Source organism: Methylophaga sp. UBA2513 (assembly GCF_002341285.1).
In the GTDB taxonomy this organism is placed as follows: domain Bacteria; phylum Pseudomonadota; class Gammaproteobacteria; order Nitrosococcales; family Methylophagaceae; genus Methylophaga; species Methylophaga marina.
Genome location: NZ_DDNT01000020.1, coordinates 115343 through 162780, shown reverse-complemented (window position 1 = coordinate 162780; position 47438 = coordinate 115343). Strand labels below are relative to the sequence as shown.

Below are 47438 nucleotides of genomic sequence, written 5' to 3'. Positions count from 1 at the left end.
GTGCCCACGTTGACGTGGGGTTTAGAACGTTCAAATTTTGCTTTAGACATGAGTAGTATCCCCGGCACTAAATTTATTGAGCCAAAAAATCAAAACAGGCAGGAACACCCTGCCTAAGACAAATTGTGGAGCCCGCAATCAGAATCGAACTGATGACCTCATCCTTACCATGGATGCGCTCTACCGACTGAGCTATGCGGGCCTAAATTCTTCCAAAAAATGGAGCGGGTGATGGGAATCGAACCCACGTGATCAGCTTGGAAGGCTGGAGTTCTACCATTGAACTACACCCGCAATTCAGTCATCTTGTATATTAAATGGTGGAGGGGGAAGGATTCGAACCTTCGAAGGTAGAACCGTCAGATTTACAGTCTGATCCCTTTGGCCACTCGGGAACCCCTCCACTAAAGACGTGGCATTTTCCGTAAAACCGAGACTAATGTCAACACTTAAATCAGTAATTCTTATTTAGCTGCTGTCTTTGTACTCGAGATGGCTAAATCTATTCATGATTAACTGAAGTAGAAAAGCATGAATAGTATACTATTGCGTTCTATAAATTTGTCACACTTTAAAAAATCAAACAGGAGTCTCTATGGAGCAGTACCGCGGTACGACTATCCTTTCCTATCGCCGTGACGGCCAAGTGGTCATTGGTGGTGATGGGCAGGTGAGTCTTGGCAATACCATCATGAAAGGCAATGCACGCAAAGTCAGACGTCTTTATCACGGTAAAGTGATTGCTGGTTTTGCCGGTGGCACCGCAGATGCATTTACGTTGTTCGAACGCTTTGAAGCAAAGCTTGAAAAGCATCAAGGTAACTTAACTAGAAGTGCACTTGAGTTAGCTAAAGACTGGCGCACTGACCGGATGATGCGGCGCTTAGAAGCTTTACTCGCTGTCGCCGATGCAGAAGCATCACTGATTATTTCTGGTAATGGCGATGTGATCGAACCAGAACACGGTCTTATTGCTATTGGTTCTGGCGGTCCGTTTGCTCAAGCTGCTGCGACCGCTTTATTGCAAAACACGTCACTCAGTGCGAGAGAAATTGTTGAGAAAGGGTTGAATATTGCCGCTGATATCTGCATCTATACTAATCACAATCTTACAATCGAAACTCTGGAATCAAACTGACATCTACCATGCAATCATTAACGCCAAAACAAATAGTTAACGAACTTGATAAACGCATCATCGGACAACAAGCGGCAAAAAAAGCGGTGGCTATCGCTTTGCGTAACCGCTGGCGCCGCCAACAACTAGATGCCTCACTTCAACATGAAGTCACGCCAAAAAACATTCTTATGATTGGCCCAACGGGTGTAGGCAAAACAGAAATTGCTCGTCGACTTGCCGCTCTCGCTAATGCCCCTTTCATTAAAGTCGAAGCCACAAAATTTACTGAGGTGGGTTATGTTGGCCGTGATGTTGAATCAATCATTCGCGACCTCGCTGAAACTGCGATGAAGATGTTACGTGAATCGGCAATATCCTCAGTTAAAACAAAAGCCGAAGATGCTGCAGAAGAACGCATTTTAGATGCCTTACTGCGACCAGCACGCGATGTTGATAGTGAAGATGAATCAGCCACTCGCCAACGTTTTCGCAAAATGCTGCGCGAAGGTAAGCTCGATGATCGCGAAATTGAACTTGAACTGAATGCGCCAAATGTTGGTGTAGAAATCATGTCTCCACCGGGCATGGAAGAGATGACCAGTCAGCTTCAGGAAATGTTTCAGAACATGGGAACAAACCGTAAGAGCACACGCAAGATTACTGTTGGTAATGCCATGCGCATACTGGCTGAAGAAGAAGCTCTAAAACTCATTAATGAAGAAGAGTTGAAAGCGGATGTGCTGGAGCGTGTCGAACAAAACGGCATCGTCTTCCTTGATGAAATTGATAAAATCACCGGTCGTGGTGAGAGTGGTAATAACGCTGATGTCTCCCGTGCAGGCGTTCAGCGGGATTTATTGCCTCTGGTTGAGGGCAGTACAGTTTCGACTAAATACGGCATGATAAAAACCGATCATATTTTGTTCATTGCCTCTGGCGCCTTTCATTTGAGCAAACCTTCTGATCTTATTCCTGAACTTCAGGGTCGTTTACCCATACGCGTCGAACTTGATGCACTTTCTTCTGCGGATTTTGTCCGCATTCTGACCGAACCTGATGCCTCATTAACCGAGCAATATATTGCATTGCTGGCTACTGAGGGAGTGGAACTTCGTTTTACCGACGACGGTATCGAACGAATTGCCGAACTTGCCTGGGAAGTGAATGAGAAAACCGAAAATATTGGCGCACGACGCTTACACACCATGCTTGAGAAATTGTTAGAAGACATTTCTTATGAAGCAGGGAGTGAACAGAATCTCTCCGTCGTCATTGATAGAGACTATGTCAATGAACAACTGTCCGTTGTAGCTGAAGACGAAGACTTATCACGCTATATTCTGTAAGGAATGCTTTAATGGCAGAAACTCAATTACCAACAGACATCACCTTGCACAAACAATCAAAGTGCCTATCTCTCAGTTATGGCGATAGGCAATATCGTCTTTCCGCTGAATATTTACGCGTTTACTCACCTTCTGCAGAGGTACGTGGGCACGGTCCCGGACAAGAAGTTCTGCAAACAGGTAAAGAAAATGTTGGTCTCGATAAAATCGAACCCGTAGGTCACTATGCGCTAAAGTTGTTTTTTGATGATGGTCATGACAGTGGTTTGTATACATGGGATTATTTATACGAACTTGCCATGCATCAAGAATCCCTCTGGCAAGACTATCTTAACCGGCTCGAAAAAGCCGGTTACCAGCGCCAATAACAATAGGTCACGTTATGGAAGTTAAAGAGACAACGCATTTCGGTTACAAAGAAGTGCCCACTGCCGAAAAAGCCAAGCATGTAGCTGAGGTTTTTCACTCCGTTGCCGGTAAATATGATCTTATGAACGACTTGATGTCGCTTGGCATTCATCGTTTCTGGAAACGATTTACCATTCTCAACAGTGGTGTACGGCGCGGAGCTACAGTTCTGGATATCGCAGGCGGAACAGGTGACTTGACGCGGAAATTTTCCAAGCTTGTTGGTGACACAGGTAAAGTGGTGTTAGCCGATATCAATGCCTCAATGCTCAATGTTGGTCGTGACCGTCTAACAGATGACGGTATTGTCGGTAATATCGAGTATGTTCAAGCCAATGCAGAAGCTCTGCCCTTTCCTGACAATAGTTTTAACTGTATTACCATCGCTTTTGGCTTGCGTAATGTCACGGATAAAGACAAAGCCTTAGCTTCAATGTATCGGGTTCTCAAACCCGGCGGTCAACTGATGGTCTTGGAGTTTTCTAAACCTGCTGAATGGATGGCCCCCGTTTACGACGCCTATTCCTTCAAGATATTGCCACAACTAGGAAAAGTATTTACTGGTGATGAAGACAGCTACCGCTATTTGGCTGAATCTATTCGTATGCACCCAGACCAAGAGACCTTGAAACAGATGATGGAAAATGTAGGATTTGAACGTTGCGAATATCACAATATGACTGCTGGCATCGTTTCACTTCATCGTGGTTACAAGTTCTAACCCCATGACTACACTATTGCGTCCTATCGAGTTTGCCATCAATCAGGGGTTAAAACAGGATCCTGAAACGTGTGAGCGCCTTGAGGCTTTCGAAAATCGCGTCATCGTTATCCATGTTGAAGACTGGCAGCAATATCTGCATGTCTCCTTCCATCAATCTACTGTCAAATTGTCACATAACGATGAAGAGAACGCTGACTTATTAATCACTGCGAAAGCCTTGAGTTTATTAAAACTCGCCAAGCAGCCTGAGCATTTATTTTCTAATGAAATCCATATTCACGGTAATGTTCAGTTCGCTAAACAATTACAAGACGTACTGGATGGTTTCGATTTTGATTGGGAACAACAAATAGCCAACGTAACTGGTGACGTTATCGCCCAACCGCTTAGTTATGCGATTAAACACAGTTTCTCATGGCTGAATGCAACTCAACGTTCATTATCTATGTCACTTTCCGAGTACCTTCGTGAAGAAGCGCACATATTACCGGACAAGATTCAAATTGATGACTTTATGAATGATGTGGACAGGTTAACTGCGGATATCGATCGACTTGAAGCACGAATAAACAGGTTGAAAACAGAGTATTGACATTGTCTCTTGACCGCAGTCATAACCATGTAAGGAGCCATTAATGAAGGCTAATCAGTTATCCAGGCTGATTCAAATTAATCACGTCCTGGCAAAACATCGCCTGGACGAAGTGATCAAAGCAATCCATTTATTGCGTCCGCTTCGGTATTTCAGTTTTTTATCGCCACATCGCTGGCGCAATAAACAATCGACACTGCCTCGAGGCGAAAGATTAAGACTGGCATTACAGGACTTAGGACCTATCTTTGTAAAGTTTGGACAGGTGTTATCAACGCGTCGCGATCTCTTGCCGCCTGACATAGCCAATTCATTAGCTAAACTTCAAGACCAAGTAGCACCTTTTCCCGCTGAGCAAGCAAAACAACTGATTGATAAAGCCTATGAAGCAGAATCCATTGAGACATTATTTGCTCATATTGAACCTGAACCGCTTGCTTCAGCTTCCATCGCACAAGTACACGCAGCTACATTAAAAAGTGGTGAGCAAGTCGTTATAAAACTGGTTCGTCCTGGCATAGAGCCCATTATCAAGCGTGATATTGCTTTGTTGTATACCTTGGCATCTTTTGCTGAACGATACTGGTCTGAGGGAAAACGATTACGGCCCAGAGAGATCGTAGCTGAGCTTGAGAAGAACCTTTTTGATGAACTCGATATGTTGCGCGAGGCCTCTTCAGCCTCTCAACTGCAACGCAATTTTGAAGGCACCACCTTACTATATGTCCCCAAGATATACTGGAAGCTGACCAAGCCTAATATCCTGGTTCAAGAACGTATTTATGGCACGCCTATTAGCGATACTGAAGGTTTAATCGCGAAAGGTGTGGATATGGCAAAACTGGCAGAAATGGGGGTCGAAATCTTTTTCACCCAAGTATTCAAGCATAGTTTTTTCCATGCGGACATGCATCCCGGTAATATCATGGTGGATAGTCATGATCCGGCAAATCCACGTTATGTTGCTGTTGATTTTGGCATCATGGGGACATTATCTCCAGATGATCAGCGTTATTTAGCTGAAAATTTCCTTGCCTTTTTCAATCATGACTATCGCCGGGTTGCCGAGTTACATGTGCAATCAGGCTGGGTGCCGGCTGAGACTCGACTTGATGAGTTTGAAGCAGCCATAAGAAGTGTTTGTGAACCCATATTCGCTCGTCCTTTAAAAGAAATTTCTTTCGGACAACTGCTGCTGAGACTTTTCCAAACAGCGCGTCGTTTTAATATGGAAGTACAACCACAGTTGGTGCTGCTACAAAAAACCTTACTGAATATTGAAGGCTTGGGCCGTGACCTCTATCCAGATCTGGATCTATGGAAAACAGCCAAACCCATTTTAGAATCATGGATGAAGGAAAAAATGGGCTGGCAAGCAGCGTTAAGAACACTAAAGCAAGAAGCTCCTCATTGGGCTGAAACCTTACCCGAGATGCCGCGTCTATTATATGACCTGACTAAGAGAGCCCAAGATGGTCAGCTGAACGTTAATTTAGCATCACATGATATTCAACAGCTGCGTAAAGAAATCAAAAAAGCCAGTTATCGTAGTGCTGCTGCTACCTCTGGCGCTGCATTTTTGGTAGGCGCTGCCGTTATCACCGGTCTCGATGGTTACTCGACAACTATGTTTGCAGGGTTACCAGTACTGAGCTGGGTATTTGGGCTATGGGGGCTCGGTCTTATTTATTTTAGTATTTCAAACAAAAGTTAATTGTTATGTTTAAGTGGATTGGCCTTATTCTAGGCTTTATATTACTCAGTACGATGAGTGTAGGATTACTCATTTTAGGAATTTTTGGCGCACTGATTGGCTTACTGTTTGGTGGTTTTGCTGACCGTATACGAGCGTATGGTCTGGGCGGTGCTAATCCATTTACAAGTCAAACCCGTCAAACAGTTTTTCTTGAAACTGTGTTTGTTTTGATGGGGAAACTAGCGAAGGCAGATGGTCGAATCAGCCAGATTGAAATCGATCACGTGGAAGCCTTTATCAAAAAAATGGGGATGTCGGGTGAGCATCGACAAGAAGCCATCCGCCAATTTAAGCGAGGCGCAGAACCCGACTTTGATATTACAGACACAATGAATCATTTCAAACAACATTGTGGTAATACGTTTAATCTAAAACAAGTCTTACTGGTTTACCTGATAGTCATGGCCTTAGCCGATGGTAAGCTTGATCCACAAGAAAAAGATATTCTGGAACAAGTCTCTGCTCAGTTAGGATATAACCGGGCCGAGTTTAACCGTATTCTGGATATGGTGATGAGCCAGGCAAGTTTCGCAAGAGGTCATCAGCAGCAATACTCTTCCGGTCCGCAGCGCTCTTATTCTGATGAATTGGCCGATGCTTATAAAGCGCTTGGGGTGACTGAAAAGAGTTCTAATCAAGAAATTAAACGTGCTTATCGAAAACTGATGAGCCAATATCATCCGGATAAACTCATGGGACAAGGCGTTCCAGAAGATATGATTGCCGTTGCCACAGAGCAAGCGAAAGAAATTCAGTTAGCATACGATTTAATAAAAAAACATCGAGAACAAAATTAACAATTTCGTTTTATTTATTATTATCTGTTTGGTACTATTTTTTCTGGAAACACTTTAACCAAAGCCAAACTCGGTGTGAACCAAGGACGGAAAGTTACAGACCTTATGATACTAAGGTGGCTGTACTGCAATAATATCTAAGGAAAGAACACATGAAAAAAATAGTTTTTATCGCACTGGCTTTATTTACTGGTTTAACTAACGCTGCTATAGCTGCAACAAGCTTATCAACTAATGGTTCATGGCAAACAGCTAATGGCGACCTAAGTTCATTGCTCGGCCAGTCTGCACCAGCTACATGGTCTTACGATACAGACCTAGCATCAGCGACCCTTTACTCATCATATGCTCTTCCAAGCACAGGCACAGTGAGTACATACGTATCATCAAATTACGTTCTCTCAGGTACAGCTGCCCCCACTTTGTTTGATGGCAGCCAGTTTGCTCTCAGTATATTAGATAATACTATTGCAAACCTTGATGCATTCAATACAGATATCGTTACATCGATGGTGAATAAAGGTCTTAATCCTGATATCACAGGTGATGCGATTCTATTTACAACTAGCACTCTTTTTCCGGTGTCTGAATTCACAGAAAGTTTTTCTCTGTCTGGCCTGATGATGTTTGATAAAGACTTTTTCACTGGCCCTATATCAACATTACCTTCTGCTGATATTCTGCTTGATAATGCATTATTCATTTATGCATCACTTTCACATGAAATTAACTTTGAAGAAACTGGCTTTGCTAGTTATATCCAAACGCCATCAGCAGTGCCTGTACCTGCTGCCTTATGGATGTTTGCTCCAGCGTTGTTAGGTTTTCTTGGTTTGCGCCGCAAGGTGAATACTCAGGCTTAAAAAATTTAAGCACATAAAAGAAAAAAGCCGTAGTGATAAACTTCTACGGCTTTTTTGCTTAACACCCTTAATATTTGAGCTTTTTTATATCAAAACAGCCCGACTATTGAGCCATTATCATCAATATCAATACGTTCAGCAGCTGGGTGCTTAGGTAATCCAGGCATAGTCATCACATCCCCACAAAGTACAACCAGAAAACCAGCACCGTTTGACAGACGAACATCACGAATTGTCAGCGTATGATTCTCAGCCGTGCCACGTAAGCTCGGGTCACTGCTAAAAGAATACGGTGTTTTTGCCATACAAACTGGAATATCCCCGTGCTGCTCGTTCAACATAGCGATCTTATCCATCACTTTTTTATCAGCAACGACTTCACCACTGCCATATAGACGTTTAGCAACCTGATTAATTTTGTCCCATAGCGGTAAACTATCAGGATATAACAGACGACAAGGCTCAGCAGGGCTATCCAGTATTTCGACAACACGTTCCGCCAGTGTTTCGGCACCGGCCCCACCTTGTGCCCAATGACGAGCAAGAATGGCTTCAGCTCCCATTTCTTTTACAGCCGTTGTAATTAGTTCTATTTCTGCATCGCTATCATTAACAAAGTGATTGATGGCAACAACACAGCGTAGACCAAACTCATTTTGTAAGTTGCTTAAATGCCGTTTTAAATTAGCCAGTCCCACCTTTAACGCATCGAGGTTTTCTTCGCCAAGCTCTTTCAGTTCCAGACCACCGTGATATTTCAAGGCTTTTACTGTGGCGACAACAACAGCCATATCTGGCTTAATCCCAGCTTTGCGACACTTAATATCAATAAATTTCTCAGCACCTAAATCCGCTCCAAAGCCCGCCTCAGTGACCACATAATCACTCAGCTTAAGTGCCATTTTGGTTGAGATAACTGAATTACAGCCATGCGCTATGTTCGCAAATGGACCACCATGAACAAAGGCTGGATTATTTTCTAAGGTCTGCACAAGATTGGGTTTTATCGCTTCTTTTAGTAATGCAGCCATAGCACCGTGGGCCATGATTTCTCGAGCATATCTTGGTGTCCCATCAACGGAATAGCCGATCAGGATATCTCCCAAGCGTTGCTTCAGCTCAGGCAAAGAATTAGCTAGGCAAAAGATAGCCATAACTTCCGAAGCAACAACAATATCAAAGCGCTCTTCACGCAAATAACCATTGGCAGGACCACCCATACCCACCACGATATCCCGCAATGCACGGTCATTCATATCCATAACTCGCTGCCAGACAATACGTCTTGCATCCAACTGTAATGCATTTCCATGATGGATATGATTATCAATCATCGCTGATAATAAATTGTGGGCAGAAGCTATTGCATGCAGATCGCCAGTGAAGTGAAGATTGATATCCTCCATGGGTACAACCTGAGCATAACCGCCACCCGCAGCCCCGCCTTTCAAACCAAAGCATGGCCCCATAGAAGGTTCGCGTACACAGACAATGGATTTCTTACCAATTCGGTTTAGCGCATCACTCAGGCCGATCGTGGTTGTCGTTTTTCCCTCACCAGCAGGAGTCGGACTAATAGCAGTTACTAGGATTAACTTACCATCCGGCCGTTTTGCCAACTCATCCATGACATCTAATGATACTTTCGCTTTGAAATGTCCGTATGGGTCAATATGTTGAGAGGCAAGACCCAGCTTTTCCTCGGCGAGCTGGATGACTTCCTGCATGGCAGCCTGTTGGGCAATTTCAATATCAGACATGGTTTTCCTGAACGGCATTAAATTTAAGCCACATTATACGTGAGTTAACGACGAATCCCGAATAGCCCATTACTCCCCCCATCGCGGCATCAAGTCATGCTCTATCTTGGCTTGGTCAAGTATTCTCGCGACAACAAAATCGACCACTTCAGCTAAGGATGTTGGATTAAAATAAAATCCAGGATTGGGTGGCAAAATACAGACTCCCAGTTTAGCTAACTTCAACATATTTTCGAGATGAATCACAGAAAATGGCGCTTCTCTTGGAACCACGATCAATTTCCGATCTTCTTTAAGCATGACGTCGGCAGCGCGGTTGATTAAATTATCACTCTGACCACAAGCAATTGCTGATAACGTTCCCATGGTACATGGGCACACAATCATGGCGGGCACGCGATGTGAACCACTTGCCAGTGGTGATGACCATTGTTGTTCACCATAAACCTGCAATTGTTCAGGAACACAGTCGAATTCCTGACTCAGCTTTTCCTGCACATCCGATGCTCTTGCAGGCAACTTCCAATTGAGTTCATCAGCGAGCACAATTCTACCAGCGGTAGAAATCATTAAATGTACCGTGAGCCCTTGCTTGAGTAATACCTGCAATAAACGCTTCGCGTAAGGCGCGCCAGAAGCACCGGTAATGGCTAATGCAATTTGTTGCTGATCCAACATTCTTAAGCTATCGCCTCTAAAATTCGCTGATGAATACCGCCAAAACCACCATTACTCATTACTAAAATCTCATCACCCGCTTGTGCTTCCTGGCTGATCGTCTTCACAATAGCATCGATCGAGTCAAAGACACTAACATGTTCGCCCAGTGTTTCAGTCACGTTTTTTAATGACCATTTCAAGTCGCTATCTTGTAACAACAATACTCTATCTGCCTGAATAAGTGACTGAGCCAGAGTATCTTGGTGAATTCCCATCTTCATCGTATTTGAACGAGGTTCCAATACAGCTACCAGACGACGGTTACCTATTTTGGCTCTCAGCCCAGCAATTGTTGTTGCTATCGCTGTCGGATGATGGGCAAAATCATCATAAACACGAATGTTATTGATTTCACCTTTTAACTCTAAACGACGCTTCACACCAGCAAACACGGATAAAGCCTCACAGGCATGCTCAACCGTGACACCAACATGATGGGCAGCAGCAATAGCGGCAAGCGCATTATTCACATTGTGTTGGCCGAGCATATCCCAACTGACTCGGGCTGTAGACTCACCATATCTGACTTCAAACTCACTGCCATCATTTTTCAATAATGTCGCACACCAATCAGCATCAACACCCAATGTCTGTCTTGGCGTCCAACACCCCATATTAAAGACATGGTCAATCGTCTTATCCTGAGGTGAAATAATCAAACCCTGTTCAGGTACCGTTCGTACCAGATGGTGGAATTGCTTTTGAATTGCAGCCAGATCATCAAAGATATCAGCATGATCAAACTCAAGATTATTAATAATCAGTGTTCTGGGCATGTAATGCACAAATTTTGAACGTTTATCAAAAAAGGCCGTGTCGTACTCATCTGCCTCAATCACAAAAAATGGCGTATTACCTAAACGTGCTGTTTCGCCAAAATTATCAGGGACACCGCCTATCAAGAAACCTGGCTGCATACCTGCATGCTCCAGAATCCATGCTAATAGACTACTCGTCGTCGTTTTTCCATGTGTACCCGAGACCGCTAATACCCATTTGCCTTGCAGGACATGTTCATTTAACCATTGAGGGCCAGACACATAAGGCAGACCTTTGTTTAAAACATACTCCACAGCCGGGTTGCCACGCGACATGGCATTGCCCATCACCACTAAATCAGGTGCAGGGTCTAAATGCTCAGGTTTATAGCCTTCTTTTACATCAATACCTGCAGCGGCAAGTTGGTCACTCATAGGCGGATAGACATTGGCATCAGAACCACTGACTGTCATGCCTAACTCCCTCGCAAGAATCGCCACCCCCCCCATGAAGGTGCCGCAAATCCCCAGTATATGAATGTGCATTAAGTCACTCCTGAAATAGTAAGTCCAACAACTATCAACGATACGATGACATATGCCACCGTGATAACGGCTGCCAGCCCCGGTCGGATATCTAGTGCATACCTGAAGATATGTGCAACAACAAATAAACTCCAGAAAATGATAATAAGCACCATCAATAGAATGATGCTGATCAGTTGACTATGTGGTTCGACCAACCTGAATACAGAAAAAATAGGCCAACTCACCAGACCTACGATAGCGCCAGTACTGGCCATCGCTGTAACAGTTTGTTCAAAGCGATGAGATAAACCTCTACTGACTAATAATAGTTTTGTCACGATGATCAACATAATTGTGTCGGCTAGACTCGCCACGAGACTGATAATCCAGTTGTGATCGATATGACTGACCAGCACGCCGACCATAAAGTAACAGACGATACTGATATTAACTAATACTGATGATGCTGGAATATCTGCAGGGCTGGCCTGGAACAAACAAATCTGCAAAAAACGCTTAATCACTTTATTCATCGAGGCATAATAACGTGTCAGTAATTGCTAACAAAGTATTTAATGATCTTTTTCATCACAAACAAAAAAGCCCGGCTTTATAACCGGGCTTTTTCTAAGAAGGTTTAACTATAAATCAATCGTCAACTACTACGCCCCATGGGAATTTTCCAACGTTGATAGTTTTGATATTTTTGTTTGTCGCTGTATCAACAACAGAAACCGTGCCACTCACGCCATCTGCTGTGTATAAACGCGAACCATCACGAGTCATTCCTAAGCCCCATACACGTTTGCCTACAGGGATATTAGCCTGCATCTCAAGCGTTTTGGCATCAAGTACTGCGACAGAATTACCACGACCAGTTGTCACGTAGATTGTTTTATCATCAGGACTAACCGCTATGTCCATCGGTTTTGAATTAGGTAAGTCGATTTCTGCTTGTTTGATAATGGACAGCGTTTTGGTGTCGATAATAGTGACTTCATTACCCACTTCACTGCTTGAATATGCCAATGAACCGTCACTGTTAAATGCTAGACCACGAGGACGCGCAGCAACCAAAATATTTTTCACCACTTTATGTTTTGCAGTATCGATAACATGCACCATGTTGGTGGACTCGCTGGTGACCAATACCAGACTTCCGTCAGGTGAAACAGCGACACCTTCTGGTTCCAGACCAACGGGAATCACTTCAATGGTTTCGCCTGTTTTTGGATCAATCACACTGGCTTGTGCGTCATCTTCATTAGAGATGTAGATATTGCCATTAGGTGCCACATCAAATGTTTCCGGATCATCACCTGCATCCAGTTTTTTTACCACTTCTAATGTATCAAGATTTACAACGGCAATAGCGCCTTCCTCACTGATGGCAACATAAAGCTGTTTTTGGTCTGGCGATAAACCGATACCTCTAGGACGTTCTCCGATATTGATGGTATTGATTACCTCATTGGTTTTTGTATCAATAACACTGACTGTATTGTCTTTTTCATTGGTCACAAATGCACGGTGTGAAGGTTCAGCCCAGGCCGCTGTGCTGGCTAAAACCAATGTCGTTAACAAAATACTTTTTAATTTCATTATGCTTCCTTCTTCTCTCAAATTATTTACAGCTGATTAGTCCAAGACTATCCAGCCCACCCTTAACACCTCTTAAAGGTGCTTCGGCAACGATGTTGTCATCTTTATCTATCAGCAGAACAATCTGACGTAATTGTCCAGTATCTCTGAATGTGGCGGTGTCACCTTTTTGTCCATCAAAAGACAAGTCCTTCTTGAGGTAGTTCAGCATAGCTGCAGAATCCGTTTTTTGAGTTCTCGCTACAGTATCAGACAACATTTTGATAGCAGCCCATCCGGCCCATGCATCATCCGTCATTTGTGTTTTATGGTTTCTGGTAAAACGATTATTGAGTTGTGACGCTGCAAATTTTACAAAGTCATGATGCCAGGCATGCGCTGTTACTAATTTATCTGGGTTTTTATTTTGCCATTGAGCTAATGCATCCTGCTTCATTTGCTTACTCAGGGGAATATTTAATAAGTTTGGCAAACAAACCTGTCGCAGACTGTCAGCATCTGAACTCAAATTAAAGACCGGTACAGTAGTCAACTTATTCAGTTTAGCTATTTCCAGCATATGCTTTGCATCAGTGCCAACCAGAACCGCCGTTATCTCAGACGCTGGTAATGCCTCAACCTCTTCTTCCGTGATGTTTTTAACATCATATGTTTGGCCTAGAAACTGACCTTGCAAATTAGCCTCTGTTAGACCTTGCTGTATACCAGCCCACACTTGGCCATCTGTAGGTCCTATGTAGTGAAGCGTCACATTAATAGTATTGGCAAAAATGATTTGGGGCCATAACAGCAGCATGGCAACCCCGAGATTCTTCAGCATATTTAAACTCTCCGTTATTATTCTTTGTTTGTTGCCTGTGACAATACACAATCACATGGCTAAATAAATCAGCAAATTCCCTAATTTTATAGAGCAATCATCACTCCATAAGGTTTGCTTCTAAACCATTGTGTCAGTAAAACACCCTTTTTACCTCTAGGAGTTTTTCCTGTTTTTTTTGACTAAGATCACAATTCACTAATCACGGCCATCTTTTCGATCGGTTTTCATCTCAAGAAATCAGGACCTGTGTCGATATCTTGATTATCACAACAGGTAGTTTTTATGAATAAACAATTCCGCTCTTTACAGATGCAGCAAACACAGGAAAGCCTCGAAGAATTTATGAATTTTATGAGCTTTCGTTGTGATTGTAGTGGTGTAAGAATATTGTCTATTGAAACAACAGAACAGGCTGCCATTAGAGATGAAGCAGAACGTTCAGGTAAGGTGGTCTCAATCGGATCTCGTCGCAGAACCAAACCTGTGACAGTAACTATCAGTAAAGAGCTGCGGTTTAACGATCAAAATATACACTCATAAAAAAAGCCCGATTGCTCGGGCTTTTTTATTAAACTTGGCTACCATCTTCACCAATTTCCTGGTCACTCTCCTTCACTGGTGGTAGCAAATCTTCTTTACTTACCCCCATAAAGAGCACAGCAGAGCTTGCTACGTAGATCGATGAATAAGTACCAATCATGATGCCTAACAGTAACGCCTCTGCAAATGAATGAATGACTTCACCTCCAAGCACAAATAAGGCAAAAACAACCAGCAGCGTCGTAAATGAAGTCATCAGCGTACGACTCAAGGTTTCATTTAAAGATGAATCAATCACTTCTTGTGGTGAGGCCTTACGCGCTTTTAAAAATCCTTCCCTGACTCTGTCAAAAACCACAATGGTGTCGTTGAGAGAATAACCAATGATTGCCAATACAGCGGCAAGTACCGTTAGATCAAACTCAACATGGGTTATGGAAAAGAAACCTAGAGTGATAATAACGTCATGCACCAAGGCGGCAACAGAGGCGATAGCAAAACGATATTCAAAACGGAAAGCCACATAAATCAAAATACCAATTAAGGCATATAAAACCGCTAAACCGCCTTGTTCAGTTAAATCATCGCCTACCTGAGGGCCAACAAACTCGACACGACGCACATCGATGGCATTACTGGAATCGACTTGTAGCAGCGAGACAACATTGTTACTGATTTCAGCCATATTCTCAGTTTCGATTATCGGCAAACGAACTAAAACATCATGGATAGAACCAAAATTCTGAACAACAGCCTGAGGATAGCCACCATTTTGAAGGGTTGATCGGATGTTATCCAGATTAGCAGGTTCTTGATAACCGAGCTCGATCATGGTTCCACCTGTAAAGTCGATACCAAAGGTTAAGCCTTGTGTTATCAACGAACCGATAGAAACAATCAGTAATATGCTCGAGAACACCAGCGCAGGCCAGCGTTTCGACATAAATTTGATATGCGTTTGTTTATTAAAAAACTGCATGAAAATGATTCCTAAATTGATAGCTTAGGTTTATGTTTACGACCGTAAAACAGATTCACTAAGGCACGTGTGCCCATAATTGCCGTAAACATAGAGGTTAAAATACCGAGTGATAAGGTGACCGCAAAACCTTTAATTGCACCTGTACCAAAACCAAACAAGACAATTGCAGCAATGAGTGTCGTGATATTCGCATCGGCAATGGTCGAAAAGGCTTTGTCATAACCTGAGCTGATACTGGCTTGGGGGCTATTGCCATTGCGTAGCTCTTCTCTAATACGCTCATAAATCAACACATTGGCATCCACAGCCATACCAACGGTGAGAACGATACCGGCGATACCTGGCAAGGTAAGTGTCGCTTGGAGTAATGAGAGTAATGCCACGATAAATATCAGGTTCGCAGCCAGTGCCATATTGGCAAACACACCAAATACTCGATACCAGATAATCATGAAAACAAGCACTAAAATAAAGCCGATAATGACAGATTCAAAACCCTGCTCGATATTTTGCTGTCCCATGCTTGGGCCAACCGTGCGCTCCTCAACGATTTCTATCGGTGCGGCCAATGCACCAGCGCGTAATAGTAGTGATAAGTCTCGTGCTTCCGTAGTGCTGTCCAGTCCAGTAATCTGAAACTTCTTGCTCAACTGATCTCGTATAGTGGCTACATTGATAATTTCAGGTACCTGGCGACGTACAGATACCAGCTCACCATCAATTTCTTTTGTTTCCATTTTAGACTCAATGAAAACCACCGCCATTGGGTTACCAATATTATCGCGAGTGACATTACTGAAAGCGCGCGCGCCTTTCCCATCTAAAGTCACGGAGACGGCAGGCGAACCAGACTGACCATCTAGTGTTGATGCCGCATTGATAACATGCTCACCCGTTAACATCACACGCTTATCAAGAAGGTATGGGCGACCATCACGACTGTAATAAAGCTCCGTGTTTGGTGGGATACGGCCATTGAGTGCATCTTTTACATCATGCTCGATATCAACCAGTCTAAACTCAAGTGTTGCCGTCGCTCCCAGGATTTTCTTTGCTTGAGCAGTATCTTGCACACCTGGTAGCTGGACGACGATTCGGTCTTCGCCTTGCTGTTGCACAGTCGGCTCTGCCACACCCAGTTCGTTTATGCGATTTCTCAAGGTGGTGATATTTTGTTGTAAGGCTAATTGTTTTGTTTCACGAATGCTCTGTTCAGACACATTCATAATAAGCTCAGGGTTAGCCTCATCTTCTGAAACGGTCACTTGAAGATCATTAAAATCATTGTTGATCAACGCTTCCGCTTTATCTCTGTCCTCAGTATTTCTCAGAACCAGAACAATAGTCTGCCCTTCTACTTTGATTTGTTTATAACGAATTTTTTCATCACGAAGTGATAAACGGATATCGCTACCATAGCTATCTAAGCTTTGCTTAACCGCAGCATCCATATCGACTTGCATAAGGAAATGAACGCCTCCTCTCAAGTCCAAGCCCAGATTCATCGGCTCTGCGCCCATAGAAGCTAACCAGTGCGGTGTTGTGGAGGCAAGATTCAAGGCGATGATGTAATCACCGACTAAGGTTTTACTTAAGACATCTTTTGCCTTTAATTGATTATCAGCAGAGGTCAGCCGGATGAGTAACTTATCATCTTCAAGCTGAACACCTTTATAATCAATCCCAGCCTCTTTTAAAGCCTTTTCTGCTTTGTCTGCTAGATCCAAGTCCACTGTGGCCGTTCTGCCAGCAGAAATCTGGACTGCCGGGTCATCCCCATAAAGATTGGGTAGCGCGTAGAGCCCTGCGACCAGTAACACAACAAGAACGAGTAGATTTTTCCACAGTGGATATCGGTTCATATTTAATTCCTGACATTTTCAAGCCATCTGAAGCGATGGCCAGACTTTATAGCTTTTTCAATGTACCTTTTGGCAAAACAGCATTCACTGATTCACGACGCACTTTCACTTCAACATTTTCAGCAATCTGAACAGCGATAGCGTTATCAGTGATTTCAATAATTTTCCCCATCAGGCCACCATCGGTAACGACTTCATCACCTTTTGCCAATGCAGACTGCATAGCCTTGTGTTCTTTAGCGCGTTTTTGCTGCGGTCTGATTAACATGAAATAGAACAACACCAGCAAAATAATAGGAAATGCGAAATCCATCATGCCTGGAGAAGCAGCCGTTGTTGTCGCTGCATCAGCAGCAGCGGCCGGAGAGATAAAAAAGTCCATCGTTAATCCTCAAAATCAACAAGAAAAAAGAAACCGATTATGCCACAGCAGACCCAGTGTTCGATAGCATTGAAGCGTTTTAAACAATTTCGGTTTGCCTTAGCGCATAAAACTCTTGGCGGAATTGTTCCAGCGTATTGTTTTCTATGGCCTGCCTTAAGCCTTTCATTAATGTCTGGTAATAATGAAGGTTATGGATGGTATTTAACCGAGGGCCAAGCATCTCACCTGTTTTATCTAAGTGGTGTAAATATGCCCGGCTATAATTTTGACAGGTATAACAATCACAATAGGGATCCAGAGGTTTCGTATCCGTCTTGAACCGACTATTACGAATTTTGATGACGCCTTGATGAACGAATAGGTGTCCATTTCGAGCATTACGGGTTGGCATGACACAATCAAACATATCCACGCCACGCATCACACCTTCGACAAGATCTTCAGGTCGGCCAACCCCCATAAGATAGTGCGGTTTATCTTCAGGCATTCTTGGCGCCAGAAAATCAAGAATGCGTATCATGTCCTCTTTGGGCTCACCAACAGACAGTCCACCGATGGCATAACCATCAAAGCCAATCTCTGTTAAACCATCCAGTGAAATTTGACGCAGCTGCTCATGCATCCCACCTTGCACGATACCAAATAACGCAGAAGGATTATCGCCGTGGGCTTCCTTACTGCGTTTTGCCCAGCGTAGGGATAACTCCATAGAGTTTGCTGCTGTTTCAAGATCAGCAGGATAGGGGGTGCATTCGTCAAAAATCATCACGATGTCACTACCCAATGCACGCTGCACAGCCATCGATTCTTCAGGACCCAGAAATACTTTATTACCATTGACTGGAGAACTAAAATGCACACCTTGCTCTGTAATTTTACGCAACTCGCCTAAGCTGAAAACCTGAAAACCGCCAGAGTCAGTTAGAATTGGCCCTTGCCACTGCATAAAGTCATGCAAATCACCGTGAGCTGAGATAATGTCGGTGCCGGGCCTCAACATTAAATGAAATGTATTACCTAATAAGATTTCAGCCCCTGTTGCACCGACTTCTTCTGGCGTCATAGACTTAACTGACCCATACGTTCCAACAGGCATAAAAGCTGGGGTTTCTACGGTTCCCCGAGAAAAAGTTAAGCGTCCTCGACGAGCAAAGCCATCTCGCGCAAGTAAATCAAATTTCATTCATTCATTCTCAGCAAAAAACGCCCGACAGCATATCATTTTCTTGATCTAAACGGCGAAACAGACGCAATTCTGATCTTCTTAAGGTAGGATCACGGTCATTATAAGTAATGGAGATATCAATGTCCGACTCTAGAATCATTGTTGCCCTTGACTATGCTAACGCGAGTGATGCCATGCAAATGGCCGATCAAATTGATCCAGAACGTGCGCGAGTGAAAGTGGGAAAAGAACTTTTCACCCGTTCAGGTCCTCAAGTTGTCACTGACTTAGTATCGCGTGGGTTTGATGTCTTCCTCGATCTGAAATATCACGACATTCCGCATACAGTGGCAAAAGCCTGTGCTGCGGCGGCTGACTTAGGCGTTTGGATGTTAAATGTGCATACGCTCGGCGGGCCAGCCATGATGCGTGCTGCCAGAGAAGCAGTTGAACAATCATCCAATAAACCTTTATTGATAGGTGTAACGTTATTGACTAGCATGGATCAAACGACTTTTGATCAGATTGGCCTTACCGGCAATATGTCTGAGACTGTCACCCGACTTGCTCAATTGGCAAAACAAAGTGGTCTTGATGGCGTCGTCTGCTCGGCTCAGGAATCCAGTGCCCTCCGAGATACGCTGGGTAATACCTTTCAACTTATTACTCCTGGCATAAGACCGGAAGGCAGTGAAAAAGGCGATCAACATCGTATCATGACACCCAAACAAGCATTAGACGCGGGAAGCCATTACCTTGTGATTGGCCGTCCAATTACCAAAGCACCCGACCCGATGCAGGCACTTGACGAGATAGAACAAAGTCTACGTTAAATAAAAAAGCCCGGTTACCCGGGCTTTTTTTATGAACTGTGTGAAACGTTATACCTTAAACTTACTCGCCGCTTCCTGAAGTTGGGTAGCAAGATTACTCAAGGTTTCGACAGCGACTGAAGACTCTCTCGCGCCCTCCGCTGTATGCTCAGCCACCTGACTGATATTAACAATACCGCGGTTAATATCTTCAGCTACGGAAGATTGCTCATTCGCAGCGCTGGAGATTTGTGCGCTCATTTCATCCATGGTTGAAATCATAGCGGTGATAGAGTCCAAGGCAGCACCAGCACTTGATGCCTTTTCCACACTATGTTTTGCTCTTTCACGACCTTCGTTCATGACCTTAACAGCGACTTGAGCGCCTTGCTGTAATCGCTCAACCATCTCTTCAATTTCATGCGTAGAAGATTGTGTTCTCGCCGCCAGTGTACGAACTTCATCAGCAACAACAGCAAAGCCACGACCATGCTCACCTGCGCGTGCCGCTTCGATCGCAGCGTTCAGTGCAAGTAGGTTGGTTTGTTCTGTAATACCACGAATGACATCCACTATCGCGCCGATGTTACCAATGTCTGACTCCAGACTACTTAACTGCTCTGCGGCTTTTTCCACCTCAGTGGCCAATGAGTCAATAGCCTGCATGGTTTCCATGACAACTTGTTTACCAGCCTTGGCCTCGATATCGGCATTACGAGCTGCTTCAGCAGCGCTCGATGCTGTTCTTGCTACTTCTTGCACTGAGGCTGTCATTTCATTCATTGCCGTCGCAACCTGAGTCGTTTCAGACTGTTGACGGAGTACACCATCCACCGTTTCTTTACTGATGGCTTGCATATTATCACTCGCTGAAGTGAGCTGCGTTACCCCACCAACAAGTGTGTGAACTAAGTTAGCAACATTTTTTCTAGCACTGTCTAATTCAAATGCCATCCAACTAAAGTCACTTTTACCTGATATGGCCACTTTCTTAGTGAGGTCACCTTTTTTGATGTTTTGAATCGCACCGACCAAGGTGGTAGCACGTTTATCACCAAAACGGCCTATGTAGTGTGCGATGCCAATCACCGAAATGCTGGCGACGACGACATATATCGCAGCGATATAAATTGCTTCAATTTTCTTGATATCAGAGTGATACATATAGCCTTCAAGAACAAGTAGTCCCAGTAAGGCGAATACACCCAGCCCACCAATGATATACATGCGTTTTCTCAAAGAGAAATTTTCAAGTTTAAACACGCCCGTCTCTCCCGGATTGAACTTAATATTATTATTTTATGCCTTAGACGTATAAGCTCAGGCCACTATCCTGCGTAACTGAACCTGCTGTTTCGTCGGCTTCACTCATTATATCGTCACTTTGACGATTGGCTTGAGTAAAATTCTGAGAATTTTGCATTTGCTGTGGCTGCTCATCTCTTTGCTGTTGTTGCTGTTGCTGACCTACTTCAGCATGAGTCAATTGCATACCGTTTTCGGCAAAACTCTCTCGTAATTTTGGTAAAGCTTGTTCCAGCGCATCGCGCGTTGTCGAGTGCTGAGCTAAGAAAGTTACACTGGCTTGTTCATTTTGTACATGGAGTTTTACTTCAACAGGGCCTAAATTTGCCGGGTTCATTTTCATTTCTGCCTGTTGAATACCCTCTTTGGCCATCCAGACCACACGGCTATTCATCACCTGTGACCATGCTGAGCTTTGTATATTGGGCTGAACCGGTAAACTCACTACTGCACTGGCTGATGCCGAAGGTGATGAACCTGATGTTGATGCTACGCTGCTAGCTGTCGACGTATTCGTTGTCGGGGTCGCTCCAAATAAACGCTCCTGAAGCGTTTTATCTGCTCGAATACCAGACAAATCTATCTCCGTTCTATCTTTATTTTCTGTTTGAGCGGCAATCATATTACGAACAGTCATATTCTGTTCACCATCGACTTTTTGGCGCTGTCTGTTAATGGCATCCATAATATCAGCACGAATTTCGCTAGTTTTACCGTCGGCCTCATTCATGGATTGTAGTGCCTTGGCGAAATTCGGTACCTTGTCACCCTCGGCAGCATGTTGAGTTTGTTTGATAACCGCTTTTTCTGTATTGGTTACTGTCACCAGGCTGGCATCAGGCTGTTTTTTGTTAATCACAGAAGACTCAGAAGCTTCATTAGTCGATTTTGTTTGAGTCGAAGCAGCCGCATTCGGTGTTGTTGACTCAGCAACGGCTTGTTTGCCTACAGATTTCTCAGCCACCTCAGCAGTGCTCACTTTGTTATCGCTGTTTACTACTTTCGTTTCAGAGGCGGATACCGACACAGCGTTTTTTTGCTCAGGCTCAACACTCACATCAGCATGAGAGTCAGATGACACTACATTGCTTTCGGCATTATCACTTTCACTATCTTGGTCATCAGACGGCAATTTGTTGCCGTCATCAGCGTCAGTTTTTTCCGTTTGCCCCTCTGCCTCGGCAGTGACTTTATCATCACTATCAGATTGTTCGTTGAGTTTATTCTCGGAAGCTTCAGAGGACTTCGACGGGGCCTTAGTGGATTCAGCAGGCTTATGCTCAGCTGTATTGATATGCTTGTCTAACGTCTCAGAGAAGGTATTATCTTTTGATACTTCTCTGGCCTTTGCAGGCTTTGTATTGACGACATTATCAGTCTGTATAGAAACACTTTGTGGCATACCGCCTCTCCTACTCAATCGTCGTTATCGACTTGTTCATGTAGATAAGAGCAAGCAATGTGCCAGATATGCTTTAGAAGAGTTCGATATCCCCTGCATCGACATTTTTTTGAGTAACTGATCTGTGTTGAGTTTCGTCAATTTTTTTGTGCAGCTCAGCTACAGTTTTTTTGACCTCGAGAAATTGCTGTTGGCATGCCGCCAGATCAGCATCACTCTCTGATGACGAAGGCAAATCATTGATAACCTGAATAAGGTCCGAAACAGTATTTAAACGCTTGTCCATGTGTTCACTTAATTGATGACACATGTCTTCAAACTGCAAAGACGTGACCGCCTGATTTACTAAACCCGAGATTTGCTGACTAATTTCGCTTGTGCCAGAGATAACAGATAAGGTTTTATTGTTGAGAGATGACATAGTCGTCATCATTTCAGCGACTTTCGCTTCACTATTTGTGACCAGATCCGTATCCGCAGTCACTAACTCTGCAATAACTGAGCTTGCCTCATCAATAGTTGATTTTACATTCATTGTGATCTTATTTATCTGATCACTAAACTCATCAGATTTTTGTGATAGTTTTCTGACTTCATCAGCAACTACAGCAAAACCACGACCTGTATCTCCAGCTCTGGCAGCTTCAATGGCTGCATTTAAGGCGAGTAAATTTGTCTGAGAAGCAATATCTTTGACGTCATCAAGCAGAGAAATAACACCATCTACTCTTCGATTAATTTCATCTAACTTTGCCATCACCAAACGACTATCGTCTGTGTTTTTTAGCAATGTCTGCACAAGAAAGCTCATCACAGACTCAGTCTCTTTGATAAACTCAGACAAGCCCTGCTCACCATCTTTTTGGTCAATCAAGCTATGGAGCATATCGTCCTCGTTTGAAGCCTGTTCATTCAATCCTTGGAAACTGTCTCCCAGTGACCGCACAGCATCATTTAAAAGCGTAGCTATTTGCTCATTCTCTGCACGTATATTTTCGATCTGCAAGCTGATATCAGTAACGACGTCTTTTTTTAACTTGTCTATATCTGCTGATTCAAATCGTGATGTATTGATTACTACCTGACTCTGAACAGGCATATTTTGAAACTGTAATAAAAACACCGAAACTGTGGCGAGTAGAACAAGCAATGCCGCCAGCCAATTCACCAAGAATAGGGCGACTAGAACAAATCCCAAGGACGATAGTGAAGCAATAACAAATTTTTTATTCAGTAATTTTTTCATCATATCGTCCTTAATTAACTATCGAACCTGTAACAAAGCTTATCGACCCTGCTTCATGATCTCTTGAGCGATTTTATCCAGTGGCAGCATGAGTTCAGCGGCACCAAGCTTATAAGCTGCACCTGGCATACCCCAGACTACGCTGCTTTTTTCATCCTGAACCATGTTACTCGCTCCATTCTCCCTCATCTCCAACATCCCTCTAGCACCATCATCACCCATGCCGGTCAACATAACCCCAATGGCATTGGCCCCGACATTTTGAGCAATCGAACGAAAGAGAACATCCACGGAAGGTTTATGGCGTGAGACTGCAGGCCCATCATTCAAACGGCAATAGTAACGAGCACCGCTACGCTCGACTAATAGATGCTTATCACCAGGCGCAATGTATGCATGTCCAGGCAGAATCTGTTCTCCATCAATGGCCTGACTAACATTAAGGGCTGACATTTTATTTACCCTTTCAGCAAAAGGGGCACTGAAGCTAGCTGGAATATGCTGAGTAATAACAATGCCCGGCGCATTCGCTGGTAAAGCACATAAGACTGTTTTTATTGCTTCTGTTCCGCCCGTAGAAGCGCCAATGGCAACGATTTTTTCTGTGGTTTTTAAGGGGATGTTTTTGGTGCTCTTAGCGATGACGGCATCTGCTGTTAAGCGCTCCTCAACTTCCAGCATGGCTTTTGTGGTTAATTGCTGAGGCTGAACGCCTGCCGCCGCTTTAATCTTACTGATAATTTCTTCTGAGTAGGAGGACAATGTTTGAGATAAATCTAATTTGGGTTTTTCTACGAAATCAAATGCACCTAAAGCCATCGCTTCAAGGGTAATTTGTGCGCCTTTTTCAGTTAGGGTTGACACCATAACAACTGGCATTGGTCTGAGCCGCATCAGATTACGTAAAAATGTCACCCCGTCCATCTTTGGCATTTCAACATCCAGCGTTAACACATCTGGATTAAACTGTTTAATCTTGTCTCTCGCCTGATAAGGGTCCCCAGCAGTGGCAACAACTTCTAGCTCAGGATCAGAATTGAGAATTTCTGTTAGCAACTTACGAACTAGAGCTGAATCATCAATAACAATGACGGAAATCTTTTTCATGGCTGACCTTTACTCAAACAATTCCACGCCACCGCTAAGCGATGTTTCTTTTAAGCGTTCATGATACTGAGACTCGCGAACCAGGATTGTATCGTTGTATAAATGTTGAATACGTTTGATAAACATTTTTCCTGTTTGAGGGTAATACATTAATTTTCGCGGGTAGATATCACCTAAATCATAGGCAATAACAGGAATGCCTTCGAGTTTTGCAAAATTAAGTACAAACTCACTATTCTGGTGACCAATATCATTGGAAATCCCATCAATAATTTTGCCACCACCACAGACTTTCATTTCCAGGTTTTTACGCGTACCGCCCGCCTTTAGAATTTCGTTAATCAATGCTTCCATAGCATAGCTACCATATCGCGTCCCTAATTTTTTCCAACACTCACTCGTACCATCGCCTTCACAGGGCAACATAAAGTGATTCATGCCAGCGATACCAGCCACAGGATCACGAATACAGGCTGCAACGCACGATCCCAGTGTGGTCGCAATCAGTTCTTTCGCACCACGATTAACATAAATTTCACCAGGCAAAATTTTCGCCACCCAGGCTTGGCGAGAGTTATCCCAATAACGGTTTATATTTTCAAATCCAGCTAATGCCTGAGGCATATCCGTTTTTAATGCCATCATGTAATACGCCGATATATCGTATTGCCATCAGAAACAAACTGGTTACTGATATTGAATAAGGTTTCTGAGTGACCGATAAAGAGATATCCACCAGGTAACATTTTTTCAGCGAAACGATGAAAAAGACCAACCTGCGTTGTTTTATCAAAATAGATAATGACGTTTCGGCAGAAAATCACATCAAACGTTCCTTTCATTGGGAAAGGGTGTAAAAGGTTAAGGCGCCTGAAGGAGATAAACTCTTTTAAAAAAGACTTCACTTTAACCAGCCCATTATTTTCAGCTTTTCCACGTGAGAACCAAGCATGTTTCTCGTCCTCTGAAAATTGACTTACCCGCTCAATGGTGTAAATCCCGGAAGCAGCTTGTTCTAGTACGTTCGCATCTAAATCTGTCGCCAGTACTTTGACATCCCAACCAGGGTGTCCTTTAAAAAACTGATGTAAGCAGATAGCCAAGCTATATGGTTCCTCACCAGTGGAACAACCCGCTGACCATATTCGTATTTTTTTAGTCGCCTGATTTTTAATCAACAGTTCAGGAAGTACATGTTGTTTCAAATAATCAAAATGATGTTTTTCACGAAAAAAGGCGGTTAAATTCGTTGTGATGGCATTGATTAATAACTCAATGGTGTCAGGGTCACCGTTATCAACTGCCAGACAAAATGCGTCAAAACTCCCACCATAGTTTCTACGAACATGTTTAGATAAGCGGCTATAAACCATATCTTTTTTTGCCGCAGGCAGCAGGATGCCTGTCTGCGCTGTGACGAAGCTACTTATTCGAGCAAAATGTTTATCTGAGAACTCAAATTCTCGTGCCGCTTTATCCATAAAACAGTCTTTCTCATTGGAAGGATTAATTGATGAATGGGCTAGAACTCTTCCCATTCATCACTTTCCTGCTCTTTAGTCATTACCTGCCTTTTTGTTGGTAATGATGGCTGAGGAGGAGTCTTAGCATGAGTCGCTATTTGGCGTTTTACATGAGAAGTAGAGGCTTTAGGCGTCGTAACCTGGCGCGGTGTATGCTGTTCAGTAGCATTTGTTGTGAAAAATTGCATCATTTCTTCCAGATGCTTGCCTTGTTCATCTAGAGATTCGCTCGCCGCTGCTGCTTGCTCCACTAGTGCAGCATTTTGCTGTGTCATTTCATCCATTTGTGTCACAGCCTGGTTGACTTGCTCAATACCCGATGTCTGTTCAGTACCTGCTGCCGCGATTTCAGAGATAATATCGCCGACTTTTTTTGCACCTTCAACAATTTCTTCCAATGTCTTCCCTGATTCATTTACAAGAGTAGAGCCCTCTCTTACTTTCTCACCACTATCATTAATGAGCTCTTTTATCTCTTTGGCAGCAGCAGCAGATCGTTGTGCTAAATTACGGACTTCAGAAGCCACTACGGCAAAACCTCGGCCTTGCTCTCCAGCGCGAGCGGCTTCCACAGCCGCATTGAGTGCCAACAAGTTAGTCTGAAACGCAATCTCATCAATCACGCCAATGATGTCTGCTACACGCTTACTGGAAGTACTGATGGCAGCCATGGCCTGAATCGCTTCCTGGATGACATTGCCACCTTTTTCAGCTTTACTTCTGGCGTCTACAGCAAGTTGATTAGCCTGACGAGCATTGTCGGAATTTTGTCTGACTGTGCTGGTGAGCTCTTCCATACTCGCCGCTGTTTCTTGTAATGACGACGCTTGCTCTTCTGTTCGCTGACTTAGATCCGTATTGCCTTGGGAAATTTCACTCGCCGCGGAAGAAATACTGATCGATGCTTCGATAATGTCTTGCACAATCGTTGAAATTTTGCTGATTGAACCATTGACCGCTTGTTGAAGCAGTGCGAACTCTCCTTCAAACTCACCATCCATTAGCTTAGTGAGGTCACCTTGCGCCAATGCATTCATAACCATGGATGTCGCTGATAAGGCCTTCTGAACGTCAAACTGTAAATGTTTCTCTTCAGTGATATCTGAAGCGTATTTCACCACTTTATAGGGCTTACCGTTCAGGTCAAAAATCGGATTGTAACTGGCCTGTAACCAAATATCTTTGCCATCTTTACCAACGCGCTGATACTCACCAGAATCAAACTCACCCCGGTTTAGTTTTGCCCAAAACTCTGTGTATTCAACACTCTGTGCCAGTGCAGGTGTAGCAAACATACGGTGATGCTTGCCTATAACTTCCTCTCGTTGATACCCCACAACATTAAGGAAATTATCATTCACACTGCGAATGGTGCCATCCATATTGAAACTGATCACACCCATCGCCTTGTTAATAGCAGAAATTTGACCTTCGAAATTGGCACGTTGTAATTTTGTTTCAGTAATATCTGTGGCAAATTTCACCACTTTGAATGGTTTACCATTCATATCAAGAATAGGATTGTAGCTGGCTTGTAACCAGATTTCCTTGCCACCATTGGCAATTCGTTTGTATTCACCACTATCAAACTCACCACGATTGAGTTTTGCCCAGAATTCAGCATACTCAGCACTTTGAGCTAGCTCAGATGTGGCAAACATTCGATGATGCTTACCGATGACATCTTCACGACTATAGCCCACCACTTTGAGAAAGTTTTCATTTACATCAATGATGGTGCCATCCATTTCAAAACTAATCACTCCCATCACTTTGTTGATGGCATCAAATTGACCATGAATATCAGCATTACGAAGTTTTTCTTCAGTGACATTGTGCCATTCAAGCATATTGCCGATATAGCTATCCTCTTCATCCAACATGGCTGTTACATTTAGACGAAAGGCAAGTGGACCGACTTTGATGTCTGCTTGATGAGGTAAATTATCGGGATTACTGAGCATTTGCCTTTGATGAGCAGGATTTTTATGGAACATATCAATATTACTTCCGACCAATCCTTTTATGGAAAATCCAGGGTAGATTCTTCTTAACGTCTCTTCATGCTCTCCCAACATATTTAATGTTGATTGATTGGCATATGTAATAGTGAAGTCTCTATCAATCATCATTACCGCCGTGACCGCATTATCAAGTGCGTTGGCTCTATTTAAGATGTCTTTATCTGCCTTTTCATTAACAGCCATGTCTCTCTCCTCCATGGGATATGCTCCCGTCGTCATTTTTTTAATAACGTTATCTAATGTTTCGTTCCATGCTGATGCAACAGGTTCTGACCATGATGACTCAGCATATTTTTCCAGCACCTTTAACAAGCAACTTTTGACAGCCTGATAATCTGGCTCTTTCACGCCATATGAAATGTGACGTTCACCTAATTCAGTCAAATAACTATCTAGTAAGGCTGGGTGACGCAGGTTTTGTACCAATAACACTAAAGCAGCTAATAATTTTTTCTGTTGCCCTTGCTGCGAGACACTTTTAAACAAGCCTTTTAGCTCCGGGTGCTGTTGAAAAAGCAACGTGTAAAAGTCGGCAACGACATATTCACCACGAGCGGCAATAGGAATGAAGCTCTCTTCTACCAGCTCGATATTCGTTTTAGGCGGTAATGACACTTCAGCCATAGCGTCTTCTGGTAATGATGATGTATCAGCAGATCTGTTCGTTGATTGTGTCGGGGGTTGATTATCTGCAGTCAACCAGGCAAGAGGATCGTTGCCCATTACATTTTTACTCTTGGCCATCAGCCACTCTCCTCTCTAAGACATCGCTAGCCAAAGAAAAATAGTCTTCTGCACCGGAGCTCTTTTTCCGATAGTCGAAAATAGTTTTACCAAAGCTAGGGCATTCTGCTAACGCCACGTTTTCACGAATAGGTGTGAATAGCACTCTACTAGGAAAATATTTCAGTACGCGTTTACGCACTTCTGCTGTGAGTTTTCTACGTAACTGCATCCGCGTTGATACCAGCCATAATCGAATACGGTGCCCAGAGATTTCTTCTGAACGTTTAAGGATCTGCATCATGCGTGATAGGCCTTGTAATGACAGATAGTCTCCAGATACGGGCACAATCAATTCACTAGAAGCAAACATCGCATTAACACCCAGTAAACCTGATGAGGGCGGACAATCTATCAACACAAAATCATAAGCTGATAATGACGACGCTTCGATTGCTTTTCTTAAGCGATGACCGCGCTCTACCCCACCTTCATTCAGGTGTTCAAACTCATTCAAGCGTGGCCCTGCTGGCACGACATCAAGGTTGTCCCGGGCATGCAGCTTGACGGTATCAATGGTCTCCCCCTCCAACAGCACAACATCAATGCCGAGCTGCTGATTGTCCAATCCTAAACTGGTGGCCACTTGCCCTTGAGGATCCATATCAATCATGGCTACTTGTTTGCCTTGGATAGCGAGTGCATGCCCAAGATTGACGGTTGTTGTCGTTTTCCCAACGCCCCCTTTTTGGTTCATAATCGCAATGATGCGAACGTGTTCAGAAGTCATCATTAGCCTATTTGCTCTACGCTGAGAAGCTTATCGATATCCAGTAACATCAACATACATTCATCGATGTCAGCAATCCCTTTAATAAAGCTGGTATCAACGATACTGCCTAAGTCTGGTGCATTTGAAATCATATCTGGATGAACATTGTATGCATCAGACACAGCATCAACGACTATACCTACAATTCGGTCAGTTATACCTTCCACTTTGACAACAACGACAACAGTAGTCTTGGTGTAGGTATTGAAAGGCATACCGAATAGCAATCGAAGATCGATAATCGGCACAATCACGCCACGCAAATTTAATACACCACAGACATGTTCTGGTGTATTTGGAATCGATGTCACCGACCCCCAGCCTTTTATCTCCTGCACACGGAGAATCTCCACACCATAATGTTCGCTATCCAACTCAAATGTCAGGTACTGCTGGGAACCATCGTCGATGCTGTCAGCAATATCAAGAATATCCAGAATCTCATTTTCTGTGTTCATCTCAACCATGACTCAAACCACACTCTTCAGAGAAGTTTGTTTTATTATTGATGGCTCTTTGTGCATTGCCATCACCCCTGCAATATCCAGGATTAAAGCAACTGTTCCATCACCTAGGATGGTTGCGCCAGCGAGACCTTTCACTTTACGGAAGTTCGTCTCTAGACTCTTGATGACAACTTGTTGTTGTGCCAGAAGCTCATCAACAAACAAACCAATTTTGTAATCCTCACAGTCCACAATCACCAGCAAACCATGTTCTAGCTCTTCAATACCGCCATCCAGGTTAAACACATGCCGCAATCTGATAAGCGGTACGTATTCGTCCCTGATTTTGTATAACTCTCCTTTACCAGTCACTTTTTTTACTTTGCTGATATCGACTTCAACAGACTCAATAATGGAAATCAGGGGAATGATGTAACGTTGGTCTGCAACCTGAATAATCTGACCATCCATGATTGCCAATGTCAGAGGTAACCTAATAGTGAATGTTGACCCGATTCCTGACTCAGATTTCACCTCAACAGCCCCTCCCAGGCTGTTAATATTTTTCCTCACCACATCCATGCCGACACCACGGCCAGAGAGATCACTTACTTGATCGGCAGTAGAAAAGCCCGGTAAGAATATAAGTTCATGTATTTTCTCAGGTGAAAGTGATTCATTCGGCTCGACCAAACCTTTTTCGATTGCCTTCTGTAAAATCTTCTCTTCGTTTAACCCTGCACCGTCATCACTAATCTCAATCACAATATTGCCACCCTGATGATAGGCGTTGAGTTTTAGAACACCGGTTTCAGATTTGTTAGCCGCCAGGCGTTTTTCGGGTGTTTCCAGGCCATGATCCAGGGAGTTGCGAACAAGATGAACAAGTGGATCACCAATTTTTTCCATCACTGTTTTATCAAGTTCGGTTTGCTCGCCGGTCAGCACCAGTTCCACCTGCTTTCCAAGTTTGCTGGTCATATCATGGACAAGGCGAGGGAAGCGATTAAACACAAAACTGATGGGCAACATACGAATACGCATGATGCTTTCTTGCAACTCTCGGGTATTACGCTCTAACTGCTCTAAACCATCAATTAGTTGTGGCAGCATACTGACATCAAAATTATCACCGATCTGACCTAACATCGACTGAGTAATAACCAACTCACCGACTAAGTTGACGAGTGAGTCGACTTTATCTGTACCCACGCGTATAGAAGCGGTAGAGGCATCACTGCTGACTGTTTTCTTTTTAGGTGCGACGTCACTTTTGATTGGTGTTTTTGATGGAGCATCAACGGCTATAGAGGCGTGGTCAGTCGCCATGGGTTGAGATACAGCTTCAACAACCTCAGGTTTATCATGGCGCTGTTGCTCCTGTAACAGTTCAGGTGAGTCTGAAGCTTCATTTTCTTGAAGTCGCTCAATTGTTAGCTCACAATCACCATCCACCCATTCGAAGACTTCATTTATCTGAGCTTCATCCATTTCGCCAGTAAGCGTCAGTTCCCAACTGAAATAACATATTTCAGGGTCAAGGTCTGTAAAAGGGGGCAACTCCTCATCATTCACAGTTACAGCTAATTCACCAAGTTCAGCTAGCTCACGGAACATACGTATGGGTTCATTACCCGTTTGAAGCAGGTGAGGTAGTGGTTTGAAGTGAATCAACCAAGACTGTTGCTGAGTATTCGTTTCAGTAGTATCAGACTCATGGCTCTCTGGTAAGGAGGTATCCTCAACATTCATCCCAGTTTCAGCCACAGCAGCATCTAATATCTTCTCAAGCGCGTGAGAAACTTGAGTTACTTTTTCCTCATCAACATCTGAGCTGTTTTGAACAGCTGTCAACATTTCACGTAAGGTATCGACAGCGGAGAGTAATGTTTCAATGACCTCATGAGTTGCTTCACGCTCACCGTTGCGAATTTGGTCTAAAAGGGTTTCTAGACCATGCGTGAACTCAGAAATATGGCTAAAGCCGAACGTGCCAGCCCCACCTTTAATTGAGTGTGCAGCACGAAAAATGCCATTAACCGTATCATCATCGATCTCCCCTTGAGACATGCTCAGCAGGCCTGTTTCCATAATATCGATGCCTTCGAAGCTTTCTTCGAAGAATACGCCATGAAATTGGGTAACATCGATGCTCATCTGTCTACCCCAGGACTTTTTTCACCGTTGCTAAAAGCTGATCTGGATTAAAAGGTTTAATCAACCAGCCCGTAGCACCGGCAGCACGTCCTTCTTGTTTCTTTTCAGGGCCTGCCTCGGTTGTCAAAACAAGAATGGGAGCAAACTTAAAACTAGGTAACTTTCTTAATTCTCGAGTTAGCGTCAGGCCGTCCATCACTGGCATATTGACGTCTGTAATCACGAGATCAAAAGATTGTCTTTGAGCAATCTCCAGTGCTTGTTTACCATCATCTGCTAGCGTGACTTTATGCCCTGCTCCTTGCAAAGTGAATGTCACCATTTGGCGCATTGAGGCAGAATCATCGACTGCGAGAATATTAGCCATAACAAAAAAGCTCCTTCTTTAACTTTAGTTTTTTTATATTTTATTGTGCGTAAAATGCTTTGATACCCAATCTATCGACAGCTTCACAAAAAAGTTGACTAGGATTTGACCAAATGACTACCAGCCCCTGAAGTTGGGCATTCCGAGAGAATGAATAAAAAAGCTGAATAACGCCCGTGTCGATACGTTCAATATCACTTAAATTAATTTGAATAGCCTGACCTTCAGCCATGGCCATTAAGAGCTGGGCATATAAATCTGCAACTTGTGCGATGGTGACAGACTCAGCACAGTTTATTTCGACAATCGACTCAGCCATTTTTCTATTCCCTCTATTTCTATAGACGATAGATGATGATTTTTCTCACTTGACTCATCTTCACTATTGTTTTTCATATCGTTTTACTAATATCGGCCAGTAATGAGAAAAAATTATCTTGTTTTTCAATTATCTAAAATTTAAGTATCTATATTTATTTATTTCGATTTCTCAACCATGCACTATTGGTATGTTCATCCATTTCAACCTGCTCCCTCTTTAACTGTTTCTTGAGCTCAGTTGCTTCGTAGCGGGCCATTAAAGCATCAATTGCCTGCTCTTTATTTCTTGCTTGCAACCACAGTTTCTGTTGTCTTTCTACATTGGCATTGGCTGATTTAACTTGGGATTCTTGGCTGAGAATAGCCTGATCTAGTTTTGCTAAAAAGCTTCTTAAATCGAGAGCTTTTTTGGCCGTCATGACCATAGGATCATCCTGGCGAAATCGCGCCAAGTATTCGGCTCTGTATTGACGGAGATCATCCAATTGGAATTGCTCCTGTTGAAGTAAGGCATTTTGCTGGCCGAGTTTTTGTAATTCTGACTCCGTTGCCTTTCTTGCCATTTCTATCACGGGATCAAGTTTACGACTACGACTCATGTATTGACTCCACGTTAAGCACGAACATTAAAAACGCCGGGTATTTCCATCCATCAGCATTGGGGCTTGTGATACGTTTTGTTGCTGCTGATTCTGTAATTGCTTTCTTAACTCAAGCACCTGTTTCAGACGTTGATCACTTTGCTCCCAGTTCACCGCTTCATTCATTCCCTGTCGTAACAGCTGAAGTAAAGCAGGGAACATCGCTATCGACTCATCAATAGCAGGATCACTTCCCTTACTATAAGCGCCTACACTGATAAGATCTTGATTTTGTCGGTAAGTGGAATAAATCTGTTTGAACTGCTGGGCCTGTTTCAGGTGGTCTTCACTGACTATATTTGGCATCACCCGACTAATCGAGGCTTCCACATCAATCGCAGGATAATGGCCCGACTCGGCCAGCTGTCTTGATAACACTATATGACCATCCAAAATTGCACGAGCCGCGTCTGCAACCGGATCCTGTTGATCGTCACCTTCGGTTAACACCGTATAAATAGCAGTGATAGCCCCACCATTAAGTGGACCATTCCCTGCACGCTCCACTAATTGCGGTAATAAGGAAAAAACGGAGGGTGGATAACCTTTAGTTGCCGGAGGTTCGCCAATCGCTAATGCAATTTCACGCTGTGCCTGGGCAAAGCGAGTCAACGAATCCATCAGCAATAATACTTGCTTACCCTGGTCGCGAAAGTATTCTGCAATACTGGTAGACAACATCGCACCGTGCAATCGCATCAAAGGCGAATGGTCGGCAGGTGAGGCAACAACAACCGACCGTGACATTCCTTCCTCACCAAGAATATCTTCAATAAATTCTTTTACTTCTCGACCACGTTCCCCAATCAAACCCACCACAATGACATCGGCTTCAGTGAATCGTGTCATCATGCCCAACAACACACTTTTACCCACACCACTGCCAGCGAACAGGCCCATACGTTGGCCTCGGCCTACGCTGAGCAAGGCATTAATGCTCTGGACTCCCACATCCAGATGCTGACGAACAGGAGAGCGTGCTAGTGGGTTTACCGGTTCACCGTGTAAGGGAACCTTATCTTGAACACGAAGTGGGCCTTTACCATCTAAGGGTTTACCAGCGCCATCCACAACACGGCCAAGCATCGCTTCGCCGACAGGCACTTGAGAATCACTGCGGACCGGTCTGACTTTCGCATTAGGTACCAAGCCACGCATATCACCTGTCGGCATGAGAAACGTCGTTTCGCCAGAAAAGCCGACCACTTCCGCTTCTATCGGTTTTTGTCCCTTGCCAATAATCTCACAACGACTACCAATAGGCACCTGAAAGCCTACCGCTTCCAATGTTAACCCCACCATTCTGGTCAATCGACCCTCAATCAATACATCCTGCTCGTCACCAGAATCCAATCGCTGCTGATATTGCATCAGTTTATTTTGTAGTCGCGATTGGCGTTCCGCATTAGTCATTGTCAGCGTCTCTCTCATCGCCAAGGACTTTACTAATGATGCTATTCAATCTTGATTCAACGGTTGCATCCACACTAGTGTCAGACGTTTCCAGTCTTAATCCACCCCGGGTTAATAAAGGATCTTCTATCCATTGGTATTTGTTTGAATCATGCTCAAGAGATAAGCCTTTCTGAATAATCAAAAGATCATCTGGATGAACATAAATTTTGAGTTGACGGTCACTGATGGGTAAAGCTTCCAACGCCGCACGCATAGCACCGATAACATGCTCGGGTTGATGCTTAAGTTCGCGACGAACCAACTGGCGAGTCATGGTTATCGCTAGATTGACCAGATCTTTTTCTAAAAGCTCATCGAGTTCTGTCAGGGGTTGCTGTAATGTTTGGAGCATTTGCTGGAGCTTTTCAACCTGTAGCTGAATATCTTTCAGCCCAGCTTCCTGACCGTCTGCAAAACCCGCCTGGTGTCCTTCTTCGTAACCCGCCTTATAACCTTCTTCTTGCGCTTGTTGCTGAAGCGCTTCAATAGCTTTGATATCGAGTACTTGGGGCGCATCCTTATCTTCAACGTCCGTCACCGACACCATTCTTGGTGCCTCCCAACGTTTTATCGCATCAGCAATCTCATCGGCAGATAAGACATCAGCTTGTTTAGTAACAACTGTGTCATCAGACGAAGTCATCACCTGCACCTCCGCCTAGCATAATTTCGCCTTTATCAGACAAGCTTCGTGCTGTGGCAAGAATGGCTTTTTGTGCAGCCTCAACATCACTCAAACGAACCGGCCCCATGGCCTCTAAATCATCACGCATCATCTCGCCTGCACGTTGTGACATATTACGCAGGAATTTCTCTTTTAATGCGTCATCAGCGCCTTTCAAGGCAAGCTGTAACTGATCTGTCTGAATTTCACGCATCAAGGTTTGCATACCACGATCATCGACATCAATAAGGTTTTCAAAGACAAACATAAGATCTTCGATATTTTGACCAAGATCGGGTTCACTTTCTTTGATTTTTTCCATGATAGCGGCTTCAGATGTGCCATCAACAAAGTTGAGAATATCGGCAGCCGTTTTGAGACCACCCACCATTGTTGATTGTGCACCAGCCGCACCACTAAATTGTTTTTCCAGAATTTCGTTGAGCTCCGTCAAGGCTGAGGGTTGTACCCCATCAAGCGTGGCTATCCGTAGAATGATGTTAGCTTGATCACGAGCAGGGAACTGTGACAAAACCCCCGCTGCCTGATCGGCATCAAGAAATGAGCAAACAATCGCGATAATCTGAGGATGTTCAAGTCGGATAACTTCATAAATGCCTCTGGCATCCATCCACTTAAGCTGTTCCAGGCCGTTGGTATTACTACCTGATAGAATACGGTCCAATAGGCTGCCAGCACGATCTTCACCTAAAGCACCCACCAGCATTTTACGGACATAATCATGTGAGCCGATACCCAGTCCGGTTTCTTGCTCCACCGTGGTAACAAAACTATTCAAAACGGATTGCACTTCCTCTCGGGTGACATTTTGTAAGGTCGCCATTGCCTGACCGACTTTTTGAACCTCTTTCGGCCCCATATGCTTGAGGATAGCCGCCGCTTCCTCTTCACCAATAGAGCGTAAAAAAACAGCCGCTTTTTCAGTGCCTGTCAGTTTTCTGAGTTCTTCTGCCATTAGGCATCACCCGCCGTCCAATTTTTGACTACTTGCGCCACCAGTGCAGGATCTTGCTGCACTAAACTTCGGACATTAGATAGTTGCTCTTCCATCTTTTCCGAACCAGTGGTCAGTTTAGCAATCTCTTCACCGCTTGCGCTACTTCTAGCTAAAACTTCTTCTGGTGATAAATTGTCATTATCACTCTCGGTGACGGGCACTTTTGTCATATCTCTGAATGCTGGACGAATCACACCAAAGATAAGGAACAGAACAACCAGTGCACCACCCACTTGTTTGGCTAGATTCCAGACCCAAGGTTCTTCCCAGATTGGTTTTTCAGGCAAGGCTTCAACCGTTTCAGGTGCCATGAATGGGGCATTGACCACATTCAAACTGTCGCCTCGCGCTTTGCTAAAGCCAATGGCATCCATGACTAAGGCATTGATACGGGTCATTTCTGATTCAGACAATGGTACGGAAGTAACATTACCTTCTGCATCCACTGTTCTTCTCTCGTCAACCAATACGGCCACACTCAGTTTTCTGACATTACCAGGTGCCATTCGGGTATGACTGATAGTGCGGTCTAACTCAAAATTACGTGTCGTGCTTTTTCTGCTTGAACCGGGCGCTGTTGTCGTAGTGGCCGCTTCATCAGCACCTTCTTCTGGAAGCGCTTGCTCAGGTGCAACACCACCACCAGGAGGTTGATTACTGAGTGCGCCGGGCACGCCAAACGGTCCACCATTACCAACACGCTCTTCTTCTTGCAGCTGCTCACTTCTCACTGCTGTCATGTCCGGGTTATAACTTTCGTGTGTTTGTTCAGACATTGTAAAGTCAACATCGGCCACGACCTGTGCACGCACCCCATTCATACCCACAATGGGTGACAAGATATTTTCTATACGGTCGATATAGATTTGTTCAACCTTACGTGTGTATTCAAGCTGGGTATCACTCATTGCCACACCCGCCGCACGCTCTGGTTGAGTTAATAAGTTGCCACGCTGATCCACAATAGTGACATCGGCATTTTTCATATCTGGCACACTGGAGGCGACCATGTGTGTGATGGCTGCCACCTGAGATTGATCAAGTGTTCTGCCAGCATAAAGATGAACCACCACAGAAGCGGTAGGATCTTTACGATCGCGAACAAAAACAGATTGTTTAGGAATAGCAAGATGCACTCGCGCACTTCTGACGTTATTGAGTTCAGCAATGGAGCGAGATAACTCTTCTTCCATTGCACGCTGGTAACGGGCTCGCTCGATAAACTGACTGGTACCAAACCCTTGATCCTGATTCAGCATCTCCATGCCCAGGGCAGCACTTCTGGGTAGGCCTTCAGCAGCAAGTTTCATTCGCAGTGTTTGCACATCACCAGCAGGTACTAACAATGCGCCAGTGGACGGATCCAATTTGTAATCGACATTCATCTGCTGCAAAACATCAACGACTTCAGTCGATTCAGCAGGTGCCATATTCGCGAAAAGGACCTGATATGAGGGCGTTTGTGACCACAACAGCACGTAACCACCTACGGCGATACTGGCTGCAATTGCCAATAAAAACAACATCTGTTTTACAACAGGTTGTTGAGAGATGTTTGCCTGCATAGCGCCCAATGCTGTTGTGGGCCGTGCTGTTGGCATATTGGCTTGTGAGCCGGTGGTGGCAGGTGCGTTTTCCATAGTGTTTCTCTACTCAGGCATATTCGTCAATTAAACAGACATACGCATAACTTCTTGGTAAGCCTCAATCAGTTTATTTCTGACTTGTAGGGTTGCCTCAAAAGCGACACTGGCTTTTTGTGATGCAATCATGACATCAGCCAGATTGACATTCGGGTCACCTAACTCAAATGCCGTCTTTAAATCACCGGAGTTTTTTTGCAGATCATTCACCTCATTCACAGCTTTTTGCATTACGCTGCCGAAATCCACTCGACCATTGCTCTCAGCCTCACTAGCAGGCATGGGTTGTGTTGCTGGTGAAGCCTGAGCTTGTAAAGCTCTCATCTGAGTTAGTAATTGGTTAGGGTCGATAGCTTTAATCATCTTTGTCTCTGCTCCGCTATAAAAATGACGCTGATAGTTGCCTTATGCAGACTTCTTGCCAAGTTTTTCAGGAATTTCCACCCCTTGCTCACGGAATTTGGCGATTTTGTAACGCAAAGTACGTTCACTTATACCTAGCTCTTTTGCAGTCAGTCTTCGGCTGCCTTGATATTTTTCCAGCATGTCGAGAATATGGCGTTGCTCTTGGGACCGTAAATCAAATCCCTCTACACTGCTTTTACTGCTTTCTGTAGATGAACTGACCTCAGTTTGACTGACTGAGGTATTCAACTCTTGGCCAGACACAGCCTCAAAAATAATATCTTTTGCTGTGATTGATTGACCCGATTGCAAAATTAACGCCCGCTGCAAGACATTATCCAACTCACGAACATTACCCGGCCAGTTGTGAGAAATTAAGCGAGACTTTGCCGCAGCATCCAGTAAAGGCGCGACGCGTCGTGATTGACTGGCATGTCGCGTCAACAGGCGCTGAGATAAAGGAAGAATATCATCCTGACGTTGTCTGAGAGGTGAAATTTCCAATGGAAAAACATTCAAACGATAATATAAATCCTCACGAAAACGGCCGGCTTTGACCTCCTCTCGTAAAGTTCTATTGGTGGTGGCTAACACTCTGACATCCAGCGGTATCACCTTCCTACCACCAATACGTTCAACTTCACGCTCCTGCAAAACACGTAAGAGTTTTGCTTGCAACGATAAGTCCATTTCAGAGATTTCGTCTAATAAAATCGTGCCATGATTAGCTTGTTCAAACTTACCGGCATAGGCTTGGCTGGCGCCTGTAAACGCCCCTTTCTCATATCCAAACAGAGTTGCTTCAAGCATATTCTCAGGAATAGCCGCACAGTTAATCGCTACAAAAGGATGTGAAGATCGGGGGGAATGTACATGAAGATAGCGAGCTAACACTTCTTTACCAGTGCCACTCTCGCCATTGATAAGTACAGTGGCATCACTGTCGGCCACACGTTTGGCGATAGCTTGCAGCTCTTTCGATGCCTGCGCCTGCGCCACCATGTCATCTTCTTCAGTACCAATATCATTGATATAGCGCTGCACGCGCTGTAGTAGTTCATCAGCTTCAAACGGCTTTAATAAATAGTCAGATGCCCCCTGATGCATGGCATCGACTGCACTTTGTACGGTACCGTAGGCTGTCATCATCACCACAGGTAAATCAGGCATCATGGCTTTTGCCCGCTGCAGTAAAGTATGTCCATCCATCGGTGACATCTGTAAGTCACTTAATAGTAAACCTACTGGCTCGCTGGCGATCTTATCCAGTGCAGACTGTCCATGCTCCATACCAACGACTCGATAACCAGCGAGTTCAAGTGTGTCGCATAATGCCGTGCGAAGATTAGCATCATCCTCGACCACTAAGATATTTGAGTGATTCATAATGCGACCTCCTCTTCTGCTTGCTCTGGCGATGTATTTGCTGATGTATAAATAGGAAACAATAATTTTACTGAGCTGCCTTTTTTGGGTTCACTTTCGATCGCAAGTAAGCCTCTATGGGCTTTGACAATTGACTGAACAACGGCAAGCCCAAGTCCGGTGCCATTAGAACGAGTGGTGTAGAAAGGCGTTAACACTTTATTTACCTCAGCTTCAGACATCCCCTCTCCATTGTCATTTACGCTGATCTGGATGCATTGTTCTTTGGCGTTATTTTCAGCGTACTCTGCCATCACCTCAATCTGACCATGACCTTCACATGCTTGACGAGCATTATTGAGTAGATTGGTAATGGCGCTGATTAATGCAGATTGACTACCATAGATGTAATCGTCATTAACCTGGTTGACGAGTGTCATCGTCACTGTGCTGTTTTCTACATCATTTTGAGCAGAAAACTGTTGTTCTAATTCACTTAATAACTCACTCACCGCCACCGGTGAGGGTGATGCCATATTCCCTCTAGAGAAAGATAAAAGATCACGAATCAACTGCTCCATATGGGTGAGACTGTCTTTTACTCTTGTCGCAAAACGCTGCTTAACTTGTTCATCAGCCCCCTCCTTCAGTAAAGGTGAAAGATAGAGCATGGCAGATGACAGAGGGGTTCTGATTTGGTGAGCCAGTCTTGCTGTGACTTCACCGATGGTCGATAAACGCTGCAGATGGGAAACTTTACTTTGCAGTGCTCGAGTATCGGTTACATCCTGTAGTAGGATAATTTGTCCAGGTTCATGACCAAGTGGGTTCGTTGAAATGTGAACCAGGCGGCCATCTTTTAAGGAAACATCATGACCATCACTCGGCTTGGGATCAAAAGCCCGTTCAATGACATTTACCCAACGCTCACCTGACAAAGGTTCACCCAATAGCGATATCGCTGCCTCATTGGCTTCTTGAATAAAGCCGGAACCATCAATTACTACAACGCCTGCGGGTAGCACAGCCAATAAACGACTATGACGATTGGCAAGTTGATCCGCATCGGTGTTATTGGGTTGTTGAATATGTTCAGCTGAGATATGGCTGACATTTGAAATAGTGCTGAGATCGATGTCTCGTGAAAAGGGTTGCGACTGATAATTCGATTGTTGAAAATCGTCACCCAGTGATAATTTCAGATTCATGTTTCTTGCTCCTACATGCACTATTGCATTGTATTAGAGCCTGAGCAATTACCATGCCCAAAACATAAAACCTTATTTATCAGATACTTAAATAGAATACGTCAAAAGATCGACGTTGTTCCTTCGATTATTCAGTATCGCGTTGAATCCCGTATTTACGCATTTTCTCTACTAGCGTTGTTCTACGCATTTTCAGTTTATTCGCTGCATGAGCAACCACGCCCTCAGCATCATCTATCGCTTGTTTTATCAATAGATATTCAAGATTGGCAAGATGTTCTTTCAGATCAATACCATCTTCTGGCAACACCATATCTTCTGGGCTAGAGGTTGAATTAACTGGGTCAGAGGATGTCTCTGGCACGGATTTAATCTCTGGCGATGCCTCAGGTAGATTCCTTGAAGCTTCTTGCTGTGGGCCAGCGGCAATGATGCTGGTAATTTCTTCAGGTAATTCATCACCTTCTAGCTGATACTTCTCTGGAAGATCATCAAAATCGACCGTGCCGTATGGATAGAGAATCACTAATCGTTCGACCACATTCGCTAATTCACGCACATTTCCAGGCCATGGGTAACGGCATAATGAGGTAATCGCAGCAGGGGTGAGTCGAATAGTGCCTCTGTTTTCATGTTCAATACGTTTAATCAATTCATGAATCAGCAGCGGAATATCTTCTGGTCTGTCTCTTAATGCTGGCATTTCAATAGGAAAGACATTCAGTCGGTAAAATAAATCTTCACGGAACCGACCATCAGCAATATGCTCTTCGAGGTTACGATGTGTGGCGGCAATCACGCGAACATTGGCTGTTTGTGTTTTATTACTGCCTACTTTTTCATAGGTTCTTTCTTGGAGTACACGTAACAGTTTGACCTGCATTGGCAGTGGCATATCGCCTATTTCATCCAGAAATAATGTGCCACCTTCAGCCATTTCAAAACGTCCTTTTCTGGCCGTTATCGCCCCGGTAAAAGCACCTTTTTCGTGACCAAATAACTCACTTTCCAGTAACTCTCCTGGAATGGCCCCACAATTGACTGGCACAAAGGGTTTATCTCTTCTGGATGAAAAGTGATGTAAGTTACGAGCAACGACTTCTTTACCAGTTCCTGACTCGCCCAGAATTAGCACATTGGCTTCTGAGTCAGAGACCTGATCAATCATCCGCTGCACATTCTTAATGAGCCGACTATTTCCTACCAGTGACCGGAATAAGTTATTGGGTGTGCTGGCTTCAGCCGTCATCCCCCGATAGATGGTCGCCTGCTGTAACGCATTGCTGAGTTGAGGATACTTAATGGGGTAACGTATAGAACCAATGGTGCCTGGAAAGTCTAATGCTTCGCCAGAGGAAGATTCAAGAACAAAGACGGGAACCCGTGAGTCATGATTAACCAGTTCTCGAAGTAACTGCTTAGTTTGATTTTGCCCGCCGCAGTCACCCACTATGGCCATCACCACATCATCAAGGTTTTCTACATGCTCAAACCAAAGGTCTGATTCTGAAATCACCACCGGCTGACAATTTATAAACTCAATGAGTGTGCTTAACATCTCGCATCGGTCAATATCACTTTCCACGACCAATACATTATTTACACTCATACTCACTCCATCTCTTCACTGGGTTTTAAACTGGCGATAAGCCTTGAATAACTGGAGTTAAGCATTTTCTGGCAGACATTGTCAAAATTATGACGGGTTAATTTTAAGCAAGATGTGACGTACTAGTTAGATTGGTAGGCTGCTGCCACTTTTTTGTTTTTATTAAACTGGCCTAACTCGGTTTGGATCGTTTGTCTTGCATCAAGACAACGTTGCTCAACACTCTGATTTAACTTAATAATTTGTTCTATTAATGGACGCGCTTCTGACTGGTCAACATGATTATCAAGAGGAAATATACTTTCCATTAATTCCGCCCGTAGCTTTGTCAAAGTGGAGACATCACTCCATTTTCCAGCATTCACTGCAGCACTCATGTCCTCAGTTAATCTTAATACCTGTCTTAGACGTGTTATCTCAGACATAACTAGTGAAACTCAGGGGGGATCCCGTCCCACCCAGCTTTTATTTCTTCAAGGAGTTTAGTGACCTCGTCTAATATAGTGACATCGTTACTCACATTCGCTTCGAGTAAGCGGCGAGTAATATAGTCATATAATGAATCCAGGTTCTCGGCAATTTCGCCGCCTTTCTCAGCATCCAAACTGGTTTTTAAACCTTCGATAATACGGATACACCAAGAAATTTGATGACCTTTTTCAGCAATTTCATTACGGGCAATACAGCCTTTTGCAGTGGCGACGCGAGCAAGCGCACCTTCCATCAGCATCTGAATAATTCGATAGGGCGAGGCATAATTTACTTCCGACTCTATGGCATTGCGGCCATAACCTTCCATCGCTTTTTTATTCACCATTACCTGCATACTCCAATCCTTAATGCCTAGGGATCATACTACTTTATTTTGAATTCAAGGCGGATAGTTGCGAAATCAAATAATTGCCTTGTGATTGTAAACTGCTGACCAAGGTATCCATGGCTGCATACTGAGCTCGTAAACGTGTTTCCGTCATTTCAAGACGTGCTTCCATCTGCTCTTTTTGCGAATCCATTCTTTTTAAACGCGAATTGAGCCCTTCTTCTCTTGAGTCAATCAGTCCATCTGTTTGTAACCAGGTATCAGCTAGAGACTCTAAACGATTAGCAAAACCTTCACCTTCAGCTGAAAACAGGTTCGCAAATGAGTTAAAGTCAGAACTTAAGACCTCATTGACTTTATCTTCATCAACCGTCATCACGCCATTTTTATCAAAAGAAATGCCTGCTTCAACTAAATAACTAAAGCTCGAGCCGGTGATACTGGCTCCCGAATTGAAGACATCTCTGACTTGGCGTTCAATTGTAAGTAGTGTGCTGTCCGCCTCTAATTGACCACTTCGCTGAGATTTAATTTCTGTCATCAACGCATTGTATGCCGAAGCAAACTCGTTTACTGACTCTAAGATAGCCTCATCATTTCTTGTGATATCGAGTGTCGAACTACCCACATCTTTTACGTTTAATGTCACTCCATCAATAGCGTTGGCTATGGAGTTTGAACTACTGGTAGTCGTGAAGCCATCAATATTAACAATCGCGTCTTTTGCCGTGGAGATAGATGACAAGTTTTCTGTACCGCCAGAGCTATAAACAAAGGCTGATAAACCTGATGTATCGGTATTATTACCATCACTATCACCGCTCACAGAGACACTGATCGCATTTTCAGTCCCGGTTTCGTTTGATGTCAGAACCAATCTGGCACCACTATCATCTGTAATGATTGATGCCGTCACGCCAGTATTATCAGAAGCATTATTGATGGCGGTACGAATACCGGCAAGGGAACTATTACCAGAGTCTATAGTGACATCAAAGCTCTCACTTCCCACACTGATACTCAGTGTGCCTTCGCCGACTATCGAGTTGTAATCGGTAAATGCAGATGACGCTAACTTATCTCGACTGGCAACTTGGGTGACATCAATATTGTAGGAACCAGCCGATGCTGAACTGCTGGAGGTTGCCGTGAACAGATCTTCGTCTTGAGAGTTAGCCTGGAAAACCTTAAAACTGGATGCACTTGCCAACGACGCCATGGCCGTTTGAAAAGAATCGAGTTTACTCTTAAACGAACCATAAGCACTGATCTGTGCGTTGATAATACTCTGCTTGCTCTCGAGTCTATCGAGCGGTTGACGCTCAAGATCCATTAAGCCTGTAACAATGCTCTCCAGATCGAGTCCCGTTCCTACGCCTAATGATGAAATTGTCGCCATGTCAATTCTCCGCCTAAACTTAATTGCAAAATTGCAGCAAGTTTTGAGCCAATCAAGCCTTTGTTTCTAGCAATATACCGCGATATTTTTCTGCAGCGTGTCTTGCCTCAAGAATCTCTTCTGAAGGGATCTGCCTGACCACTTCTTCGGTTTCTGAGTCAATTACTTTAATCACCGTATCCCCACTGGTATCATCGACACTAAACTGCAGGTTTCGGTTCATATTCTGCATATAATCGTTAAGTTGAGCCACCTTATCACGCAAATCGTCTGCAAGTTGTTGTTGCTGGCCATTCTGTTTCTCAGCTTCTTTCTGAAGAGCTTGAGATTGAACAGATAATTCAGTAACAGTCTCAGTCTGAACAGATTGCGTAACCGGTTTAGACTGACTAGTAACATTGCTTTGCACTGATTGAAGGGCAGATTGCACTAACAGATCATTATTAGCCATTGTCTTCCTCCTAATCTAAATTTTTTGTAAACGGCATAAAGCCTGGAGAGTAGTTTACCCACCAGGCCCATGCGTTTCATCCTTTTGTTATTATCCCAACAGTGATAATGCAGACTGAGGAATAACGTTCGCTTGCGATACGATGGATACACCAGCCTGTTGCAGAATTTGCGCTTTAGTTAAAGAAGCAGTTTCAGCAGCAAAGTCAGCATCCATGATACGGCTACGAGCTGCAGATGTATTCTCTGAAAAACTTTGTAGATTTGAGATTACAGCTTCAAAACGATTTTGAATAGAACCGAATGTAGCACGCAATGTGCTCACAGTGTTGATATCTGAATCTAAATTACCAAGTGCAGTTGAGGCTGCAGTAGAGGTTGAAACGTCTGCTGTAGTATTGCTTAGAGCAGATGCAGATACAGATACAGTATCACCACTATCCTGACCAACTTGAATTGAAATACTCAGTCCACTCAGTACTGCAGTACCATTAAATTTTGTACTAGATACTATACGAGTGTTTTCTGCTTCAAGCTGGGTCACCTCAGCAGACAGACCTGTTCGGTCGGTTACAGTACCGTTAGCAGACTGTACCGCGATTTCACGAATACGTTGTAAGTTATTACTGATTTCCGCTAAAGCACCCTCAGCCACCTGAGCCAAAGAGATACCATCTGCAGCGTTACGTGCTGCCTGGTTCGCACCACGAATATCAGCTGTCATTTGCTGAGCAGTATATAGACCAGCCGCATCATCTTTTGCACTATTGATACGTAAGCCCGAAGACAAACGCTGTAAAGATGTATTCAGTGTGCTTTGAGATTTGTTTAAGTTACGCTGTGCATTTAATGATGCAATGTTTGTGTTGACTACTAATGCCATGAGATTTACTCCCTCATAGGGTCGAGCTAGGCTCGCTTTATACATGGCGGACAAACTATGAATTGTCTAGTTTTTACCGCCTCCGAAAACATTAGCGGCATGGGATTAGGATTTCTTTAAGGCAATTTACAAAAAAAAAGGCCAGACTTTGCAAAAGTCTGACCCAGTTCACATTTTACTTTTTTTTCAGCTTATCCCTGAAGCAGGGATAACGCGTTCTGTGGCAAGGTATTCGCCTGTGCAAGGATAGATGTTCCCGCTTGCTGCAGAATTTGAGCTCGCGTTAATTTCGCCGTTTCTTCAGCAAAATCCGCATCCATAATACGGCTACGGGCAGCACTCGTATTTTCAGCTAAACTTTGCAGATTCGAAATAACCGCTTCAAACCGATTTTGTATCGACCCAAAGGTCGCACGTAATTGACTGAGATTATTAATATCAGTATCAAGTGTGCCAAGAGCAGTAGATGCACCTGTAGAGGTTGACACATCAGCAGTTGTCGTCGTCGCAGCCGTAGCCGCTACAGTTACAGTATCAGCGGCGTCAGCCCCCACCTGAAATGTCAAAGAGACGCCACCCAAGACCTGAGTACCGTTAAACTGGGTACTTGCAATAATACGGGCATTTTCTGATTCAAGCTGCGTTACCTCGGCTTGCAGACCATTTCTATCTGTGACTGTGCCGTTAGCTGACTGTACCGCTATTTCACGGATACGTTGTAGATTGTTAGTGATTTCAGCCAAGGCCCCTTCTGCGACCTGAGCAAATGAGATGCCGTCAGCAGCATTTCTTGCCGCTTGATTAGCACCACGAATATCCGCAGTCATTTGTTCAGCTGTATATAAACCAGCAGCATCATCTTTAGCGCTATTGACACGAAGA

47 protein-coding genes, 3 tRNA genes and 1 riboswitch (1 of these 51 cut by a window edge) are annotated in these 47438 nt (G+C 43.9%); of the genes, 10 read left to right on the top strand and 40 right to left on the bottom strand.

The window, feature by feature from the left end; translation table 11 throughout:
- Positions 1-126 precede the first annotated feature (126 nt).
- The 3 genes from B3V56_RS12500 to B3V56_RS12490 form a co-directional block, all read right to left on the bottom strand.
- Positions 127-202, bottom strand: a tRNA-Thr gene (locus tag B3V56_RS12500).
- 18 nt (positions 203-220) lie between these two features.
- Positions 221-294, bottom strand: a tRNA-Gly gene (locus B3V56_RS12495).
- A gap of 24 nt (positions 295-318) precedes the next feature.
- Positions 319-403, bottom strand: a tRNA-Tyr gene (locus tag B3V56_RS12490).
- Between the two features lie 192 nt (positions 404-595).
- Here B3V56_RS12490 and hslV point away from each other — a divergent pair.
- The 8 genes from hslV to B3V56_RS12450 all read left to right on the top strand — a co-directional run bounded on the left by hslV (position 596) and on the right by B3V56_RS12450 (position 7606).
- The gene (gene hslV / locus B3V56_RS12485) at positions 596-1138 is read left to right on the top strand and encodes an ATP-dependent protease subunit HslV (protein ID WP_286305556.1); all 543 of its coding nucleotides are present in this window, start codon (positions 596-598) and stop codon (positions 1136-1138) included.
- 8 nt (positions 1139-1146) lie between these two features.
- A complete protein-coding gene (hslU, locus tag B3V56_RS12480) occupies positions 1147-2466 on the top strand; it encodes an ATP-dependent protease ATPase subunit HslU (RefSeq protein WP_289244666.1) in 1320 nt (439 codons plus the stop codon).
- An 11-nt stretch (positions 2467-2477) separates the two neighbouring features.
- Positions 2478-2834, top strand: coding sequence for a DUF971 domain-containing protein (locus B3V56_RS12475; protein WP_286305559.1), 357 nt, complete (start codon positions 2478-2480; stop codon positions 2832-2834).
- Between the two features lie 14 nt (positions 2835-2848).
- Positions 2849-3595 carry a bifunctional demethylmenaquinone methyltransferase/2-methoxy-6-polyprenyl-1,4-benzoquinol methylase UbiE gene (ubiE, locus tag B3V56_RS12470; RefSeq protein ID WP_286305560.1) on the top strand — a complete coding sequence of 249 codons (747 nt, stop codon included), beginning with the start codon at positions 2849-2851 and terminating at the stop codon, positions 3593-3595.
- A gap of 4 nt (positions 3596-3599) precedes the next feature.
- A complete protein-coding gene (locus B3V56_RS12465; protein ID WP_289284352.1) occupies positions 3600-4190 on the top strand; it encodes a ubiquinone biosynthesis accessory factor UbiJ in 591 nt (196 codons plus the stop codon).
- A gap of 43 nt (positions 4191-4233) precedes the next feature.
- Complete coding sequence (gene ubiB / locus B3V56_RS12460; RefSeq protein ID WP_286305562.1) at positions 4234-5904, top strand: ubiquinone biosynthesis regulatory protein kinase UbiB; 1671 nt, start codon at positions 4234-4236, stop codon at positions 5902-5904.
- A 5-nt stretch (positions 5905-5909) separates the two neighbouring features.
- Complete coding sequence (djlA, locus tag B3V56_RS12455; protein WP_289283674.1) at positions 5910-6743, top strand: co-chaperone DjlA; 834 nt, start codon at positions 5910-5912, stop codon at positions 6741-6743.
- Positions 6744-6796: 53 nt separating this feature from the next.
- A riboswitch (cyclic di-GMP riboswitch) is annotated at positions 6797-6876 on the top strand.
- A 19-nt stretch (positions 6877-6895) separates the two neighbouring features.
- Entirely contained in the window at positions 6896-7606 is a 711-nt protein-coding gene (locus B3V56_RS12450) for a hypothetical protein (protein ID WP_289283673.1), read from the top strand.
- A gap of 89 nt (positions 7607-7695) precedes the next feature.
- Here the strand turns inward: B3V56_RS12450 and B3V56_RS12445 are convergent, their stop codons facing one another.
- The 6 genes from B3V56_RS12445 to B3V56_RS12420 form a co-directional block, all read right to left on the bottom strand.
- Positions 7696-9366 carry a formate--tetrahydrofolate ligase gene (locus B3V56_RS12445; protein WP_289283672.1) on the bottom strand — a complete coding sequence of 557 codons (1671 nt, stop codon included), beginning with the start codon at positions 9364-9366 and terminating at the stop codon, positions 7696-7698.
- A gap of 69 nt (positions 9367-9435) precedes the next feature.
- Positions 9436-10044, bottom strand: a complete 609-nt coding sequence (locus tag B3V56_RS12440) for a UbiX family flavin prenyltransferase (RefSeq protein ID WP_289283671.1) — start codon at positions 10042-10044, stop codon at positions 9436-9438.
- 2 nt (positions 10045-10046) lie between these two features.
- A complete protein-coding gene (gene mpl / locus B3V56_RS12435) occupies positions 10047-11390 on the bottom strand; it encodes a UDP-N-acetylmuramate:L-alanyl-gamma-D-glutamyl-meso-diaminopimelate ligase (RefSeq protein WP_289284351.1) in 1344 nt (447 codons plus the stop codon).
- The gene (locus B3V56_RS12430; protein ID WP_289283669.1) at positions 11390-11905 is read right to left on the bottom strand and encodes a hypothetical protein; all 516 of its coding nucleotides are present in this window, start codon (positions 11903-11905) and stop codon (positions 11390-11392) included. The genes mpl and B3V56_RS12430 overlap by 1 nt, the downstream gene beginning before the upstream one ends.
- 115 nt (positions 11906-12020) lie before the next feature.
- The gene (locus B3V56_RS12425; RefSeq protein WP_286305568.1) at positions 12021-12974 is read right to left on the bottom strand and encodes a glutaminyl-peptide cyclotransferase; all 954 of its coding nucleotides are present in this window, start codon (positions 12972-12974) and stop codon (positions 12021-12023) included.
- A gap of 22 nt (positions 12975-12996) precedes the next feature.
- Positions 12997-13794 (bottom strand): ABC transporter substrate-binding protein, encoded by a 798-nt coding sequence (locus B3V56_RS12420; RefSeq protein WP_289283667.1) that lies wholly within the window; start codon positions 13792-13794, stop codon positions 12997-12999.
- 285 nt (positions 13795-14079) lie between these two features.
- On the opposite strand from B3V56_RS12420, the gene B3V56_RS12415 reads away from it, so the two are divergent.
- On the top strand, positions 14080-14337 hold the full coding sequence (locus tag B3V56_RS12415) for a hypothetical protein (RefSeq protein ID WP_289283666.1): 258 nt from the start codon (positions 14080-14082) through the stop codon (positions 14335-14337).
- 28 nt (positions 14338-14365) lie between these two features.
- Here the strand turns inward: B3V56_RS12415 and secF are convergent, their stop codons facing one another.
- The 4 genes from secF to tgt form a co-directional block, all read right to left on the bottom strand.
- On the bottom strand, positions 14366-15316 hold the full coding sequence (gene secF, locus B3V56_RS12410) for a protein translocase subunit SecF (protein ID WP_286305571.1): 951 nt from the start codon (positions 15314-15316) through the stop codon (positions 14366-14368).
- Between the two features lie 11 nt (positions 15317-15327).
- Complete coding sequence (gene secD / locus B3V56_RS12405; protein WP_289244656.1) at positions 15328-17181, bottom strand: protein translocase subunit SecD; 1854 nt, start codon at positions 17179-17181, stop codon at positions 15328-15330.
- Positions 17182-17227: 46 nt separating this feature from the next.
- Positions 17228-17563 (bottom strand): preprotein translocase subunit YajC, encoded by a 336-nt coding sequence (yajC, locus tag B3V56_RS12400; RefSeq protein ID WP_286305573.1) that lies wholly within the window; start codon positions 17561-17563, stop codon positions 17228-17230.
- Between the two features lie 79 nt (positions 17564-17642).
- Positions 17643-18749 carry a tRNA guanosine(34) transglycosylase Tgt gene (tgt, locus tag B3V56_RS12395; protein WP_289283665.1) on the bottom strand — a complete coding sequence of 369 codons (1107 nt, stop codon included), beginning with the start codon at positions 18747-18749 and terminating at the stop codon, positions 17643-17645.
- Between the two features lie 122 nt (positions 18750-18871).
- On the opposite strand from tgt, the gene pyrF reads away from it, so the two are divergent.
- Positions 18872-19564 carry an orotidine-5'-phosphate decarboxylase gene (gene pyrF / locus B3V56_RS12390; protein WP_289283664.1) on the top strand — a complete coding sequence of 231 codons (693 nt, stop codon included), beginning with the start codon at positions 18872-18874 and terminating at the stop codon, positions 19562-19564.
- Between the two features lie 48 nt (positions 19565-19612).
- Here pyrF and B3V56_RS12385 read toward each other — a convergent pair whose 3' ends face one another.
- The 27 genes from B3V56_RS12385 to B3V56_RS12255 form a co-directional block, all read right to left on the bottom strand.
- Positions 19613-20806 carry a methyl-accepting chemotaxis protein gene (locus B3V56_RS12385; protein WP_289284350.1) on the bottom strand — a complete coding sequence of 398 codons (1194 nt, stop codon included), beginning with the start codon at positions 20804-20806 and terminating at the stop codon, positions 19613-19615.
- Positions 20807-20849: 43 nt separating this feature from the next.
- On the bottom strand, positions 20850-22250 hold the full coding sequence (locus B3V56_RS12380; RefSeq protein WP_289284349.1) for a flagellar hook-length control protein FliK: 1401 nt from the start codon (positions 22248-22250) through the stop codon (positions 20850-20852).
- Between the two features lie 73 nt (positions 22251-22323).
- Positions 22324-23496 (bottom strand): methyl-accepting chemotaxis protein, encoded by a 1173-nt coding sequence (locus tag B3V56_RS12375; protein WP_289284348.1) that lies wholly within the window; start codon positions 23494-23496, stop codon positions 22324-22326.
- Between the two features lie 39 nt (positions 23497-23535).
- On the bottom strand, positions 23536-24603 hold the full coding sequence (locus B3V56_RS12370; protein WP_286305579.1) for a protein-glutamate methylesterase/protein-glutamine glutaminase: 1068 nt from the start codon (positions 24601-24603) through the stop codon (positions 23536-23538).
- 9 nt (positions 24604-24612) lie between these two features.
- Positions 24613-25248 carry a chemoreceptor glutamine deamidase CheD gene (cheD, locus tag B3V56_RS12365; RefSeq protein ID WP_286305580.1) on the bottom strand — a complete coding sequence of 212 codons (636 nt, stop codon included), beginning with the start codon at positions 25246-25248 and terminating at the stop codon, positions 24613-24615.
- Entirely contained in the window at positions 25245-26141 is an 897-nt protein-coding gene (locus B3V56_RS12360) for a CheR family methyltransferase (protein WP_286305581.1), read from the bottom strand. Before B3V56_RS12360 ends, cheD begins: the two co-directional genes overlap by 4 nt.
- On the bottom strand, positions 26126-28894 hold the full coding sequence (locus B3V56_RS12355; protein ID WP_289283657.1) for a methyl-accepting chemotaxis protein: 2769 nt from the start codon (positions 28892-28894) through the stop codon (positions 26126-26128). Before B3V56_RS12355 ends, B3V56_RS12360 begins: the two co-directional genes overlap by 16 nt.
- Positions 28881-29666 carry a ParA family protein gene (locus B3V56_RS12350; protein WP_289244648.1) on the bottom strand — a complete coding sequence of 262 codons (786 nt, stop codon included), beginning with the start codon at positions 29664-29666 and terminating at the stop codon, positions 28881-28883. The genes B3V56_RS12355 and B3V56_RS12350 overlap by 14 nt, the downstream gene beginning before the upstream one ends.
- Positions 29666-30172, bottom strand: coding sequence for a chemotaxis protein CheW (locus B3V56_RS12345; RefSeq protein ID WP_289283655.1), 507 nt, complete (start codon positions 30170-30172; stop codon positions 29666-29668). The genes B3V56_RS12350 and B3V56_RS12345 overlap by 1 nt, the downstream gene beginning before the upstream one ends.
- Positions 30173-30175: 3 nt before the next feature.
- Positions 30176-32308, bottom strand: a complete 2133-nt coding sequence (locus tag B3V56_RS12340) for a chemotaxis protein CheA (RefSeq protein WP_289284347.1) — start codon at positions 32306-32308, stop codon at positions 30176-30178.
- 4 nt (positions 32309-32312) lie between these two features.
- On the bottom strand, positions 32313-32675 hold the full coding sequence (locus B3V56_RS12335; protein WP_289244645.1) for a response regulator: 363 nt from the start codon (positions 32673-32675) through the stop codon (positions 32313-32315).
- A 40-nt stretch (positions 32676-32715) separates the two neighbouring features.
- A complete protein-coding gene (locus B3V56_RS12330) occupies positions 32716-32994 on the bottom strand; it encodes an STAS domain-containing protein (RefSeq protein WP_289283651.1) in 279 nt (92 codons plus the stop codon).
- Positions 32995-33148: 154 nt separating this feature from the next.
- Positions 33149-33595: a flagellar export protein FliJ gene (fliJ, locus tag B3V56_RS12325; protein WP_289283650.1), complete on the bottom strand. Its 447-nt coding sequence runs from the start codon at positions 33593-33595 to the stop codon at positions 33149-33151.
- A gap of 27 nt (positions 33596-33622) precedes the next feature.
- Positions 33623-35050 carry a flagellar protein export ATPase FliI gene (fliI, locus tag B3V56_RS12320; protein WP_286305590.1) on the bottom strand — a complete coding sequence of 476 codons (1428 nt, stop codon included), beginning with the start codon at positions 35048-35050 and terminating at the stop codon, positions 33623-33625.
- Positions 35043-35735 (bottom strand): flagellar assembly protein FliH, encoded by a 693-nt coding sequence (locus tag B3V56_RS12315; protein WP_286305591.1) that lies wholly within the window; start codon positions 35733-35735, stop codon positions 35043-35045. The genes fliI and B3V56_RS12315 overlap by 8 nt, the downstream gene beginning before the upstream one ends.
- Positions 35722-36732, bottom strand: a complete 1011-nt coding sequence (fliG, locus tag B3V56_RS12310; protein WP_289244642.1) for a flagellar motor switch protein FliG — start codon at positions 36730-36732, stop codon at positions 35722-35724. The genes B3V56_RS12315 and fliG overlap by 14 nt, the downstream gene beginning before the upstream one ends.
- Positions 36732-38414 (bottom strand): flagellar basal-body MS-ring/collar protein FliF, encoded by a 1683-nt coding sequence (fliF, locus tag B3V56_RS12305; protein ID WP_289244641.1) that lies wholly within the window; start codon positions 38412-38414, stop codon positions 36732-36734. Before fliF ends, fliG begins: the two co-directional genes overlap by 1 nt.
- Positions 38415-38444: 30 nt before the next feature.
- Positions 38445-38780 carry a flagellar hook-basal body complex protein FliE gene (gene fliE, locus B3V56_RS12300; protein WP_289282465.1) on the bottom strand — a complete coding sequence of 112 codons (336 nt, stop codon included), beginning with the start codon at positions 38778-38780 and terminating at the stop codon, positions 38445-38447.
- Positions 38781-38822: 42 nt separating this feature from the next.
- Positions 38823-40208 carry a sigma-54-dependent transcriptional regulator gene (locus B3V56_RS12295; RefSeq protein ID WP_289284346.1) on the bottom strand — a complete coding sequence of 462 codons (1386 nt, stop codon included), beginning with the start codon at positions 40206-40208 and terminating at the stop codon, positions 38823-38825.
- A complete protein-coding gene (locus tag B3V56_RS12290; protein WP_289284345.1) occupies positions 40205-41395 on the bottom strand; it encodes a sensor histidine kinase in 1191 nt (396 codons plus the stop codon). Before B3V56_RS12290 ends, B3V56_RS12295 begins: the two co-directional genes overlap by 4 nt.
- A 127-nt stretch (positions 41396-41522) precedes the next feature.
- Complete coding sequence (locus tag B3V56_RS12285; protein ID WP_289284344.1) at positions 41523-43004, bottom strand: sigma-54 dependent transcriptional regulator; 1482 nt, start codon at positions 43002-43004, stop codon at positions 41523-41525.
- A 122-nt stretch (positions 43005-43126) separates the two neighbouring features.
- Positions 43127-43429, bottom strand: coding sequence for a flagellar protein FliT (locus B3V56_RS12280; RefSeq protein ID WP_289284343.1), 303 nt, complete (start codon positions 43427-43429; stop codon positions 43127-43129).
- A 2-nt stretch (positions 43430-43431) separates the two neighbouring features.
- Positions 43432-43830: a flagellar export chaperone FliS gene (fliS, locus tag B3V56_RS12275; protein ID WP_289283796.1), complete on the bottom strand. Its 399-nt coding sequence runs from the start codon at positions 43828-43830 to the stop codon at positions 43432-43434.
- 34 nt (positions 43831-43864) lie between these two features.
- A complete protein-coding gene (fliD, locus tag B3V56_RS12270; protein WP_289283795.1) occupies positions 43865-45223 on the bottom strand; it encodes a flagellar filament capping protein FliD in 1359 nt (452 codons plus the stop codon).
- A 52-nt stretch (positions 45224-45275) separates the two neighbouring features.
- The gene (locus B3V56_RS12265; protein WP_289283794.1) at positions 45276-45674 is read right to left on the bottom strand and encodes a flagellar protein FlaG; all 399 of its coding nucleotides are present in this window, start codon (positions 45672-45674) and stop codon (positions 45276-45278) included.
- Between the two features lie 90 nt (positions 45675-45764).
- Positions 45765-46556, bottom strand: a complete 792-nt coding sequence (locus B3V56_RS12260) for a flagellin (protein ID WP_286305603.1) — start codon at positions 46554-46556, stop codon at positions 45765-45767.
- Positions 46557-46747: 191 nt separating this feature from the next.
- Positions 46748-47438, bottom strand: the 3' portion of a protein-coding gene (locus tag B3V56_RS12255) for a flagellin (RefSeq protein WP_286305604.1). It continues 104 nt past the right edge of the window; the window shows 691 of its 795 coding nt (coding positions 105-795); the start codon falls outside the window, past its right edge; the stop codon is at positions 46748-46750.

Excerpts from the sequence above, each read along its gene's own strand:
- B3V56_RS12415 (WP_289283666.1), top strand. The coding sequence starts at position 14,080 with ATGAATAAACAATTCCGCTCTTTACAGATGCAGCAAACACAGGAAAGC.
- B3V56_RS12315 (WP_286305591.1), bottom strand. The coding sequence starts at position 35,735 with ATGACTTCGTCTGATGACACAGTTGTTACTAAACAAGCTGATGTCTTA.
- pyrF (WP_289283664.1), top strand. The coding sequence starts at position 18,872 with ATGTCCGACTCTAGAATCATTGTTGCCCTTGACTATGCTAACGCGAGT.
- B3V56_RS12265 (WP_289283794.1), bottom strand. The coding sequence starts at position 45,674 with ATGGCTAATAATGATCTGTTAGTGCAATCTGCCCTTCAATCAGTGCAA.
- B3V56_RS12355 (WP_289283657.1), bottom strand. The coding sequence starts at position 28,894 with ATGGCCAAGAGTAAAAATGTAATGGGCAACGATCCTCTTGCCTGGTTG.
- B3V56_RS12425 (WP_286305568.1), bottom strand. The coding sequence starts at position 12,974 with ATGAAATTAAAAAGTATTTTGTTAACGACATTGGTTTTAGCCAGCACA.
- B3V56_RS12450 (WP_289283673.1), top strand. The coding sequence starts at position 6,896 with ATGAAAAAAATAGTTTTTATCGCACTGGCTTTATTTACTGGTTTAACT.
- B3V56_RS12340 (WP_289284347.1), bottom strand. The coding sequence starts at position 32,308 with ATGAGCATCGATGTTACCCAATTTCATGGCGTATTCTTCGAAGAAAGC.
- B3V56_RS12260 (WP_286305603.1), bottom strand. The coding sequence starts at position 46,556 with ATGGCATTAGTAGTCAACACAAACATTGCATCATTAAATGCACAGCGT.
- B3V56_RS12330 (WP_289283651.1), bottom strand. The coding sequence starts at position 32,994 with ATGGCTGAGTCGATTGTCGAAATAAACTGTGCTGAGTCTGTCACCATC.
- fliI (WP_286305590.1), bottom strand. The coding sequence starts at position 35,050 with ATGACTAATGCGGAACGCCAATCGCGACTACAAAATAAACTGATGCAA.
- yajC (WP_286305573.1), bottom strand. The coding sequence starts at position 17,563 with ATGGACTTTTTTATCTCTCCGGCCGCTGCTGCTGATGCAGCGACAACA.
- B3V56_RS12290 (WP_289284345.1), bottom strand. The coding sequence starts at position 41,395 with ATGAATCTGAAATTATCACTGGGTGACGATTTTCAACAATCGAATTAT.
- B3V56_RS12380 (WP_289284349.1), bottom strand. The coding sequence starts at position 22,250 with ATGCCACAAAGTGTTTCTATACAGACTGATAATGTCGTCAATACAAAG.
- fliF (WP_289244641.1), bottom strand. The coding sequence starts at position 38,414 with ATGGAAAACGCACCTGCCACCACCGGCTCACAAGCCAATATGCCAACA.
- mpl (WP_289284351.1), bottom strand. The coding sequence starts at position 11,390 with ATGCACATTCATATACTGGGGATTTGCGGCACCTTCATGGGGGGGGTG.
- B3V56_RS12440 (WP_289283671.1), bottom strand. The coding sequence starts at position 10,044 with ATGTTGGATCAGCAACAAATTGCATTAGCCATTACCGGTGCTTCTGGC.
- B3V56_RS12285 (WP_289284344.1), bottom strand. The coding sequence starts at position 43,004 with ATGAGTGTAAATAATGTATTGGTCGTGGAAAGTGATATTGACCGATGC.
- secF (WP_286305571.1), bottom strand. The coding sequence starts at position 15,316 with ATGCAGTTTTTTAATAAACAAACGCATATCAAATTTATGTCGAAACGC.
- hslU (WP_289244666.1), top strand. The coding sequence starts at position 1,147 with ATGCAATCATTAACGCCAAAACAAATAGTTAACGAACTTGATAAACGC.
- cheD (WP_286305580.1), bottom strand. The coding sequence starts at position 25,248 with ATGATGGCATTAAAAACGGATATGCCTCAGGCATTAGCTGGATTTGAA.
- B3V56_RS12345 (WP_289283655.1), bottom strand. The coding sequence starts at position 30,172 with ATGGTTGAGATGAACACAGAAAATGAGATTCTGGATATTCTTGATATT.
- ubiB (WP_286305562.1), top strand. The coding sequence starts at position 4,234 with ATGAAGGCTAATCAGTTATCCAGGCTGATTCAAATTAATCACGTCCTG.
- B3V56_RS12465 (WP_289284352.1), top strand. The coding sequence starts at position 3,600 with ATGACTACACTATTGCGTCCTATCGAGTTTGCCATCAATCAGGGGTTA.
- B3V56_RS12475 (WP_286305559.1), top strand. The coding sequence starts at position 2,478 with ATGGCAGAAACTCAATTACCAACAGACATCACCTTGCACAAACAATCA.
- B3V56_RS12280 (WP_289284343.1), bottom strand. The coding sequence starts at position 43,429 with ATGTCTGAGATAACACGTCTAAGACAGGTATTAAGATTAACTGAGGAC.
- B3V56_RS12335 (WP_289244645.1), bottom strand. The coding sequence starts at position 32,675 with ATGGCTAATATTCTCGCAGTCGATGATTCTGCCTCAATGCGCCAAATG.
- fliJ (WP_289283650.1), bottom strand. The coding sequence starts at position 33,595 with ATGAGTCGTAGTCGTAAACTTGATCCCGTGATAGAAATGGCAAGAAAG.
- B3V56_RS12350 (WP_289244648.1), bottom strand. The coding sequence starts at position 29,666 with ATGATGACTTCTGAACACGTTCGCATCATTGCGATTATGAACCAAAAA.
- fliE (WP_289282465.1), bottom strand. The coding sequence starts at position 38,780 with ATGATTAAAGCTATCGACCCTAACCAATTACTAACTCAGATGAGAGCT.
- tgt (WP_289283665.1), bottom strand. The coding sequence starts at position 18,749 with ATGAAATTTGATTTACTTGCGCGAGATGGCTTTGCTCGTCGAGGACGC.
- B3V56_RS12445 (WP_289283672.1), bottom strand. The coding sequence starts at position 9,366 with ATGTCTGATATTGAAATTGCCCAACAGGCTGCCATGCAGGAAGTCATC.
- B3V56_RS12295 (WP_289284346.1), bottom strand. The coding sequence starts at position 40,208 with ATGAATCACTCAAATATCTTAGTGGTCGAGGATGATGCTAATCTTCGC.
- fliS (WP_289283796.1), bottom strand. The coding sequence starts at position 43,830 with ATGCAGGTAATGGTGAATAAAAAAGCGATGGAAGGTTATGGCCGCAAT.
- ubiE (WP_286305560.1), top strand. The coding sequence starts at position 2,849 with ATGGAAGTTAAAGAGACAACGCATTTCGGTTACAAAGAAGTGCCCACT.
- B3V56_RS12420 (WP_289283667.1), bottom strand. The coding sequence starts at position 13,794 with ATGCTGAAGAATCTCGGGGTTGCCATGCTGCTGTTATGGCCCCAAATC.
- djlA (WP_289283674.1), top strand. The coding sequence starts at position 5,910 with ATGTTTAAGTGGATTGGCCTTATTCTAGGCTTTATATTACTCAGTACG.
- B3V56_RS12430 (WP_289283669.1), bottom strand. The coding sequence starts at position 11,905 with ATGAATAAAGTGATTAAGCGTTTTTTGCAGATTTGTTTGTTCCAGGCC.
- B3V56_RS12370 (WP_286305579.1), bottom strand. The coding sequence starts at position 24,603 with ATGAAAAAGATTTCCGTCATTGTTATTGATGATTCAGCTCTAGTTCGT.
- B3V56_RS12360 (WP_286305581.1), bottom strand. The coding sequence starts at position 26,141 with ATGGGAAGAGTTCTAGCCCATTCATCAATTAATCCTTCCAATGAGAAA.
- fliG (WP_289244642.1), bottom strand. The coding sequence starts at position 36,732 with ATGGCAGAAGAACTCAGAAAACTGACAGGCACTGAAAAAGCGGCTGTT.
- fliD (WP_289283795.1), bottom strand. The coding sequence starts at position 45,223 with ATGGCGACAATTTCATCATTAGGCGTAGGAACGGGACTCGATCTGGAG.
- B3V56_RS12375 (WP_289284348.1), bottom strand. The coding sequence starts at position 23,496 with ATGAAAAAATTACTGAATAAAAAATTTGTTATTGCTTCACTATCGTCC.
- hslV (WP_286305556.1), top strand. The coding sequence starts at position 596 with ATGGAGCAGTACCGCGGTACGACTATCCTTTCCTATCGCCGTGACGGC.
- secD (WP_289244656.1), bottom strand. The coding sequence starts at position 17,181 with ATGAACCGATATCCACTGTGGAAAAATCTACTCGTTCTTGTTGTGTTA.